Genomic DNA, 56,179 nt, shown 5'->3' with positions numbered 1-56,179 from the left:
CGTCCCGGCCGAGGGCAAGGGTCCGCGCGGCCGGGGCGGCCACGGCCCGGGCGCCGGTGCCGGCACGGCGCAGAACCCGCTGGCGCTGGTCAAGTCGCTGGGCAAGCCGGTCGCCGGCGGCTCGCTGATCAGCACCAAGGTGCTGAACGTGCTGGTCACCGACGACGGCCGGGTCTTCGCGGGCGCGGTGACCCTGCCGGTGCTGCAGAGTGCGGCCGGGGTGAAGTAGTGACCCGGGCTTCCGTAACGGGGGACGTTACGGAGCCGGCCGGGGGGCCGGGCGCGGTGGCGCGCCCGGCCCCCGGTGCCGCTTCGCCCTCCCCTCCGTCCGACGACGTGATCAGGACCCGGGGCCTGACCAAGCGGTTCCGCGGCGGCCAGCTCGCCGTGGACGGGCTGGACCTGAGCGTCCCCCGGGGCTCGGTCTTCGGCTTCCTCGGCCCCAACGGCTCCGGCAAGACCACCACCATCCGGATGCTGATGGGCCTGATCGCCCCCAGCGCCGGGGTGGCGACGGTGCTCGGCGAGCCGATGCCGCGCTCGGTGGCCACGGTGCTGCCCCGGGTCGGCGCGCTGATCGAGGGGCCGGCGCTGTACGGCTTCCTCTCCGGCCGGGACAACCTGGCCCGGTTCGACGCCGCCGACCCGACGTCCGACCCCCGCACCCGGCGGCACCGGGTCGCCGAGGCGCTGGAGCGGGTCGGCCTGGCCGCCGCGGCCGGCAAGAAGGCCCGGGCCTACTCGCTGGGCATGAAGCAGCGGCTCGGCCTGGCCTCGGCGCTGCTCCAGCCGCGCGAGCTGCTCGTCCTGGACGAGCCCACCAACGGCCTGGACCCGCAGGGCATGCGGGAGATCCGGGCGCTGGTCCGGGAGGTGGCGGCCGAGGGCACCACGGTCTTCCTCTCCTCGCACCTGCTGGACGAGATCGAGCAGGTCTGCACCCATGCCGCGGTGATGTCCCGCGGCCGGCTGGTGGTGCAGGGCACCGTCGCCGAGCTGGCCGCCCGGGCCCGCGGCCGGCTGGTGGTGCGGACCCCGGACACTCACCGGGCCGGCGAGGTGCTGCTCGCCCACAAGGTCACCGAGGTCCGGATCGGCGACGACCGGGTGGACGGCGACGCCGGCGCGCTGGACGAGGAGGCGCTGCCCGGGCTGGTCGCGGCGGAGGTCCGGGTGCACGGCTTCGGCGTGGAGCGGGGCACATTGGAGGACGCCTTCGTGGCGCTGACCGGGGAGGGCTTCGATGTCGCGGGCTGAGGCGGTGCCGGCGGTCGCGGCCGCGCCGCGCGCGCGGCGGCCGCAGACGGCGGCCGGGTTCCTGGCGCTGTTCCGCAACGAGCTGCTGCTGACCTTCCGCCGGATGCGGACCCTCGTGCTGCTGGGGATCCTGGCGGTGCTGCCGGTGCTGATCGGCGTGGTGGTCCGGATCGAGACGGACGGGCCGCGCGGCGGCGAGGGCCCGGCGTTCATCGCCCAGGTCACCCAGAACGGCCTGTTCCTGGTGTTCACGGCGCTCGCGGTGGCGCTGCCGGTCTTCCTTCCGATGACGGTCGGCGTGGTCGCCGGGGACTCGGTGGCGGGCGAGGCGGCCACCGGCACCCTGCGCTACCTGCTGGTGGCGCCGGCCGGGCGGACCAGGCTGCTGGCCGCCAAGTTCACCGCCGGGCTGGCGTTCTGCCTGGCCGCGACGGCGACGGTGGCGCTGTCGGCGGTGATCGCCGGGACGGCGCTGTTCCCGGTCGGCGACGTCACGCTGATCTCCGGGGAGACCATCGGCCTGGGCCAGGCCCTGCTGCGGGCGGTCCTGGTGGCCGCCGTGGTCGCGGCCTCGCTGGCCGGGCTGGTCGCGATCGGGCTGTTCGTCTCGACGCTCACCGGCAGCGGCATCGCGGCGATGGCGGCCACCGTCGGCCTGGTGATCACGGTGCAGATCCTGGACAGCTTCCCGCAGCTGCACGCGATCCAGCCGTTCCTCTTCACCCACCACTGGCTCACCTTCGGCGACCTGCTGCGGGAGCCGATGTACTGGGACGGGGTGCTGAAGAACCTCGGGCTGCAGGCCGCCTACGTGGCGGTGTTCGGCTCGGCGGCCTGGTCCCGGTTCACCGCGCGGGACATCACCGCCTGACCGGCACCGGCCCGGCGGTGGCGTCGGCGGGAGCGGCGGCCGTCCGGGCCCGGACGGCCGCCCGGTCGGCCCGGACCCGTCGCAGCGCGTCCCAGGTGAGCACCGCGAGCGCCGCCCACACCAGGGCGAAGCCGGCCCAGCGGGCGGGCGGCATCGACTCGTGGAAGACCGCGATGCCGATCAGGAACTGGAACACCGGCGCCAGGTACTGGAGCAGGCCGAGCATGCTCAGCGGCACCCGGACGGCGGCCGCGCCGAAGAAGAGCAGCGGGACGGCGGTGATCACGCCGGAGAGCATCAGCAGCCCGCTGTGCCCCCAGCCGTACTCGCCGGACACCGCGTGCCCGAAGGTGCCGCGGCCGGAGACCTGCAGGTAGACCAGGTAGCCGAGGGCGAAGGGGAACATGAAGGCGCTCTCGGCGGCCAGGCTCTCCAGCCCGCTCAGGCCGACGGTCTTCTTCAGCAGGCCGTAGGTGGCGAAGGAGAGGGCCAGGGTCAGCGCGATCCACGGCAGCCGCCCGTAGCCGACGGTCAGCACCGCCACCGCGAGGGCGCCGATGCCCACCGCCACCCACTGGGCGGCGCGAAGCCGCTCCTTGAGCACCAGCACGCCGAAGGCGATGGTGACCAGCGGGTTGATGAAGTAGCCGAGGCTGGTCTCCACCACGTGCCCGGCGTTGACGGCCCAGATGTAGACGCCCCAGTTGACCGATATCACCGTGGCGGCGGCGCCGAGCATCGCGAGCCGGCGGGGCTGGCGCAGCAGCGGGCGGATCCAGCCCCAGTGCCGCTGGACGACCAGCAGCAGGACGACCGCGACCAGCGACCAGACCATCCGGTTCGCCAGGATGTCGTCGGCGGCCGCGGGCTCCAGCAGCGGCCAGAAGAGCGGGAACAGGCCCCATATGCCGTAGGCCGCGAAGCCGTACCAGAGGCCGCGTCCGGCCGCCTCCTGCTGGGTCGTCTCTGGCATGGACCGCCTGCCCTCCGCGCGCGAGTGTCGAGCCGACGGTAGCGGGCGCGGCGGCGCCTGTCATCTCCGTATTCGCATTTTGGTCATGACATTGCCGTGAGCGCGGGGACGCCACCGCCCGCGGCGGGTGCCGCGGGCGGTGCCGGACGGGGTGCCGGGCGGGGCTCAGGCGCCCAGCGCGGCCTTGACGCTCTGCGCCAGCGGGACGGTCGGGCGGCCGATCAGCCGGGCCAGGTCGCCCGGGGTGCCGGCCAGCTCGCCGCGCGCGATGCCGGCGTCGACGTCGACCAGGATCTCCGCGAAGCCCTCCGGCAGGCCGGCGCCGACCAGGATCCGCAGGTGCTCCTCCGGCGTCACCGGGTGGAAGGCGACCGGCCTGCCCGAGGCCAGGGCCAGCTCGGCGGCCAGCTCCGGCAGGGTCCAGGCGGCGTCGCCGCTCAGCTCGTACACCGCGTTCTCGTGGCCCTCGCCGGTGAGCACGGCCACCGCCGCGTCGGCGAAGTCCCGGCGCGGGGCGGTGGCGATCCGGCCGTCCTGGCCGGCGCTGCCGACCACCGCGCCGCGCTCGACCGCGCCGGCCGCGTCGCCCAGGTAGTTCTCGGTGTACCAGCCGTTGCGGAGCAGGGCGAAGGGCAGCCCGGACTCGCGGATGACGGCCTCGGTGGCCTTGTGCTCGTCGGCCAGCTTGAAGGTGGCCACGCCCGGGGCGCTGGTGTACGCGAGCAGGGCGACCCCGGCGGCCCGCGCCGCCTCGACCACGGCGGTGTGCTGCGGCACCCGGCTGCCGATCTCGCTGCCCGAGATGAGCAGTACCTTGTCGCCGGCGGCGAAGGCGCCCGCGAGGCTCTCCGGGCGGTTGTAGTCGGCCACCCGGACGGTCACCCCGCGCTCGGCGAGATCGGCGGCCTTCTCGGCGGAGCGGACGAGCACCGCCACCTCGCTCGCGGGGACCTTGGCCAGCAGGCCCTCGACGACGAGGCGGCCGAGCTGTCCGGTGGCTCCGGTGACGACGTACATGGTGCTGCTCCCTGGGGTGGTTGTCCGTTGAACTTCCGGCTTCGGAACTCACCCTAGGGGTGGCACTAACCTTTCGAAAGTACGCACTTCAAAGTAGGGTACTGATATGCAGGTAATGAACACGACGGGGACCGCGCCCACCTCCGGCCCGCTGCCCCCGCCCGACGTCTTCGACCGGATGTGCCCGTCCCGGGGCGTGCTGGAGCACGTCACCAGCCGCTGGGGCGTCCTGGTGCTGGGCGCGCTGCACGAGCGCGGCTACCGGTTCAGCGAGCTGCGCCGCCGGATCACCGGGGTGAGCGAGAAGATGCTCGCCCAGACGCTGCAGACCCTGGAGCGCGACGGCTTCGTGCTGCGCGAGGCCCACCCCGTCATCCCGCCCCGGGTCGACTACAGCCTGACCCCGCTCGGCCGGGAGGCCGCCCGACTGGTCGCCGAACTGGCGCACTGGACCGAGGAGCGCGTCCCCGCCGTCATGGCCGCCCGCGACGAGTACGACGCCCGGGGGCGCTAACCGTCGGCCCGGCGCCGCTCGATGAGGGCGGCCAGGCCGTCCAGCACCCGGGCCAGGCCGAAGGCGTAGGCGTGGTCCGGGTCGTACGCGCCGCCGTGCGCCTCGCCGGCGGCGGCGCCGACCCGGGCGGCGACGGGGTGGCGCTCGGCGTCGAAGACCCGGGCGAGCAGTTCGGCGTTGGCGGCCCACCACTGGGCGTCGGTCATCGCGCTCTCCTGGCGCGCGGCGCGCTCGTCCGCCGCCATCCGGGCGCAGGTCTCCACGAAGCCCAGCAGATGGGTGAGCGCGGCGTCCAGCTCGACGTCCGGCAGGCCGGTGCCCTCCAGGGCGCGCAGCTCGTACTCGTACTTCGCCATCAGACCGGGCCCGAGCGGCGGGCGGCTGGTGGCGACCGCCACCGTCCACGGGTGGGCGCGGTACAGGGCGCGGTTGTCGTCGGCGACGGCGGCCGCCCGGGCCCGCCAGCCGTCTCCGGCGGGGGCGCTGCGGGGCATCGCGGCGTAGACGGTGTCCAGCATCAGGTCGAGCAGCTCGGCCTTGCCGGGCACATAGGTGTAGAGCGCCATCGGCGAGAGGCCGAGCGCCTGGGCGACCCGCCGCATGGTCACCGCGTCCACCCCCTCGGCGTCCGCGATCCCGATCGCGACGGCGGCGATCTCCGCCGGGGACTTCGCCTGCCGGGGGCCGCGCCGGCCGGGCTTCTCCTGCGCCGACAGGCCCCAGAGCAGCTCGAGCGTGCGCGCCGGGTCCCCGGCGCCACTGCGGTCATTGGCCATGGAGCCGATCCTTTCACGCCGCGCCCGCCGGTACGGTCAAGGCCATGACCTCCGCCGACCCCGATCCACTGCCGGGCACCGACACCCGGGAGGCCGTCCGCCCCCGGGTGACCTGCCGCCGCTGCCACCGCCCGCTGCACGACCCGGAGTCGCGCATCCTCCGCCTCGGCCCCGAGTGCCGCGACCCGGCCGAGCGCGTGACCCGGCACGACGTCGACCAGGACCCGCTGCCCGGGCTGGACTAGGAAGATCCACCCCGCGGCGTGACCGGGATCACTGTTTCCAAATACTCCGTACTGCGTATAGTGTACTGCGTACGGGAAAACAGTCCGACGAGAGGATTCACCGGACATGCAGATCACTTCCTCCGCCGTTTCGCTCACCGTCGAGGACGTCGAGGCGTCCGCGTCGTTCCTGCGGGAGCACTTCGGGTTCACCGAGCAGATGGCCGCGGACGGGTTCGTCTCCCTCGGGCACGACAGCGCCGGGGTCAGCGTCGTCTTCCTGAAGAAGGGGATCGAGGTCCTGCCGGAGGGCTTCCGCGACCAGGTCGCCGCCGGGCTGATCCTGGCCTTCGTGGTCGGCGACGTGGCCGCCGAGGAGGCGCGACTGCGGGCCGCCGGGGTGGAGGTCACCATGGCGCTGCGCGAGGAGCCCTGGGGCGAGACGCTCTTCCAGGTCACCGACCCCAACGGGGTCGTGGTCCAGCTGGTGGAGTGGGCCGGGCAGCGGTAGCGACGGGAAGGCGGCGCCCCCGGCCGGAAGGGCCGGGGGCGCCGCCGCGTTCGTCGGACGTCGGACCGGACGGGCTCAGTCGACCGTCCAGGTGTCGCCGCCGGTGAGCAGCGCGGCCAGGTCGCCCTCGCCGCGGTCGGCGGCGGCGGTGGCCAGCTGGCCGGCCATCAGCTCGTCGTACACCGGGCGGCGGACGGCACGCAGCACGCCGATCGGGGTGTGGTGCAGGGTGTCCGCGTCGGCGATCCGGGAGAGCGCGAACGCGGTGGCCGGGCCGGCCGCGTGGGCGTCGTGGACCAGCACCGCGGACTCGTTCTCCGCCGTGACGGCGTCGACGAACAGCTCGCCGTCGGCGCCGCGGAAGACGCCCCGGGCGCGGTCCGCGCCGAAGCGCACCGGCTGCCCGTGCTCCAGCCGGATCAGCGCCTCGTCCCGGGTGCCGGCGTCCTTGAGCACCTCGAAGGCGCCGTCGTTGAAGATGTTGCAGTTCTGGTAGATCTCGACCAGCGCGGTGCCCTCGTGCTCGGCCGCCGCCCGCAGCACCGACTGGAGGTGCTGGCGGTCGGAGTCGACGGTCCGGGCGACGAAGGTGGCCTCCGCGCCGATGGCCAGCGAGAGCGGGTTGAACGGGGCGTCCAGCGAGCCCATCGGCGTGGACTTGGTGATCTTCCCGAGTTCACTGGTCGGCGAGTACTGGCCCTTGGTCAGGCCGTAGATACGGTTGTTGAACAGCAGGATCTTCAGATTCACATTGCGGCGCAGCGCGTGGATCAGATGGTTGCCGCCGATCGACAGCGCGTCGCCGTCGCCGGTCACCACCCAGACGCTGAGGTCCCGCCGGGAGGTCGCCAGCCCGGTGGCGATCGCCGGGGCGCGGCCGTGGATCGAGTGCACCCCGTAGGTGTTCATGTAGTACGGGAACCGCGACGAGCAGCCGATACCGGAGACGAAGACGGTGTTCTCCCGTCTGATCCCCAGCTCCGGCATGAACGCCTGTACCGCGGCCAGGATCGCGTAGTCACCGCAGCCGGGGCACCAGCGCACCTCCTGGTCGGTCTTGAACTCCTTGGCGCTCTGCGGCGCCTCGGCCTTCGGGACCAGCTTCAAGGAGGGGAACTTCTCGCTCATCGGTTGTCCTCCTCGTCCAGGGTGCCGATCGCCGCCCACAGCACGTCCGCCAACTGCGCCGCCTTGAAGGGAAGTCCGCGCACCTGGTTGTAGGACTCCGCGTCCACCAGGTACTTGGCGCGCAGCAGCAGCGCCAGCTGGCCGAGGTTCATCTCGGGCACGATGATCTTGTCGTAACTCCGCAGCACCGTCCCGAGGTCGGCCGGGAACGGGTTGAGGTTGCGCAGGTGCGCCTGGGCGATCTCGCCGCCGTCCGCCCGGACCCGGCGGACCGCCGCGGTGATCGGGCCGTACGTCGAACCCCAGCCGAGCACCAGCACCCTGGCCTCGCCGGAGGGGTCGTCGACCACCGTGTCGGGCACCGCGATGCCGTCCACCTTGGCCTGCCGGGTGCGGACCATGAAGTCGTGGTTGGCCGGGTCGTAGGAGATGTTGCCGGTGCCGTCCTGCTTCTCGATGCCGCCGATCCGGTGCTCCAGGCCGGCCGTGCCGGGCAGCGCCCACGGGCGGGCCAGCGTCCGGGGATCGCGCAGATAGGGCCAGAACGCGCCGTCCTCGCGGTTCGGGGCGGTGGCGAAGTCCGGGTCGATCTCCGGAAGTTCGTCGACCTCCGGGATCCGCCAGGGCTCCGAGCCGTTGGCCAGGTAGCCGTCCGAGAGCAGGAAGACCGGGGTGCGGTAGGTGACCGCGATGCGGGCCGCCTCCAGCGCCGCGTCGAAGCACTCGGCCGGGGTGGCCGGGGCCACGATCGGCACCGGGGCCTCGCCGTTGCGGCCGAACATCGCCTGCAGCAGGTCGGCCTGCTCGGTCTTGGTCGGCAGGCCGGTGGACGGACCGCCGCGCTGGATGTCCACCACCAGCAGCGGGAGTTCGAGCGAGACGGCCAGGCCGATGGTCTCGCTCTTGAGCGCCACGCCGGGGCCGGAGGTGGTGGTCACGCCGAGCGCGCCGCCGAAGGCCGCGCCGAGCGCCGCGCCGATGCCGGCGATCTCGTCCTCGGCCTGGAAGGTGCGCACGCCGAAGTTCTTGTGCCGGCTGAGCTCGTGCAGGATGTCGGAGGCCGGGGTGATCGGGTAGGAGCCCAGGTAGAGCGGCAGTCCGGAGCGCCGGGCGGCGGCGATCAGGCCGTAGGAAAGCGCCAGGTTGCCGGAGATGTTGCGGTAGCGGCCCGGCGGCAGCTTGGCCGGCGGCACCTCGTAGGAGACCGCGAAGGTCTCGGTGGTCTCGCCGAAGTTCCAGCCGGCCCGGAAGGCGTTGATGTTGGCCTCGGCGATCAACGGCTTCTTGGCGAACTTGGTGCGCAGGAAGGACTCGGTGCCGCGGGTCGGGCGGTGGTACATCCAGGAGAGCAGGCCCAGCGCGAACATGTTCTTGGCCCGCTCGGCGTCCTTGCGGGCGAGTCCGCTGTCCTTGAGCGCCTCCAGGGTCAGCGTGGTGAGCGGCACCTTGTGCAGGTGGTAGCCCTGCAGCGAGCCGTCCGCCAGCGGGTCCGCGCCGTAGCCGACCTTGGCCAGCGCGCGCTTGGTGAACTCGTCGGTGTTGACGATGATCTCCGCGCCGCGCGGCAGGTCGGGGAGGTTGGCCTTGAGGGCGGCCGGGTTCATCGCCACCAGGACGTTGGGCGCGTCCCCCGGGGTCAGGATGTCGTGGTCGGCGAAGTGGAGTTGGAAGGACGAGACGCCCGGCAGGGTTCCGGCGGGGGCGCGGATCTCGGCCGGGAAGTTGGGCAGGGTGGAGAGGTCGTTGCCGAAGGACGCCGTCTCCGAGGTGAAGCGGTCGCCGGTGAGCTGCATGCCGTCGCCGGAGTCCCCGGCGAACCTGATGATCACCCGGTCCAGCCTGCGGATCGGTTTGGCGCCCCGGTGCTGCGGACCGACCGGCACGGCAGGGCCGGAGCTGCCCCCGCCGGGCCCGGAGCGGCCCTCGTCGCCGTCCGAGCCGTCCACTGCTTCTGACTGATCGACCTGACTGGTCACTGCCGCGGACCTCCTCGTGGGCACCAGCCGCGGGCGTGAGCCGTGTGCCCCGTCCGCCTGGTGCACCTCTCGCATCCTATGCGGGTAAGGATTGCCTTGGACGGAACTCCCCGATGCGGCGGAAAATCACCGCCGCACCCTCGAAAAACGCCGTGAACGACCGGTTTGGGTCCGCGGATGGACGGTTCGGTTCGAGTGCGAACACCCGCTCCGAAGGGTGCGGCGGCGAGCCGGTCAGGAATTCAGATAAGTGAGCACCGCGAGGACCCGGCGGTGGTCCCCGGGGCTCTGCGCGAGCCCCAGCTTCAGGAAGATGTTGCTGACGTGCTTCTCCACCGCGCCCTCGGAGACCACCAGCTGCTTGGCCACCGCGGTGTTGGTCCGGCCCTCCGCCATCAGCCCCAGCACCTCGCGCTCGCGCGGGGTCAGCCCGGCCAGCACGTCGCCCTTGCGGCTGCGGCTCAGCAGCTGCTGGACGACCTCCGGGTCCAGCGCGGTGCCGCCCTCGGCGACCCGGACCACCGCGTCCACGAACTCGCGGACCTCGGCGACCCGGTCCTTCAGCAGGTAGCCGACGCCGCGGGTGGAACCGGCCAGTAGTTCGGAGGCGTAGCGCTCCTCGACGAACTGTGACAGCACGAGCACACCGAGTTCCGGATACAGGCCACGCAGGGTGACGCAGGCGCGCAGGCCCTCGTCGGTGTGGGAGGGGGGCATCCGCACATCGGAGACCACCACATCGGGCAGCGCGCCGTCGGCGGCCAGGTCGTGGATGGTCTTGATCAGCGCGTCGCCGTCCCCGACACCGGCCACCACCTCCAGGCCGCGGTCGGTGAGCAGCCGGGTCAGGCCCTCCCGCAGCAGTACGGAGTCCTCGGCGATGACGACGCGAAGCATGGCGGCCTTCCGGATGGGCGGAGGTGCGGACACGGTGCTGACGGGTGTCAGTCTCCCCCATCCGCACGCCCCTCGGGACCACGGGCGGCGATTCGCCCCGCCCGCTCCGGGCGGGGCGCCGGGCCGTCACATGGTGCGGATGGCCACCGTGTCGCAGAGCGCCTGCAGCGCGTCCTTGGCCGGGCCGTCCGGGAGCGGGTCCAGCAGCGCCCGGGCCTCCTCGGCGTGCCGCAGGGTCTCCCGGCGGGCGTGCTCCAGCGCCGGGTGGCGGCGCAGCAGGTGCAGCGCCTCGGCGTGCAGCTCGTCGTCGGCGAGGTCCTTGCGGAGCAGCTCGCGCAGCCGGGCGTCGGCCGGATCGGCCGGGTCGGCGGGCATCTGGCGCAGCAGCAGGGTCGGCAGCGTCTCCACGCCCTCGCGCAGGTCGGTGCCGGGGGTCTTGCCGGACTCGTGGCCGTCGCTGGCGATGTCCAGCACGTCGTCGGCCAGCTGGAAGGCGATGCCGATCCGCTCGCCGAAGGCGCTGAGGATGTCGATCACCCACGGCTCGGCGCCGGCCGCCAGTGCTCCTATCCGGCAGGAGACGGCGATCAGCGAGCCGGTCTTGCCGGCCAGCACGTTCAGGTAGTGGTCGAGCGGGTCGTCCTCCGGGCCGGGGCCGGCGGTCTCCAGGATCTGACCGGTGACCAGCCGCTCGAACGCGTCGGCCTGCAGCCGGACGGCCTCCGGGCCGAGGTCGGCGAGCACCTGGGAGGCGCGGGAGAAGAGGAAGTCGCCGGTCAGGATGGCGACCGAGTTGTCCCAGCGCGAGTTGGCGCTGGGGGCGCCGCGCCGCACCGGGGCCTCGTCCATGACGTCGTCGTGGTAGAGCGTGGCGAGGTGGGTGAGCTCGACGACCACGGCGGCCGGGATCACCCCGGGCGCGTTGGCGTCGCCGAACTGGGCGGCGAGCAGCACCAGCAGCGGGCGGAAGCGCTTGCCGCCGGCCTCCATCAGGTGGCTGGCGGTGACGGTGATGAACGGGACGTCACTCTTCACGGCGTCGGTGAGCGCGATCTCCACCGCGTCCATCCCGGCCTGGACGTCGCGGGTCAGATCGCGGTCCTGCACGCTGAGCCCAAAGGGTCCCACGACGGTCACGAAGACCACTCCTCTGTCCCTGGTCGATCTAGCGGCCCGGTCCCTGAGTGCCGCCGCTGGCCATACAGGCAGGGTATCCGGTCGCGAGTGGATCACTGCACGGGCGTGCGGCTCTGTCATGCCCGGGGCGTCCCCGCTGGCCAGCACGGATACCCGAACGGCGCGTCCGGGCCGCGCGGGCGGGCGCGACCCGGACGGTCGTGGGAGCATGCGGCCCGGCCGCCGCGGGTGCGGTCGGCCGGGCCGTCGGCGGACGGTCAGCCGGCGAAGAACACGGCCTTCGAGGCGAGGTCCAGGAAGTACTGCGGCAGCAGTCCGAGGCCCACCGTGACCAGGACACCGAGGCCGATCGCGGTCGCCGTGAAGGCGCTCGGGATGACGACGGTCGGGCCGCCCGGCTGCGGGTCGGAGAAGAACATCAGCACGATGACCCGGATGTAGAAGAACGCCGCCACCGCCGAGCTGAGCACGCCCACGATCACCAGCGGGGTGGCCCCGCCGGCCGCCGCGGCCTGGAAGACCGCGAACTTCCCGGTGAACCCGGAGGTCAGCGGGATGCCCGCGAAGGCCAGCAGGAAGAGCGCGAACACCGCCGCGACCAGCGGGGAGCGCCGGCCCAGGCCCGCCCAGCTGGACAGGTGGGTGGCCTCGCCCTTGGAGTCGCGCACCAGGGTGACCACGGCGAACGCGCCGAGCGTCACGAAGGAGTACGCCAGCAGGTAGAACAGCACCGAGCCGACGCCCTGCCGGTTGCTGGCGATCACCCCTGTGAGGATGAAGCCGGCGTGCGCGATCGAGGAGTAGGCGAGCAGCCGCTTGACGTCCTGCTGGGTGACGGCGAGGACCGCGCCGACCACCATGGTGAGGATCGCCACACCCCAGAGCACCGGCCGCCAGTCCAGCCGCAGCGCCGGGAAGGCCACGTAGAACAGCCGCAGCACGGCGCCGAACGCGGCCACCTTGGTCGCCGCCGCCATGAAGCCGGTGACCGGGGTCGGCGCGCCCTGGTAGACGTCCGGGGTCCAGGAGTGGAACGGCACCGCGCCGACCTTGAAGAGCAGGCCGACCGACAGCATCGCCAGGCCCACCAGCAGCAGCGCGTCGTTCTGGGTCGAGGAGACCAGCGCCGGGGTGAGCAGCGCGTTGCCGGAGATGACGTCGGCGATCTCGCCGAGCCGCACGCTGCCCGCGAAGCCGTACAGCAGCGCGGTGCCGAACAGGAAGAACGCCGACGCGAAGGCGCCGAGCAGGAAGTACTTGACCGCCGCCTCCTGGGAGAGCAGCCGGCGGCGCCGGGCCAGCGCGCAGAGCAGGTAGAGCGGGAGGGAGAAGACCTCCAGCGCGACGAACATGGTCAGCAGGTCGTTGGCGGCCGGGAACAGCAGCATGCCGCCGACCGCGAACATGGTGAGCGGGAAGACCTCGCTGGTGGTGAAGCCGGCCCGGATCGCGCCGCGCTCCTGCTCGCCGCCGGGGGTGGCGGAGGCCTGGGCGGCGAACGCGTCGGCCGGCGCTCCCCCGGCCTTGGGCTCCAGCCGGCGCTCGGCGTAGGTCAGCACCGCGACCACCGAGACCAGCAGGATGACGCCCTGGAGGAAGAGCGTCGGACCGTCCAGGGCGACCGAGCCCATCGCGACCGCGTCGACCTTGGTGGTCCCGTGGCCCTGGGCGGCGAGCACCACGACGGCGACGAACGCGCCGGCCAGGCCGGTCAGCGCGGTCACCACCTGGGCCCAGTGCCGCAGCCGCCGGGGCAGGAAGGCCTCCAGCAGGATGCCGACCACGGCGGCGCCGAACACCACCAGCATCGGCGAGAGTTGGCCGTACTCGATGTGCGGCGCGGGGATGCTCTGGGTACCGCCGCCGGCGGCGGCGAGCCATCCGGTGCTCACTTGTGCTCACCTCCTGAGCGGGCGGTCCCGTCCTGGGCGGTCCCGTGGTCGGCGACCGGGTGGGCCGGCGCCGGGTCGGTCTGGTGGATCTGCGAGAGGGTCGCGTTCACCGAGGGGTTGACCAGGTCGGTGAGCGGCTTCGGGTAGACGCCGAGCAGCACGGTGAGCGCCACCAGCGGGGCCACCACCGCGAGTTCGCGGGCCTTGAGGTCCGTGATGCCGCTGACGCCCTCCTTGACCGGGCCGGTCATGGTGCGCTGGTAGAGCAGCAGGGCGTACAGCGCGGCGAGCACGATGCCGAGGGTGGCGACGATGCCGACCGCGGGGTACCGGGTGAAGGTGCCGACCAGGACGAGGAACTCGCTGACGAAGGGCGCCAGTCCGGGCAGCGAGAGGGTGGCCAGGCCGCCGATGAGGAAGGTGCCGGCGAGCACCGGGGCGACCTTCTGCACCCCGCCGTAGTCGGCGATCAGCCGGGAGCCGCGGCGGGAGATCAGGAAGCCCGCCACCAGCATCCACGCGGCGGTGGAGATGCCGTGGTTGACCATGTAGAGGGTGGCTCCGCTCTGGCCCTGGCTGGTCAGCGCGAAGATGCCCATGATGATGAAGCCGAAGTGCGAGATCGAGGCGTAGGCGACCAGCCGCTTGATGTCCTTCTGGCCGATGGCCAGCAGCGCGCCGTAGATGATCCCGATCACCGAGAGGACCAGGATCGCCGGGGCGAAGGTCTTCGAGGCGTCCGGGAACAGGCCGAGGCAGAAACGGAGCATCGCGAAGGTGCCGACCTTGTCGACCACCGCGGTGATCAGCACCGCGGTGCCGGCGGTGGCCTCGCCCATCGCGTTCGGCAGCCAGGTGTGCAGCGGCCAGAGCGGGGCCTTGACCGCGAAGGCGAAGAAGAAGCCGAGGAACAGCGCCTTCTCGGCCGGGCCGCTGAACTGGAGCCGGCCGTCGGCCACCGCGCCGGTGAGCGTCGGCAGGTCGAAGGTGGCCAGGCCCTGGTCCTGGGCGACCACGTACAGCCCGATCACGGCGGCCAGCATGACCAGGCCGCCGAGCAGGTTGTACAGCAGGAACTTGACCGCCGCGTAGGAACGCTGACGGTCGGACTCGGGGCCGCCCGCCCGGTCCCCGAAGCCGCCGATGAGGAAGTACATCGGGATCAGCATGGCTTCGAAGAAGACGTAGAAGACGAAGACGTCGGTGGCGTAGAAGGAGACGATCACCATCGCCTCCACCGCCAGGACCAGGGCGAAGAAGCCCTGGGTGCGGCGCCGGTTCTCGAACGTTCCCTCGGGGGCGGACGCGGGCGCGGGGGCCGCCGGGTCGGCGTCGTGCCAGGAGGCGAGCAGCACGACCGGCACCAGGACGGCCGTGAGCAGGGCGAGGACGGCGCCGATGCCGTCCACGCCGAGCGAGAAGGTGATGCCGAAGGAGCGGATCCAGCTGTAGGACTCGGTCAGCTGGTAGCGCGCGCCCTCCGGGTCGAACCGCACGGCGACCGCGCCGGCCAGCGCCAGGGTGGCGGCGGAGAAGCCCAGCGCCGCCGTCTTGGCGGTCCGCCGCCGGGCCTCGGTGGTCCCGGCCGGCAGGGCGGCGGTGACCACCGCCCCGGCCGCCGGGACCGCGCAGGTGGCGGTGAGGAGGACGCTCATGCCTCGGCCTCCTGACGACGTGTGTAATCCGAGTGCATCAGACGGACCTCATCAGGAGAGTCGTGGCGACCAGCACCAGCGTGCCGCCGAACATGGAGAGCGCGTACGTGCGCACATGGCCGTTCTGGATCCTCCGCAGCCGGCTGGAGACGCCGCCGATGGTGGCGGCCAGGCCGTTGACGAAGCCGTCCAGGCCGCGGCTGTCGAAGTAGACCAGGGCGGCGGTGAGCGCCGAGCCGGGGCGGACCAGGACGGCGTGGTTGAAGTCGTCCTGGAGGAGGTCCCGGCGGGCGGCCCGGGTGAGCGGCGAGCCGTAGGGCGGCACCACCGGGACCGCGGAGCGCCCGTACACCAGGTACGACAGCGCGACGCCGGCCACCATGCAGGCGCTGGTGAGCAGGGTGACCACCAGCGGGGCGAGCGGGGAGTTCCCCTCCTCGTGGCCGGTGACCGGCTCCAGCCAGTGCAGGAAGGAGCTGTTGAACGCGAACAGCCCGCCGGCGAACACCGAGCCGACCGCCAGCAGGATCATCGGGACGGTCATGGTGCGTGGGGACTCGTGCGGGTGCGGCTCGTGGCCCTCGGCGTCCGGCTGCCAGCGCTTCTCGCCGAAGAAGGTCAGGATCATCACCCGGGTCATGTAGAACGCGGTGACGGCGGCGCCGGTCAGGGCGCACAGGCCGAGGATCCAGCCCTCGGTGCCGCCCTTGGCGAACGCCGCCTCGATGATCTTGTCCTTGGAGAAGAAGCCGGACAGGCCCGGGAAGCCGATGATGGCCAGGTAGCCGAGGCCGAAGGTGACGAAGGTGACCGGCATGTACTTCCGCAGGCCGCCGTAGTGACGCATGTTCACCTCGTCGTTCATGCCGTGCATGACCGACCCGGCGCCGAGGAACAGCCCGGCCTTGAAGAAGCCGTGGGTCACCAGGTGCATGATCGCGAAGGCGTAGCCGATCGGGCCGAGGCCGGCCGCGAGGATCATGTAGCCGATCTGCGACATGGTCGAGCCGGCCAGCGCCTTCTTGATGTCGTCCTTGGCGCAACCGACGATCGCACCGAAGAGCAGGGTGACCGCGCCGACCACCACGACGGCGGTCTGGGCGTCCGGCGCCAGGTTGAAGATCGCCCCGGAGCGGGTGATCAGGTAGACGCCGGCGGTGACCATGGTGGCCGCGTGGATCAGCGCGGAGACCGGGGTCGGGCCCTCCATCGCGTCCCCGAGCCAGGACTGCAGCGGCACCTGCGCGGACTTGCCGCAGGCGGCGAGCAGCAGCATCAGGCCGATCGCGGTCAGCTTGCCCTCGCTCGCGCTGTCCGCCGTGGCGAAGACCGGCTCGAAGGCGAAGGAGCCGAACTCGACGAACATCAGCATGATCGCGATGGACAGGCCCAGGTCGCCGACGCGGTTGACGATGAACGCCTTCTTGGCGGCCGTCGCGGCGCTCGGCTTGTGCTGCCAGAAGCCGATCAGCAGGTACGAGGCGAGGCCCACGCCCTCCCAACCGAAGTACAGCAGCAGGTAGTTGTCGGCGACCACCAGCAGCAGCATGGCGGCCAGGAAGAGGTTCAGATAGGCGAAGAACCGGCGCCGGCGCTCGTCGTGCGCCATGTAGCCCACCGAGTAGAGGTGGATCAGCGTGCCGACGCCGGTGATCAGCAGGACGAAGGTCATCGAGAGCTGGTCGAGCCGGAACGAGACGTCGGCCTGGAAGCCGTTCACCGGGATCCAGCTGAACAGGTGCTCGGTGACGGCGCGTTCCTCGGCGTCCCGGCCCAGCATGGACGAGAACAGCGCGAGGCCGAAGCCGAAGGACAGTGCGGCGAGCGCGGTGGCCAGCCAGTGGCCGAACCGGTCGAAGGCCCGGCCGCCGAGCAGCAGCAGGGCGGCGCCGGCCAGCGGAGCCGCGACCAGCAGCGGAATGAGAGAGTTCACCGAGGCCCTCCGCCTACAGCTTCATCAGGTTGCTGTCGTCGACCGAAGCGGAGTGCCTGGTCCGGAAGATCGAGACGATGATCGCGAGGCCCACCACGACCTCGGCCGCCGCGACCACCATGGTGAAGAACGCGATGATCTGGCCGTCCAGGTTGCCGTGCATCCGGGAGAAGGTGACCAGCGCCAGGTTGGAGGCGTTGAGCATCAGCTCGACGCACATGAACAGGACGATCGCGTTCCGCCGGATCAGCACGCCGGAGGCGCCGATGGTGAACAACAGGGCGGAGAGATAGAGGTAGTTGACCGGATTCACTCCGCCCCCTCCTCGTCGTGGTCGGACGCCGGGCGGTTCGCCGGCGCCGGGTGGTTCGCGGCCACCGGCTCCAGCGCCTGGCGCGGGCCGGTCACCGGCGGGCGCTCGGACGGCGGGCGGCCCAGCCAGTCGGCGGTGGTGGACTCCAGCTCGGCCATCCGGGCCAGCATCTCCTGGCTGACGTCACGGATCTGGCCGCGCTCGCGCAGGGTCGCCATCACCGAGTCCTCGGCGATCGAGCCGTCCGGCAGCAGGCCCGGGATGTCCACCGCGTTGTGCCGGGCGTAGACGCCGGGCGCGGGCAGCGGCGGGACCTGCAGGTTGTCCGCGACCCGCTGGGCGGCCAGCTCGCGCTGGGTCTTCGGGGCCGTCACGTGCTCGCGGTGGGTCAGCACCATGGCGCCGATCGCGGCCGTGATCAGCAGCGCGCCGGTGACCTCGAAGGACCACACGTACTTGGTGAAGATCAGCCGGGCCAGGCCCTGGACGTTGCCCTCGGCGTTGGCCTCGGAGAGGCCCGCGAAGGTGTCCAGCTTGGCGTTGGCGATCCCGGCGACCAGCAGCACGCCGAAGCCGAGCCCGCAGAGCACGGCGGCGAACCGCTGGCCCTTCAGCTGCTCCTTCAGCGAGTCCGCGCTGGTCACGCCGACCAGCATCACCACGAACAGGAAGAGCATCATGATCGCGCCGGTGTAGACGACGATCTGCACCACGCCCAGGAACACCGCGCCCTGGGCCATGTAACAGACCGCCAGGGCGAGCATGGTGGCGGCCAGGCAGAGCGCGCTGTGCACCGCCTTCCTCATCAGCAGCATGCCCAGCGCGCCGCCGACGGCGACCACCGCGAGCACCCAGAACTGGACGGCCTCGCCGGTGGACGTCGCGCCGGAGACGGCGGCGAGGGCGGCGGGGGCGGCCGTCACGACTGCGCCTCCTTCTCCCGCTCGGTGCGTTCCTGGAGCTCGGTGCCCGGCGCCGCCGCGGTGATCTCGCCCCGGTAGTACGCGCCCTCGTCGGCGCCCGGGAAGATCGCGTGCGGGGTGTCGACCATGCCCTCGGAGAGGCCGACCAGCAGCTGCTCCTTGGTGAAGATGAGGTCCTTGCGGGAGGAGTCCGCGAGCTCGTACTCGTTGGTCATGGTGAGCGCCCGGGTCGGGCAGGCCTCGATGCACAGGCCGCACAGGATGCAGCGGGCGTAGTTGATCTGGTACACCGCGCCGTACCGCTCACCGGGCGAGTAGCGCTCCTCCTCCCGGTTGTCCGCGCCCTCGACGTAGATCGCGTCGGCCGGGCAGGCCCAGGCGCACAGCTCGCAGCCGATGCACTTCTCCAGGCCGTCCGGGTGCCGGTTCAGCTGGTGGCGGCCGTGGAAACGCGGGGCGGTGGGCTTCTTCTGCTCCGGGTACTGCTCGGTGAGCCGCTTCTTGAACATGGCCTTGAAGGTCACGCCGAAGCCGGCGGCCGGTCCGAGGATGGACGGCTTCTCGGCCCGCTCGGGCCGGTCGGTCCGGGGGTTCTGGTCGGACGACATCTCGGTTCAGCTCCCTTCGGAATGGTCGGCCCCGTTGAGGGCGTCCTGGAGTTGCTTCGGGGCGCGGCTGCGCCGGCGCGGGACCGGCGGGAGCTGCTGGCCGGGCAGCGGTGGAACGGGGTAGCCGCCGGCCATCGGGTCGAACTCGCCGCTCGGCGCACCGTCCTCGGCCTCCGGCCGGCGCTTGACGACGTCCCGCAGCAGACCGAGCAGCAGCAGCGCGCCGACCGGGGCGCCGACGTACAGCACCACCTCGCCGAAGCCGTAGCCCTCGTTGCGCAGCGCCCGGACGGCGGCCACCATCACCAGCCAGACCAGCGAGACCGGGATGAGCACCTTCCAGCCGAGCTTCATGAACTGGTCGTAGCGGAACCGGGGCAGGGTGCCGCGCAGCCAGATGAAGAAGAACAGCAGAAGCTGGATCTTGAGGACGATCCAGAGCAGCGGCCACCAGCCGTGGTTGGCGCCCTCCCAGAAGGTGGAGACCGGCCAGGGGGCCCGCCAGCCGCCCAGGAACAGGGTGGAGGCGACGGCCGAGACGGTGACCATGTTGACGTACTCGGCCAGCATGAACATCGCGAACTTCAGCGAGGAGTACTCGGTGTTGAAGCCGCCGACCAGCTCGCCCTCGGCCTCCGGGAGGTCGAACGGCGCGCGGTTGGTCTCGCCGACCATCGCCACGATGTAGACGATGAACGACACCGGCAGCAGCACCGCGAACCAGGTCGGCTGTTGCGAGGAGACGATCTCCGAGGTGGACATCGAGCCGGAGTAGATGAACACCGCCGCGAAGGACAGGCCCATCGCGATCTCGTAGCTGATCATCTGGGCCGAGGAGCGCAGGCCGCCGAGCAGCGGGTAGGTCGACCCGGAGGACCAGCCGGCCAGCACGATGCCGTAGATGCCGACCGAGGCGGTGGCCAGGATGTACAGCAGCGCCACCGGGAAGTCGGTCAGCTGCATCGGGGTCCGGGTGCCGAACACCGAGATCTCGTTGCCGGCCGGGCCGAACGGGATCACCGCGAAGGCCATGAACGCCGGGATGGCGCAGACGATCGGGGCCAGGATGTAGACCGCCTTGTCGGCGCCCTTGACCACCAGGTCTTCCTTGAGCGCCAGCTTCACGCCGTCGGCCAGCGACTGCAGCAGGCCCCAGGGGCCGTGCCGGTTGGGCCCGATGCGCAGCTGCATCCAGGCCACCACCTTGCGCTCCCAGACGATCGCCACGAGCACCGTGCCGACCAGGAAGGCGAAGCAGAACACCGCCTTCAGCAGGACCAGCCACCAGGGGTCGCGGCCGAAGAAGCCGAGCGTCTCGTACGCGGCGAGGTCGTACCCGGCCAGCGGGTGCGAGGTGGGGTTCACTTCTCCTCCTCGTCGGACTCGACGCCCTGCGCCGGGGCGATGGTGACCAGGTGGCCGGTGGTGGTGCCGAGCGTGCGGTGGGCGCCGCCCGGGGTGGAGTTGAGCGGGATCCAGACCGTGCGGTCCGGCATCTCCTTGCTGATCTCCAGCGGCAGGACGAGCGAGCCGGCCGGGCCGGTGAGCCGCAGCGCGGGGGCGCCCGCGGCGCCGATCTCCTCGGCGGTGGTCGGCGAGACCCGGGCGACCGCGCGGTGCCGGGTGCCGGCCAGGTGCGGGTCGCCCTGCTGGAGCGAGCCGCGGTCCAGCAGCAGGCGCCAACCGGCCAGCACCGCCTGGCCGGTGGCCGGACGGGGCAGCACGCGGGGGTGGGCGGCCGGGGCGGCCGGGCGCTCGCCGGTCCAGGGCGCGAACCGGTCCAGCTCCAGCCGGGCGGCGCGGACGTCGGGCAGGCCGAGCCGGTGGCCCAGCGCGTCGGCGAGCATGTTCAGCACCCGCAGGTCCGAGTGCAGATGACGGCCCATCTGCTGGTCCGGCTTGAGCGCGGCCTCGAACATCCGCACCCGGCCCTCCCAGTCCAGGAAGGTGCCGGCCTTCTCGGCGACCGCGGCCACCGGCAGCACCACGTCGGCGTGCGCGGTGACGGCGGACGGGCGCAGCTCCAGCGAGACCACGAACGGGACGGCGGCCAGGGCCAGCTCGGCCCGCGCCGGGTCGGCCAGGTCCTCCGGGTCGAGGCCGCCGACCAGCAGCGCGCCGAGTTCGCCGCCGACGGCCGCGTCGAGGATGTCCTCGGTGTCCCGGCCGGGCCGCTCGGGGAGCCCGGGCACGCCCCAGACGGCGGCGGCCTCGGCCCGGGCGGCCGGGACGGTGACCGGGCGGCCGCCCGGCAGCAGGCCGGGCATGGCGCCCGCCTCGACCGCGCCGCGCTCGCCGGCCCGCCGGGGGATCCAGGCGAGCCGGGCGCCGGTGGCGTGCGCCAGGCGCAGCGCGGCGGTGAGCGCGCCGGGGGCGGCGGCCGCCCGCTCGCCGACCAGGATCACCGCGCCGGGGGTGCGGAGCAGTCCGGCGGCCCGGCCGGCGTCGTCGCTGAGCGGCTCGTCGGCGGCGAGCGCGGCCAGCCACTCGGCCTCGGTGCCGGGGGCGGCCGGCAACAGCGCCCCGTGCAGCTTGGCCAGGCCCCGGGAGGCGTGCGCGGCGACCGAGAAGACCGCCAGGCCGCGGTTGCGGTTGGCCTTGCGCAGCCGCAGGAAGACGATCGGCGACTCCTCCTCGGGCTCCAGGGCCACCAGCAGCGCCACCGGCGCGGCCTCCAGGTCCTGGTAGGTCACGCCCTCGCCGGAGAGGTCCACGCCCTGCCCGGCGACCGCGGCGGTCAGGAACTCCGCCTCCTCGCCGCTGTGCGGGCGGGCCCGGAAGTCCACGTCGTTGGTGCCGAGCACCACCCGGGCGAACTTGGCGTAGGCGTAGGCGTCCTCGACGGTGACCCGGCCGCCGGTGAGCACACCGGTGGTGGCCTCGCGCAGCCCCTCGGCGGCCGCCGCCAGCGCCTCCGGCCAGGAGACGGCGACGAGTTCGTCGCCCCGGCGGACCAGCGGAGTGGTGAGCCGGTCACGCTGCTGGGCGTAGCGGAAGGCGAACCGGCCCTTGTCGCAGTTCCACTCCTCGTTGACCGCCGGGTCCTCGCCGGCCAGCCGGCGCAGCACCTTGCCGCGCCGGTGGTCGGTGCGCTGGGCGCAGCCGGACGAGCAGTGCTCGCAGACGCTCGGCGAGGAGACCAGGTCGAACGGGCGGGAGCGGAAGCGATAGGCCGCCGAGGTGAGGGCGCCGACCGGGCAGATCTGGATGGTGTTGCCGGAGAAGTACGACTCGAAGTCGTCGCCCTCGCCGGTGCCGACCTGCTGCAGGGCGCCGCGCTCGACCAGGTCGATGAACGGGTCGCCGGCGATCTGCTGGGAGAACCGGGTGCAGCGGGCGCAGAGCACGCAGCGCTCCCGGTCCAGCAGCACCTGGCTGCTAATCGGCAGCGGCTTCTCGTAGGTGCGCTTCATCCCCTCGAAGCGGGAGTCCGTGTCGCCGGTGGACATCGCCTGGTTCTGCAGCGGGCACTCGCCGCCCTTGTCGCAGACCGGGCAGTCCAGCGGGTGGTTGATCAGCAGCAGTTCCATCACCCCGCGCTGGGCCTTCTCGGCGACCGGCGAGCTGACCTGGGTGCGGACCACCATGCCCTCGGCGACCGGGATGGTGCACGAGGCGACCGGCTTGCGCTGGCCCTCGATCTCCACGATGCACTGCCGGCAGGCGCCGGCCGGGTCGAGCAGCGGGTGGTCGCAGAAGCGCGGGACCTGGGTGCCGATCTGCTCGGCGGCCCGGATCACCAGCGTCCCCTTGGGGACCTGCACTTCGACGCCGTCGATGGTGAGCGTGACCAGCTCGACCGCGGCCTGCCCGTCCTTGGAGGTGGAGGGTTCTGTGATCGTCACGCGTGCACCTCCCTTTCGGTGGCGGACTGGTGGCCGGGGCGGGGGCCGTCGGCCCAGACGGTGGAGGCTGCCGGGTCGAACGGGCAGCGACGCTCGGTGAGGTGCTGCTCGTACTCGGCCCGGAAGTGCTGGAGCGAGGAGACGATCGGGCTGGCCGCGCCGTCGCCCAGCGCGCAGAAGGACTTGCCGTTGATGTTGTCGGCGATGTCGAGGAGCTTCTCGAGGTCGCCCTCGGTGCCCCCGCCGGCCTCGATCCGCTTGAGCAGCTGGACCAGCCAGTAGGTGCCCTCGCGGCAGGGGGTGCACTTGCCGCAGGACTCGTGGGCGTAGAACTCCGTCCAGCGGGTCACCGCGCGGACCACGCAGGTCGTCTCGTCGAAGATCTGCAGGGCCTTGGTGCCGAGCATCGAGCCGGCCGCGCCGACGCCCTCGTAGTCGAGCGGGACGTCGAGGTGCTCGTCGGTGAACATCGGGGTGGAGGAGCCGCCCGGGGTCCAGAACTTGAGCCGGTGGCCGGCCCGGACGCCGCCGCTGATGTCGAGCAGCTGGCGCAGCGTGATGCCGAGCGGGGCCTCGTACTGGCCGGGGTTGGTGACGTGGCCGGAGAGCGAGTAGAGCGTGAAGCCGGGGGACTTCTCGGTGCCCAGGCCCTTGAACCACTCCTTGCCCCGGGCCAGGATCGGCGGCACCGAGGCGATCGACTCGACGTTGTTGACCACGGTCGGGCAGGCATAGAGGCCGGCGATGGCCGGGAACGGCGGGCGCAGCCTCGGCTGGCCGCGGCGCCCCTCCAGCGAGTCGAGCAGGGCCGTCTCCTCGCCGCAGATGTACGCGCCGGCGCCGGCGTGGACGGTGATGTCCAGGTCGAGGCCGGAGCCGAGGATGTCCTTGCCGAGCAGCCCGGCCTCGTAGGCCTCGGCGACGGCGGCCTGGAGCCGGCGCAGCACCGGGACGACCTCGCCGCGCAGGTAGATGAAGGCGTGGTCGCAGCGGATCGCGTAGGACGCGATGATCATGCCCTCGATCAGCGAGTGCGGGTTGGCGAACAGCAGCGGGATGTCCTTGCAGGTGCCCGGCTCGGACTCGTCCGCGTTGACCACCAGGTAGTGCGGCTTCCCGTCGTTCTGCGGGATGAACTGCCACTTCATGCCGGTCGGGAAGCCCGCGCCGCCGCGGCCGCGCAGGCCGGCGTCCTTGACCAGGGCGATCACGTCGTCCGGGGGCATCGCGAGGGCGGCCCGCAGGCCCTCGTACCCGGCGTGCCGGCGGTAGGTGGCCAGGCTCCAGGGGCGGCTGTCCTCCCAGGAGGCGGACAGCACCGGGGTGAGCAGCTTCTCGGCCGGCTCGGCGGAGGTCATCACGCTTCGTTCCCTTCCTGGCCGGTGCCCTCGTGGCGGGGGGAGACGACGCGGGTGCCGCCGGTGCCGGGCAGGGCCTCGCCGCGGGCCAGCCGCAGGCCGGCCAGCGAGGGCGCGCCGCCGGCGCCGGACTCGTCGACGGCGCCGGGGCGCTCGTCGGGGAAGCCGGCCAGGATCCGGGCGGTCTCCTTGAACGAGCAGAGCCGGGCGCCGCGGGTCGGGACGGCCTCCCGGCCCGCGCGCAGGTCGTCGACCAGCCGCTTGGCGCTCTCCGGCGTCTGGTTGTCGAAGAACTCCCAGTTGACCATCACCACGGGCGCGTAGTCGCAGGCCGCGTTGCACTCGATGTGCTCGATCGAGATCCGGCCGTCCCCGGTGGTCTCGTTGTTGGCGATCCCGAGGTGCTCCTGGAGCTCGGCGAAGATCTGGTCGCCGCCGAGCACCGCGCACAGGGTGTTGGTGCAGACCCCGACGTGGTACTCGCCGGCGGGCCGGCGCCGGTACATGGTGTAGAAGGTGGCGACGGCGGTGACCTCGGCGGTGGTGAGGTCCAGCTGCTCCGCGCAGAACCGGATGCCGGTCGGGCTGACGAAGCCCTCCTCGGCCTGCACCAGGTGCAGCAGCGGCAGCAGGGCGGAACGGGCCACCGGGTAGCGGCCGATCAGCTCGGCGGCGTCGGCGGCCAGCCGGGCGTGCACCTCCTCGGGGTACGGCCGGGCCGGCAGCGCCGGCATCCCCAGTTGGACGTCTGTCACCGGTCCACGCCTCCCATCACCGGGTCAATCCCGGCCACCGCGACGATGACGTCGGCCACCTGGCCGCCCTCGCACATCGCCGCCATCGTCTGCAGATTGGTGAACGACGGGTCCCGGAAGTGGACCCGGTACGGGCGGGTGCCGCCGTCGCTGACCACGTGCACGCCCAGCTCGCCCTTGGGCGACTCGACCGCCGCGTAGGCCTGGCCGACCGGGACCCGGAAGCCCTCGGTGACCAGCTTGAAGTGGTGGATCAGGGCCTCCATGGAGGTGCCCATGATCTTCCGGATGTGGTCGAGGGAGTTGCCCATCCCGTCCGGCCCGACGGCGAGCTGGGCCGGCCAGGCGATCTTCTTGTCGCCCACCATGACCGGGCCGGGGCGCAGCCGGTCCAGGCACTGCTCGACGATCCGCAGCGACTGCTTCATCTCCTCCAGGCGGATCAGGAAGCGGCCGTAGGAGTCGGCGCTGTCGGCGATCGCGACCTCGAAGTCGTAGTTCTCGTAGCCGCAGTACGGGTCGGTCTTGCGCAGGTCGTGCGGCAGGCCGGTGGCGCGCAGGATCGGGCCGGTGGCGCCGAGGGCGAGGCAGCCGGGCAGGTCGAGGAAGCCGACGTCGACCAGCCGGGCCTTGAACACCGGGTTGCCGGTGGCGAGCTTGTCGTACTCGTGCATCCGGGAGCGGAAGGTCTTCACGGCCTCGCGGATCTGGTCGACCGCGCCGGGCGGGAGGTCCTGGGCGAGGCCGCCGGGGCGGACGTACGCGTGGTTCATCCGCAGGCCGGTGACCAGTTCGAAGATGTCCAGGATCAGCTCGCGGTCGCGGAAGCCGTAGATCATCAGCGTGGTGGAGCCGATCTCCATGCCGCCGGTGGCCAGGCAGACCAGGTGCGAGGCGATCCGGTTGAGCTCCATCATCAGCACCCGGATGACGTCGGCCCGCTCGGGGATGTCGCCGCTGATGCCGAGCAGCTTCTCGACCGCCAGGCAGTAGGCGGTCTCGTTGAACAGCGGGGTCAGGTAGTCCATCCGGGTCACGAAGGTGGTGCCCTGGACCCAGCTGCGGAACTCCATGTTCTTCTCGATGCCGGTGTGGAGGTAGCCGATGCCGCAGCGGGCCTCCGTCACCGTCTCGCCGTCGATCTCCAGGATCAGCCGCAACACCCCGTGGGTGGAGGGGTGCTGCGGGCCCATGTTGACGATGATGCGCTCGTCGTCGGCCCGGCCGACGGCCTCGACCACCTCGCCCCAGTCGCCTCCGGTGACCGTGAAGACCCGGCCCTCGGTGGTGTCCCGGGCCTCCGCCTCGGCGGTGCCGTCCCGGTGCGTCTCCTCGTAGTGCTGGGTGTTCATCAGCTGTACGACCTCCGCTGGTCGGGCGCCGGGATCTGGGCGCCCTTGTACTCGACGGGGATGCCGCCGAGCGGGTAGTCCTTGCGCTGCGGGTGCCCCAGCCAGTCGTCCGGCATCATGATCCGGGTGAGCGCCGGGTGGCCCTCGAAGACCAGGCCGAAGAAGTCGTAGGCCTCGCGCTCGTGCCAGTCGTTGGTCGGGTAGACGCTGACCACGGACGGGACGCGCGGGTCGGCGTCCGGCGCGGTGACCTCCAGCCGGATCAGCCGGCCGTGGGTGATCGAGCGCAGGTGGTAGACCGCGTGCAGCTCGCGGCCCTGGTCGCCCGGGTAGTGCACGCCGCTCACGCCGAGGCAGAGCTCGAAGCGCAGCGCCGGGTCGTCGCGCAGGGTGCGGGCGGTGCGCAGCAGGTGCTCGCGGGCGATGTGGAAGGTGAGCTCGGAGCGGTCGACGACGGTCTTCTCGATCACCTCGGCCGGGTCGAGGCCCTGCTCCTCCAGGGCGCCCTCCAGCTCGTCGGCGACCTCGTCGAACCAGCCGCCGTACGGGCGCTCACTGGCCGGCGGCAGGGCGATCGGGGCGACCAGCCCGCCGAAGCCGGAGGTGTCGCCGCTGCCCTGGGCGCCGAACATGCCCTGCCGGCGGCCGACCACCTCGACCGGGATCTCGCGGTGCGGCTCGCGGCGGGTCTCGGGTACCTGGTCGTTCATCGCAGCAGCCCCCGCATCTCGCTCACCGGGGTCGCCTGCAGCGCGAGCGCCTCGCCCAGCTCCTCGGCGCGGCGCTTGTTCACGCCGAGCGGCTCGTGCTGGATCTTGTCGTGCAGCTTCAGGATCGCGTCCATCAGCATCTCCGGGCGGGGCGGGCAGCCGGGCAGGTAGATGTCCACCGGGACGATGTGGTCGACGCCCTGCACGATCGCGTAGTTGTTGAACATCCCGCCCGACGAGGCGCAGACGCCCATCGAGATGACCCACTTCGGATTGGCCATCTGGTCGTAGACCTGGCGCAGCACCGGGGCCATCTTCTGGCTCACCCGGCCCGCCACGATCATCAGGTCGGCCTGCCGGGGCGAGCCCCGGAACACCTCCATGCCGAACCGGGCCAGGTCGTAGCGGCCGGCGCCGGTGGTCATCATCTCGATCGCGCAGCAGGCCAGCCCGAAGGTGGCCGGGAAGAGCGACGCCTTGCGCACCCAGCCGGCGGCCGTCTCCACGGTCGTGAGCAGAAAGCCGCTCGGCAGCTTCTCCTCGATTCCCATCAGATCCCTCTCAATGCCCTCAAGTCCGTTGGCTTGTCCGCACGTTCACAAAGTCAGCGGTCAGTCCCACTCCAGACCGCCGCGGCGCCAGACGTAGGCGTAGGCGACGAAGACGGTGGCGATGAACAGGAGCATCTCGACCAGCCCGAAGATCCCCAGGGCGTCGAAGCTCACGGCCCACGGGTAGAGGAAGACGATCTCGATGTCGAAGACGATGAAGAGCATCGCCGTCAGGTAGTACTTGATCGGGAACCGACCGCCGCCCACGGGCTGCGGGGTCGGTTCGATGCCGCACTCGTACGCCTCCAGCTTGGCCCGGTTGTAGCGCTTCGGGCCGGTCAGTGAGGCCATCACGACGGAGCCGACCGCGAACGCCGCCGCGATGGCACCGAGTACGAGGATCGGCGCGTAGGCATTCATAGCCCCCGCTCCCTCCGTCCAGTCGTCCTTGACTGCAGATCGGAACCGACGGGTCACGCTGTGGTGAACCCGGCATTCCAGTTCCCGGATCCACCCCATGTGAGGCAGTTCACAAAGCCTGGAACGAGCGCATCCTATGCCCGTCGGCTTGTGATCTGCGACACGCAGTTCAAGGCGATCTTTGTGATCTCCGCCACCTCGTGAATGGTGACGAAGGTGAGCATGGCGAGATTTGTCTACACAAAGAAGTCAAATGGTCACAAGCAGTCGTATTCATCTGCGAAGCGGCTGGTCAGAGCCGCGCACCTATATCAACCATGCCTCGCCCAGAGCAAATTTCCGGGCGCCTGGTTGACGTGTTATAGCGGCTCACCCGCAGGGGTGGCGGCTCCGCGAACGCCTGCTTGACCCTTCGTTCACAAGCGCGTGAACGGCGTGCGAACGCCGCCTTCCGGCGTCACGCCGGGAGGGACTGCCGCTCCGCGCCGGCCGCCTCCGGCCGGGGCGCCGAGGCGGTCCGCCGGCCCCACTCGGTACCCGCCAGGACGAGGACGCCGCCGAGCAGGGCGAGCGGCCCGAGGTGGTTGCCGGCCAGGGTGATGCCGAACACCGCCGCCCAGAGCGGCTCGGTGCCCAGCAGCAGGCTGACCCGGGAGGGCGAGGTGGTGCGGACGGCCCACATCTGCACGAAGAAGGCGAACAGCGTGCAGAGCAGCGACAGGTGCAGCAGCCAGCCCCACTCGGCCGGACCGAAGCCGGCCGCGACCGTCCAGGGCAGCGGGCCGGCGAACGGCGCGACGACGGCGAAGACCAGCGTCGCGGCCGCCAGCTGGACCCAGGTGACGGCCAGGGTGTCGCTCTCCCGGATCGACCGGGCCCGGGCGGTGGCCAGCACGTTGACCGTCCGCACCACGGCGGCGCCGAGCACCAGCAGGTCGCCCGGGGCCGGGGCGCGCAGTCCGCCGTCCCCGGTGAGCAGCGCGATGCCCAGCACCGCCAGAGCGGCGGCCGCGAGGAAGGGGCGCGGCAGCGGCGTCCGGGTCAGCGCGCTCTCCGCGAGCGGGGTGAACACGATCGTGAGGCTGATGATCAGGCCGGCGTTGGTCGCCGAGGTGTGCACCGCGCCGAACGTCTCCAGGAGGAAGATCGCCCCGAGCACCAGCCCCAGCCCGGCCCCGCCCAGCCACTCGGCGGGCCGCAGCCGGCGCAACGGGCGCCAGGCGGCCAGCCCCAGGACCGGCAGCACCAGGCCGAACCGCAGCACCAGCATCGCCACCACCGTCCCCGGCTCGGCCACCCGCTGCACCGCCAGGAAGCTCGACCCCCACACCACCGCCACCAGCAGCACCGGCAGATCACGCAGCAGGACGGAGGACGGAGCGCGCACGGGCGGAGCCTCTCGGGGTGCTCCGGGCGCGGGGCGCTCGAAGCGGGCGGGGCCGGGCCCACGAGAGTCGCACGTCGTCGGACGGATCCCGGAGCGGAGCGGGGCCGCCATCCTCGCGCACCTCTCCGCTCCGGATCAACGGTTTCCCGCCCCCTACCGGATCTCCACGCCGCCGTGGATGATGTCGCCATGCCGACCCAGCCGTCCCCCACCCACCGGAAGGCCAGTCAAGTGACGCGCAAGCACTGGGCGTTGATCGCCGCCGCCACCGTCCTGCCGCTCGTCGCGAGCACCGGTACCGCCGTCGCGGACACCCCGTCGACCGGTTCCGGCGCCGGCGCGGCCGGGGTCGCCTGCACCTACACCCCGGCCGTCCCCGCCGACAACTTCAAGGGCATCCCGGTCTTCGACGCCCGCAAGGCGGCCAAGCCGTACAAGGCGACGCTGAAGACCTCCCAGGGCGCGATCACCTTCCAGGCGCTCACCGACAAGGCCCCCTGCACGACCTTCTCGTTCCGCTTCCTCGCCGAGCGCGACTACTTCGACCGCAGCCACTGCCACCGGCTCACCACCCAGCGGCTCTACGTCCTGCAGTGCGGCGACCCGACCGGGACCGGCAGCGGCGGCCCTGGCTACTCCTTCCCGGACGAGAACCTGGAGGGCGCCACCTACCCGGCCGGCACGGTCGCGATGGCCAACGCGGGGCCGAACACCAACGGCAGCCAGTTCTTCTTCGTCTGGAAGGACACCAAGCTCTCCCCCGCCTACACCCCGTTCGGCCGGGTCACCGAGGGCCTGGACGTGCTGCAGAAGATCGCCGCCGGCGGCGAGGACGACCAGAACAACCCCGGCGACGGCTTCCCGAACCTGCCGGTGAACATCCGCAATGTGAAGATCTCCGCCCGCTGAGCCGGCCGTCGCACTCCCGTACGGTGGAGCAGGCCCATCGACGGGCCACCGACACCGTACGGGAGCGGCACCGCATGGACAGCAGGATCTGGGAAAGCGTCGACCACCTGGTCGCCTGGCTCGACGAGGAGAGCCCGCTCCCCCCGCGCGAGGAGCGGCTCGCCCGCATCCTCAAGCTCACCGAGGAGGTCGGCGAGGTCGGTGCCGCCGTGATCGGCGCGACCGGCCAGAACCCGCGCAAGGGGGTCACCCACAGCTGGGAGGACGTCCAGCACGAGTTGTGCGACGTGGTCTTCTCCGCGCTGGTCGCCCTGCGCACGCTCACCCCGGACGCGGCCCGGGTCTTCGCCGAGCGCCTCGACTACGTCGAGCGGCGCTCCGCCGCCGGCCGCCGGAAGGGCGGCTGACGGCGGGCGGCGGCGGCGGCCCGGTCAGGCGTTCGGCGCGGCCTTCGCCAGGCCGTTGATGATGCGGTCCATGGCGTCGCCGCCCTGCGGGTCGGTGAGGTTGGCCAGGAGCTTGAGGACGAACTTCATCAGCATCGGGTGGGTCAGCCCGCGCTGGGTGGCGAGCTGCATGACCTTCGGGTTGCCGATCAGCTTCACGAAGGCCCGGCCGAGCGTGTAGTAGCCGCCGTAGACGTCCTTGAGGATGCGCGGGTAGGCCTGCAGCGCGCGCTCCCGGCCGCCGTCGGTCACCCGGGCGAGGGCCTGGACGATCACCCCGGCGGCGATCTGGCCGGATTCCATCGCGTAGGCGATGCCCTCGCCGTTGAACGGGTTGACCATGCCGCCCGCGTCGCCGACCAGCAGCAGGCCGCGGGTGTAGTGCGGCTGCCGGTTGAAGGCCATCGGCAGCGCGGCCCCGCGGATCGGGTCGGTCATGTTCTCCGGCGTGTAGCCCCACTCCTCCGGCATGCTGGCGCACCAGGCCTTGAGCACCTCGCGCCAGTCCAGCTCGCCGAAGGCCGGCGAGGAGTTGAGGATGCCGAGGCCGACGTTGGAGGTGCCGTCGCCCATGCCGAAGACCCAGCCGTAGCCGGGCAGCAGCTTGCGCTCCCCGCCGCGGGTGTCCCACAGCTCCAGCCAGGACTCCAGGTAGTCGTCGTCGTGGCGCGGGGAGGTGAAGTAGGTGCGGTAGGCGACGCCCATCGGGCGGTCCTCCCGGCGGTGCAGGCCCATGGCGAGCGAGAGCCGGGTGGAGTTGCCGTCGGCGGCCACCACCAGCGGGGCCCGGAAGGTCACCGGGCGCTTCTCCTCGCCGAGCCGGGCGGTGACCCCGGTGATCCGGCCGGTCCGCTCGTCCAGCACCGGACCGCTGACGTTGCAGCGCTCGTAGAGCCGGGCCCCCGCCTTCTCGGCCTGACGGGCGAGCAGCTCGTCGAAGTCGGCGCGCTTGCGGACCAGGCCGTAGTCCGGGAAGGAGGACAGCTCGGGCCAGTCCAGCTCCAGCCGGACCCCGCCGCCGATGATCCGCAGGCCCTTGTTGTGCAGCCAGCCGTTCTCGGTGGACACGTCGATGCCCATGTCCACCAGCTGCTTGGTGGCGCGCGGGGTGAGGCCGTCGCCGCAGACCTTCTCCCGGGGGAAGCTGGTCTTCTCCAGCAGCAGCACGTCCAGGCCCGCCTGCGCGAGGTGGTAGGCGGTGGTGGACCCGGCCGGGCCCGCGCCGACCACGATGACGTCCGCGGTGCTCTCCACAACGCCTGCGCTCAGGTCAACGGCGGTCTCGGACACGGTGGGCACACTCCTGCTGGGGGTCGGCCGGCCGGCGGGGGCCGGCCCGGCTGGGCTTGGACGAGTCTATGAGCAGCGGACGGGGCCGCGGCCGGGCGCGCGGCCGGTCAGACCTTGTGGGCCCGGTGCAGCGCGACGATCCCGCCGGTCAGGTTGCGCCAGGCCACCTTGGACCAGCCGGCCTCCTGCAGCCGGGCGGCCAGCGCCGGCTGGTCGGGCCACTCGCGGATCGACTCGGCGAGGTAGACGTACGCGTCCGGGTTGCTGCTGACCGCGGTGGCGACCGGCGGCAGCGCGCGCATCAGGTACTCGGTGTAGACCGTCCGGAACGGCGTCCAGGTCGGCGTGGAGAACTCGCAGATGACCAGCTTGCCGCCGGGCTTGGTAACCCGCAGCATCTCGGCCATCGCCGCGTCGGTGTCCTGGACGTTGCGCAGCGCGAAGGAGATGGTCACCGAGTCGAAGGTGTCGTCGGCGAACGGCAGCCTGGTGGCGTCCCCGGCAGTCAGCGCCAGCTCGGGGTGGCGGCGCTTGCCCTCGGCGAGCATGCCGACCGAGAAGTCGCACGGGACGACCCGCGCCCCGGCCTCCGCGAAGGGCAGCGAGGAGGTGCCGGTCCCCGCCCCGAGGTCGAGCACGACGTCCCCCGGACCGGCGTCCACCGCCTCGGCCACCGCCCGGCGCCAGGCGCGGGCCTGGCCGAGCGAGAGTACGTCGTTGGTGCGGTCGTACTTGGCCGCGACGTCGTCGAACATGGCGGCGACTTCGTGCGGCTGCTTGTCCAGAGAGGCTCGGGTCACGCCCCCCATTGTTCACCCTGGCCCCGACGATCCGGGCAAGGGGGCGCCTTCCGGGCGCTTCCGACGGGCGGATCCGCCGCGCGCCGCCTCAGTGCAGGCCGCGCCGCCCGCCCGCCCGGCGCCGGCGGCGCGAGCGTTTGCCCTGCGTTATCGCCGGCATCCCGTCGGCCAGCACCTCGGTCGCCAGGGCGACGGTGCTGGCGAGGCGGTTCTGTCCGCTCCGGACGGCCACCGCCCGCCGGTGCCGCCGGATCCGCAGCACGCAGACGGCGAACAGCAGCACCGCCACCGGCACGCTGAACCGGGCCAGCCCGACGCCCACCGGCTGCGGGTAGGTGTCGCCGCAGATCCGCACCACCTTCGGCTCGTCGGCCGCGTGCTCCAGGCAGACGGTGTCCCCGAGCCCGGTGCCGTCGGCCAGCGGCAGCGCGGTGGCGGTGTGGTGCTGGCCGGCCGCCTGGTAGCTGACGGTGCTGTAGGAGCCGCCGCCGTTGGGCAGCTGGGTCACCACGCCGTCGACCCGCACCGGGTGGGCGCCGATCCGGTCGGCCTGCTCGGCCTGACGCCACCCCAGCAGGCACATCCCGACGGCCAGCACGGCGCTGAGCACGGCGGTGAGGTACCAGCCTCGGCCCAACCGCGGGGATCGCTGCGGGGGGACGGTCGCGGATCGCATGGTTCCTGTCCTGGCTTGCGTTCGGGGCCGGGCACGGGGCCCCGCCGCCCGCGGGCACGGGCGAGGTGTGGTGAGGGTACGGACTGAGCTGAGCCGGATGCTATCCGCTGGCGGGCCCTCAGGTCACGGCGAAGGGACAATCAGGCCACGGGGTCGAAGGCGCAGTTCAGCGGCAGACGAAGCAAGTCCCGCCGGTCGCAAGGGAGTACGAGGAACCCCGGCCGGACCGGGAAGCTACCGGCGGGTAGGATGTGACGGGGCGACGCCGGGCGCCCGCGCTCAGCGCCGCCGGAAGACCAGCCGGCCGGCCAGCACCGTGGCCCGGCAGCCCCCGGCGGGCGGACCGTCCGTCCCGTCCGTGCCCGGAGCGCCGGGCGCGAACACCGCGAAGTCCGCCCGGCCCCCGACGGCCACCCGGCCGTGCACGGCCCCGGCGAGCGGCAGCACCGCCAGCGGGTCCAGCGGCCCGGCCCCCGGGTCCGCCCCGGTCCCCGGCAGCACGACCAGCCCGGAACGGGCCACCGCCGTCCGCACCGAGGCGCGCTCGAACGGCCCGGCCACCGCCGTCACGCCGGCGCCGAGCATCCGCTGCAGCCCGCGCCGGGCACTCGCCCCGCAGCGCGTCTCGTCGCGCTCCCCCGCCAGCCCGTCCGGCACCAGGTCGTCGCCGACCCCTTCGCGCGGGTCCGGGTGGTACGCCCGCTCCAGCAACCAGTGCCCGTACGGGTTGCGCAGGCCCGGCGTGAGCAGCGCGTCGCCCCAGTCCCGGACCCGGGCCGCCGGGTGCGCCGCCGCCAGCCCGGCGTACGGGCCGACCGCCCCGACCAGCTCGTCGCGCACCAGCACCGCCCCGTCGGCGTGCGACGGGGCGGTGGGATCGGCCGGGTCGGGCAGCACGAGGGCGGCCCGGTGCAGGGTCAGCACGGTGGGGAGGGGACCTCAGCCGTTGTCGAGGATCTTCAGCTCGGGGTGCGCGGTGCCGCCCTCGATCGCGGTGGAGGCGATGTGCGAGGCGACCCGGGGGTCGACCGGGTCGTTGGCCGGGTCGTCCAGCACCCGCAGGTGCTCGTAGGTGGTCGAGCGCTGCGCGGGGACGCGGTCGGCGGCCCGGATCAGGTGGATCAGCTCGGTGAGGTTGGAGCGGTGCTTGGCGCCGGCCGCCGAGACCACGTTCTCCTCCAGCATGACCGAGCCGAGGTCGTCCGCGCCGTAGTGCAGCGACAGCTGGCCGGCCTCCTTGCCGGTGGTCAGCCAGGAGCCCTGGATGTGGGCGACGTTGTCGAGGAACAGGCGGGCGATGGCGATCATCCGCAGGTACTCGAAGACGGTCGCCTGGGTCGAGCCCTTCAGGTGGTTGTTCTGCGGCTGGTAGGTGTACGGGATGAAGGCGCGGAAGCCGCCGGTGCGGTCCTGTACGTCGCGGATCATCCGCAGGTGCTCGATCCGCTCGGCGTTGGTCTCGCCGGTGCCCATCAGCATGGTGGAGGTGGACTCCACGCCCAGGGTGTGGGCGGCCTCCATGATCTCCAGCCAGCGCTCGCCGGACTCCTTGAGCGGCGCGATCGCCTTGCGCGGGCGCTCCGGCAGCAGCTCGGCGCCGGCGCCGGCGAAGGAGTCCAGGCCCGCCCGGTGGATCCGGGTGATCGCCTCCTCGATCGAGACGCCGGAGATCCGCGCCATGTGCTCGACCTCGGACGCGCCCAGCGAGTGGATCACCAGCTGCGGGAAGTCCGCCTTGATCGCCGAGAACGCGCGCTCGTAGTACTCGACGCCGTAGTCCGGGTGGTGGCCGCCCTGGAACATGATCTGGGTGCCGCCCAGCTCGACGGTCTCGGCGCAGCGGCGCAGGATCTCGTCGAGGTCGCGGGACCAGCCCTTGTCGCTCTTCGGCGGCACGTAGAAGGCGCAGAACTTGCACGCCGTCACGCAGACGTTGGTGTAGTTGATGTTGCGCTCGATGATGTACGTCGCGATGTGCTCGGTACCCGCGTAGCGGCGGCGGCGCACCGCGTCGGCCGCCGAGCCGAGCGCGTGCAGCGGGGCGGAGCGGTAGAGCTCCAGCGCCTCCTCCGGGCTGATCCGGCCGCCGCCGGCCGCCCGGTCGAGCACGGCCTGCAGGTCGGTGCTGGGCGCATCGAGGGTGGTCGCTGCGAGCTCGGACACCTGGCGGCCTTCTCTCTCTCGGGTACTGCACGTGCTTCATGTGCGACGAGCGCGACCCCGCCGTGCCTGGGCACCGGGTCGCATCCGGTTCAGCCTACGCCAGCGCTCCGCGGCCCCCGCGTCAGCCCGCCCGCGGCGGCGCCCCGCACGGCCCCGGCGGTCGGGGGCGGTGCGGGACGGCCGCGTTCGGGCCGCCGGCTCAGGCCACCGGTTGCGGCGCCGGCTCCAGCAGCCGGACGGCCACGTCGGGGGCGAAGCCGCTGTCGTGCGCGACCCGCCGGGCGAACTCGGCGACCCCGGCCAGCTGCCGCTCGCCGAGCGAGAAGTCCAGTGCCTCGCTGAAGTACCGTTCCAGCACCCCGGCGTCGAAGGCCTCCCAGCGGGCCGCCTGCTCGGCCACCTCGCGGGCCTCGACCAGCGAGAGGTCCCGGGACTCCAGGAAGGCCCGGTGGACGGCCGCGGTCAGCCCGGGACGCCGCTCGGCGAAGTCGCGGCGGGCGGCCCAGACGGCGAAGACGAACGGCAGCCCGGTCCACTCCTTCCACATCTCGCCGAGGTCGTGCACGGCCAGGCCCTGCTCGGCCGCCTGCCCCAGGTAGGCGCGCAGCGCCGGGTCGCCGATCAGCACGGCCGCGTCCGCCTCGGCGAGCATCGCGTCCAGGTCCGGCGGGCAGCTGAAGTACTCGGGCCGCACCCCCTCGCGCTCCTCCAGCAGCAGCCGGGCGAGCCGGACGGAGGTGCGGCTGGTGGAGCCGAGCGCGACCCGCCGGCCGTCCAGCTCGGCCAGCGGCAGCTTGCTGACGATCACGCAGGACATCACCGGGCCGTCGCTGCCCACCGCGATGTCCGGGAGCACCAGCAGTTCGTCCGCGTGCCGCAGGTACTCCACGCAGGTGATCGGACCGATGTCCAGGGAGCCGCCGACCAGCTGGTCGCTCAGCTTCTCCGGGGTGTCCTTGGTGAGGTCCAGATCGAGCAGATTGCCGGTCCTGGCCAGCCCCCAGTAGAGGGGTACGCAGTTGAGGAACTGAATATGCCCGACCCGGGGCCGGACCGGAGTGTTCTCCTGGGGCTCCCGCGTTTCCGCATCCGGTACTGCCACTGCGCCGCTCCCTTGCTGTTCGTGCGCCTCCCCGCAGGGTATGCCCGCCGCCCCGCGAGTCCCGCACCGCCCTTCCGGGACGCCCCGCGACGCGTCGCGGCGCACCGCGCCGAGGGTCACAACGGCCTTACGACACGCGCTGTCCAGCCCGCAAGTCACCCCTGGTCGTCACAGCAGCCGCATGCTAGCGTTGCCCTCAGTTGCAGTTTGATTCCCCTTGCAGTACTTGAAGCCTGCGGAGCATGTAACCGCAGGCTTTTCGTAGTTTTTCAGCAATATCGAAAAACTCCGGACCCGTCCGGAGGCAGGGCGATCAGCGCAGCGGACCGGGTGCCACACGGTGTGGCCCCGACACGTCCCTCGCAAGGAGAACGGCATGGCTCAGGGAACCGTCAAGTGGTTCAACGCTGAGAAGGGCTTCGGCTTCATCGCCCAGGATGGCGGCGGCCCCGACGTCTTCGTCCACTACTCCGCCATCAACGCGAGCGGTTTCCGCTCGCTGGAGGAGAACCAGGCGGTCAGCTTCGACGTCACCCAGGGCCCGAAGGGCCCGCAGGCGGAGAACGTCACCGTCGTCTGACCATCCTCGATGATGATCTGATCGCTCCGGACCCGTCGGGTCCGTAGACGGCCGCCGGCCGTCAGCGTGAGCACAAGAGCTGCAGTACCCAAGGGGGCCCGCCGTCCGGTGGGCCCCCTGCCTTGTGCCCGCGTCCCCGGGGGGAACGCGGAAGGGCCCTCCTCCCGTCGTGGGAGGAGGGCCCCTTCGTGTGCCCGTTCTTCGCGGCGCCCGTTCTTCGCGGTGCCCGTTCCGAAGGGGCGTCAGGCCGTCGCGGTGGCCTGGGCCGGGACCTTGGCCTCGACCGGGGCCGGGCCCTCGTCGTAGAGGTCGCCGGTCGGATTGTTGTAGGCGACCAGGTCGAGGGTCTTCTCCCGGGCCGCGACCACGATCGGCACCAGGGCCTGGCCGGCGACGTTGGTCGCGGTGCGCATCATGTCCAGGATCGGGTCGATGGCCAGCAGCAGGCCGACGCCCTCCAGCGGCAGGCCCAGGGTGGAGAGGGTCAGCGTCAGCATGACGATCGCACCGGTGAGGCCGGCGGTGGCCGCCGAGCCGATCACCGAGACGAAGGCGATCAGCAGGTAGTCCTTGATGCCGAGGTCGATGCCGTACACCTGGGCGACGAAGATCGCGGCCAGCGAGGGGTAGATCGCGGCGCAGCCGTCCATCTTGGTGGTGGCGCCGAACGGGACGGCGAACGAGGCGTACTCACTCGGGACGCCCAGGCGCTCGGTGACCCGGCGGGTGACCGGCAGGGTGCCGACCGAGGAGCGCGAGACGAAGGCCAGCTGGATGGCGGGCCAGGCGCCCTTGAAGAAGTTGACCGGGTTGAGGCCGGCGGCGAACTTCAGCAGCAGCGAGTAGACGCCGAACAGCACCAGCGCGCAGCCGAGGTAGACGTCGACGGTCAGCGTCGCGAACGGCTCCAGCAGGTCCCAGCCGTACTTGGCCACGGACTTGCCGATCAGGCCGAGGGTGCCGAGCGGCGAGAGCCGGATGACCCACCAGAGGGCGGTCTGGACCAGCTCCAGCACCGACTCGCTGAGCTTGAGGACCGGCTCGGCCTTGGCGCCGAGCTTGATCACGGCGGCGCCGGCCACGATCGCCAGGAAGACGATCTGCAGGACCTCGACCTCGGTGAACGCGGTGACGATGTTGGTCGGGAAGATCCCGGTCAGGAAGTCGATCCAGCTGCCGGTGGACTTCGGCGGCTTGAGGCCCTCGGTCTTGAGGTTGGTGCCCTCGCCCGGGTTGGTCAGCAGGCCGAGGCCGAGGCCGATGGCCACCGCGATCAGCGAGGTGACGGCGAACCAGAGCAGGGTGCGGACGGCGAGGCGGGCCGCGTTGGTGACGTTCCGCAGGTTCGCCACGCTCACCAGGATCGCGGTGAACACCAGCGGCGGGACGGCGAGCTTCAGCAGCTGGACGAAGATCCGGCCGATCGTCTCCAGGGTGGTGGCCAGCCAGGAGATGTCGGCCGCGCGGGCCAGGTAGCCGAGGCCGACACCGAGCACGAGGCCGGCGACGATCTGGGCCCAGAAGGGGGTCTTGCGGATTCTGGCGAGCACGGACGGCGACGAGGTCGCCTCGGGCGCTGTGGACATGACGGTGCGGCTCCGGGGGAGGCGTAGCTGGTGGTGAGGCAGGAGGGTGAGGACGGCGGCACGGCGCGCGGGCCGGACGGGGAGGGACCGGCCCCGGTCAGGGGCGTGCCGCCGGAATACAGCTCATGGCGCGACAACGGCGCGGGCTGTCCACAGCACCGATCGGACGACACGCGCGGGCGGCACCGGGCAACGGGCCCGGGCCGAGCGGCGAACGTGCGTCTGAGGTGGTCACGGCCGACACATTAGCAGTAAAGCTTTGAGATGTTCAAAGTAGTTGTTTGAGTTCCGGACGCGATCCGATTGACCGGTCAACAGTTATACGTATAACTTGGTGGCATCCCCCGCCCGCCCCGCTGCCCAGACCGGAGACTCCCGCCCATGGGCTACCTCGCCCTGCTCCGCGCCCCGCACGTCGGCCGCCTCCTCTTCGGCACCCTGCTCGGCCGCCTCCCGGCCGGCATGACCGCCCTGGTGATCGCCCTCGCGCTGCGCGAGGTCCACGCGCCGTTCAGCCGGATCGGCCTGGCCACCGCCGCGTACGCGATCGCGGCGGCCGTCGGCGGACCGGTGCTCGGCCGGATCGTGGACCGCACCGGGCAGCCGCGGGTGCTGCTGGTCTCCGCGGTGATCGCCGGCGGCGGGTACGCCCTGCTGGCGCTGGCCCCCGGCTCGGCGGTGGCCGCCCCGCTCGGCGCCGCGATCGCCGGACTGGCCATGCCCCCGCTCGAACCCTGCCTGCGCTCGCTCTGGCCGGACGTCGTCGAGGAGGAGCAGCTCGACACCGCGTACGCCTTCGACTCCGCCTCCCAGCAGATCCTCTACGTCGCAGGCCCGCTCGCGGTGGCCGGCATCGCGGGCGCGGTGAGCGCGGTCGCCGCGCTCTGGGTGGCGGCCGCGCTGGGCCTGGTCGGGGCGCTGGTCGTCGCCACCGCCGCACCGGCCCGGGCCTGGCAGGCCCCGCCGCGCGCGCACTCGGCGGGCCTGCTCGGACCGCTGCGCTCCCCCGGCCTGGTCCTGCTGCTGATCGGCCTGGCCGGGGCCGGCTGGGCGGTCGGCGCGCAGAACGTGCTGTTCATCGCCTACGCCGAGGCCCCCGCGGCGGACGGCCTGCCCGGCGGCGCGGGCACCCTGCTGGCGCTGGCGGCGCTCGGCGGACTGCTCGGCGCGCTCGCCTACGGCGCGGTGCGGTGGCGCAGCTCGACGGCCACCCGCACCTGGATGATGGCGCTCGGCATGGCCGTCAGCTACCTTCCGCTGCTGCTGCTCCCCGGACCGGCCGCGATGGCCGGGCTCGCCTTCCTCTCCGGGATCGCGCTGGCCCCGCTGCTGGCGGCGGCCTTCGTCCTGGTCGCCGAGCTGGCCCCGGCCGGCACCGTGACCGAGGCCTTCGCCTGGCTGGTCACCCTCTTCGCGACCGGCAACTCGCTCGGCTACGCCGTCTCCGGCCACCTCGCCGAGGGCTCGCTGCGGCCGGTGGCGCTGTGCGCGGCGGGCGGGATCGCCCTGGGCGGGCTGCTGCTGTTCGGCGCCCGCCACTGGTTCCGGCCGGCCGCCGCACCGGCCGGGGCGGGGTCGCTGCCGGCCGGCCCGGTGCCGGTGGGCTGACGCCCGCCGCGTCCCCCTGGACGTGACCGCGCCCGTCGGACCGGGTGGTCTGGCCGACGGGCGCGGTCACTCTTCCGTCCCTGGAGCGGTCAGCCGCCGGACGCCGTGGAGGAGCGCCGCACCAGCGAGGTGGCGAGCGGCGGCACCGGCGCGACCGCCTCGCCCCGGAGCAGCCCGGCGAGCGCCGCCACCCCGGCCCGGCCCAGCTCCTCGCCGGGCAGGTCGACGGTGGTCAGCGGCGGGGCGAGCAGCGCGGCCACCGGGACGTTGTCGATGCCGATCACCGAGAGGTCGGCGGGCACCCGCAGACCGCGCTCGGCGGCGGCCTGGTAGACGCCGGAGGCGACCACGTCGTCGTCGCAGATCACCGCGCGCGGCCGGTCCGGGCGGGCGAGCAGCCGGTGGGCGGCCTCGCGCGCGGCCGGCTGGCCCTCGTTCAGGCTGACGCCGAGTTCGACCACCTCCAGGCCGAGCGCCCGCACCGTCTCCTCGAAGGCGGCCTGGCGGACCCGGAAGGTGTACGCGGCGTGGGTGGAGCGCAGCCGGCCGATCCGGCGGTGGCCGAGTCCGGCGAGGTGTTCGACGGCGGCCCGCATGCCGCCGGCCACGTCCAGCTCGACGGTCGGCCGGGTCGGGTCGGTGCCGGGGTCGGCGTCCAGGAAGACGACGGGGGTGTCGGCGGGCAGCTCGCCGAGCTGGCTGTCGTCCGGGGAGCAGATCAGCAGGCCGTCGAAGCGGCTGGTGGTGGCGGCCTCGGCGAGCGTGGCGCTCCCCCAGCCGGAGCTGACCACCACGGCCAGGCCGTGCTTGCCGGCCTCCTCGTGGACCCCCTCCAGGACCCGGCCGAAGAACGGGCCGAGGATGTTCGGCACGGCCAGCAGGATCATGCCGCTGCGGCCCAGCCGCAGCTGCCGGCCGGCCGCCTGCGGGCGGTAGCCGAGGCTGCGGGCGGCCTCCCGGACCCGCTCACGGGTGGCCTCGGAGACCCGGCGGCCCGCCTCCGATCCGGAGAACACCAGCGAGACGGTGGCCTGCGAGACTCCGGCGAGCCGGGCGACGTCCCGGCCGGTGGGGCGGCGGACCGGGGCCGGCCAGGTCCCCGCCGCGGGCCGCTCCTGCGGGGCGGCGCCCTCGGACCCGGCGCTGCCCGGTGCGGCGTTCTCCGGCACGGCGGCGCCGGTCAGTTCTGCGGGGCCGAGGCGGCGGGACCGGTCTTGCCGGACGCGGCGCGGGCGGCCTCGTCCGCGGCGTCCTCCTCGGCGTTCTGCGCGGCGATCCTGGAGGCGGTCCGGGCGCGGATGCCGTCCACCCTGCCGGAGATCGCGGCCGACATCTCGTCGCGCTGCCGGCTCAGCAGGACGTAGCTGAGCGGGGCCGAGGCGACCGCGGCCAGCAGGAAGAGGAAGACCACGCCCGCCTCGCCGGAGACCGGGATGACCCCGAAGTGCCCGAGCAGCAGCGCGACCAGCAGGCAGCCGAGGAAGATCGAGACCCGCATCGAGGTGTACCGGAGCGTGGCGTGCGACTTCTTGCTCACATTGCTGCCCACCGGGGACACATCCTTCACTGCGCTGGGGACCGGGCCGGTCTCCCAGTGAAGCATGCCCGACGCGCCCGGCGGGGAACGGGTCCCGCCGGGCACCGCCCCGCACCGGCGCGATCAGCGCAGGTCGAGCCACATGGTGACGTCGTCACGGTCGTCGCCGGGCGCGACCCGGATGGTGCCGGGCACCCGGCCGACCTCCGTGTAGCCGCTGCGGGCGTAGAACGACTCCAGGCCGAGCCCGCCCCGCACGTACAGCCGCAGCCCGGCCAGGCCCCACTCCCGGGCGACCCGCTCCGCCTCGGCCAGCAGCGCCGAGCCGTGGCCCCGTCCCTGGAGGTCGGGGTGGACCATGACCCGGGAGAGCACCCGCCAGTGGTCCATCGGCCCGAACCGCATCGACTCGAAGACCAGCAGCGCGGCCAGCCGCCCGGTCTCCTCCTCCCGCGCGATCAGCAGCCGGTCCGGCCCCGCCGGGGCGATCCCGGCGAACTGCTTCTCGGCGGTGACCCAGACCTCCTCCTCGGTCACCTCGTGGACGAAGCCGACGGCCCCGCCGGCGTTGCTGGCGGCCGTCCACAGGCCGGTGATCTCGGCGCGCAGCGCGGGGTCGGTGTCCGGGTCCAGGGTGAAGCTCAGTGTCATACCTCCGGAGCGTAGCCGCCCCTTACGACATCACCGGAACGGTTTGCTCCGAATCCCCGGACCGCAGCGCCAGGCAGAGCAGCACCGCGACCGCGCAGAGCCCGCCGGCCGCGTACCAGGCGAGGTCGTAGTCGCCGAGCGCGTCCCGGGCGAAGCCGGCCAGGCCGGCCACGGCGGCGGCGCCGATCTGGTGGCAGGCCAGCACCCAGCCGAAGACGATCGGCGCGTCCTCCCCGAAGTGGCGGCGGCAGAGCGCGACGGTCGGCGGCACGGTGGCCACCCAGTCCAGCCCGTAGAAGATGACGAACGCCAGGATCGGCGGCTCCAGCGAGCCCGCGAACAGCTGCGGCAGCACCAGCAGCGAGAGCCCGCGCAGGCCGTAGTAGACGATCAGCAGCCGCCCGGGGTCGAAGCGGTCGGTGAACCAGCCGCTCGCGACGGTGCCGATCACGTCGAACACGCCGATCAGCGCGAGCAGGCTCGCCGCCGTGGTGACCGGCAGGCCGTGGTCGTGGGCGGCCGGGATGAAGTGGGTGCCGACCAGGCCGGCGGTGGTCGCGCCGCAGATCGCGAAGGAACCGGCCAGCAGCCAGAACGCCCGGGTGCGGGCGGCCGCCCGGAGCACCCGCAGCGAACGGGCCAGCGCCCGGCCACCGCCGGCGGGGGCGGGCGGCGGCTCGCTCGCGCCGTACGGGAGCAGGCCCAGGTCGGCGGGCCGCTCGCGCATCAGCAGCAGCACCGGGACGGCCACCGCGCTGGCCGCCAGCGAGACCACCACGACGGCCGAGCGCCAGCCGTGCTGCTCGACCAGCCAGGCACCGACCGGCAGGAAGACCAGGTTGCCCGCCGCGCCGGCGGCCGTGAGCACGCCGGTGACCAGCCCCTGCCTGGCCCGGAACCAGCGCCCGGTGATCGTGGTGGCGAAGGCCCCGGCCATCGAGCCGCTGCCGAGGCCGACCAGCACGCCCCAGCAGAGGACCAGTTGCCAGGGCTCGCGCATCAGCATGGTGAGGCCGGCGCCGACCGAGATCGTCAGCAGCGCGCAGACCACCACCAGCCGCACGCCGAACCGGTCCATCAGCGCGGCGGCGAACGGCGCGGTGAGACCGTAGAGGGTGAGGTTGACCGAGGTGGCGCTGGATATCGTGCCCATCGACCAGCCGAACTCGGTGTGCAGCGCGTCCATCATCAGACTGGGCGTGGAGCGGAATCCGGCCGAGCCGAGCAGCACCAGCAGCGAGACGCCGGCCACCACCCAGGCGTAGTGCGTCCGGGGCGCGCGGGCGGGGGCCGGGCGGGTGTCGGTGGGGGCCGGGGGTCCGGCGGGGGCGGGGGGTCCGGCGGGGGCGGCGTCGGTCTCGTTCACCCGGCAGAGTCTCCCGACGGCGCGGGCGGACGACGAGGGGCGGGGCTGCCAGCTTCCGTCGGAATCGGGCCAACCGGGGGCCGGAACCGGCCGACCGGAATCCGCGGTTCACCGGGCGGGCCCGGTGGCCGGAAACCACCGCCCGCGGCGGGCGGATCGGATGGCGGCGGGCCGCACGCACCCCGAGCACGGCACGGCCGGCCGCCATCCAACCTCGGCACACGGGCCCTGAACCCGTGCCACCCCCTCCGCACTCGCCGAGGAGCCAGCGCACGACCGTTCCGCGGCCCCCCTGCTGACGTGGTCCCCCTGGACAGCAGCACCGCAGCGGCGTTCGGGTGTTCCCTCGGCGTCCCCTCGCGACGGAGAGCTGCACCCAAGCGTGATCAGTCGGATACGTCACGTCAATGGTTTGTCCGAAATTCGGAATGGTTGCGTCAACTTTCGGCCCGGCGACCCGAAGAGCCGTCAAGGCTCTCCGTCAGGGCTGCGCGAGGGCGACCCAGTCGACGGTGGCGAGGGGGTCGGCGGGGCGGGCGTCCGGGCTGATCTCGCACCAGACCCGCTTGCCCGTGCCGTCGGGGTACCAGCCCCAGCGGTCGCAGAGCAGTTCGACCAGCTCCAGGCCGCGCCCGTTGGTGGCGTCCACGTCCGCGCCCGCGTGCCGGGGGGCGGGGGCGACCTGGCTGGCGTCGGCGACCTCGACCCGCAGCGGGCCGACCGTCGCCGACTGCCGCACCGCGCCGCCGCCGGCACCGTCCGCGGCGGCGTCCGACACGGCGCCCCGGAGGTCGCCCAGCGGGAAGCAGAGCCGCAGCACCGCCGGACAACCGGTGTGCACCACGGCGTTGGTGACCAGTTCGGAGACCACCAGCACCACCGTCTCGGCGATCGGCGCGTCCGGGTCCACCCCGTGGTTGAGCAGCCGCGAGCGGACCCACCGGCGGGCCCGGCCGACTTCGGCGGGGTCCGCCTGCACCGCAAGCTGTACCTGAAGAACCTGCACCGCTCCACCACCCGCACTCGCAGTTCGGCCACCGTCTCGGCCGGGCCCTGGTCGCCCGGCCGGCCCGGGCACGCACCGGGCCCGCCGTCCGTCGGGCCGCCGCCCAGCGGGGGCCGACCGCACGTCGCACCCGCCGCGGCGCACCCGCGCCACCTCGTCCGTCGCGCACCGGCCGCGACACGAATACGCCTCAGGATGGTTCGGCGGGCGGACCGCAGCAAGCGCTTCGGGCATATTCCAGCGATCGGGGGACAGGGCAGGGCATACTGTCCCGTTCACTCTGGCGAGCCTCGGACCGGCGATCGTCCGGCCCGGGCCGGCCGGCCCGCGACGCAGAGGCGAACCTACCGCCGTCCGCCCCTCGCACCGCACCCGCCACTCGCGAACCACCCGTGCGACATATGTCCAGCCGCCTTCGAACAGCCCAACTGCGGGACGGGCGGCAGATCCCACGATCTGACGATCCGAAGCCCCGGCCTCCTGTTCTTCACCGAATCCACCCGCCGCCCGAACCGGGCGGGTTACCGTGGGACGCGTCAGCGGTCGGTCCGGCAGGGAAGGTGGTGACCGGTGGCCGCCACCGACGGCGCCCCGCGCCGGGACGAGCAGCTGCAGCGGCGCCTGGCCCGCGGCGAGGAGACCGCCCTCGGCGAGCTGTACGACCAACTCGCCCCGATGGTCCACGGGTTGGCGGGCCGGATACTGGCCGACCAGACCGCGGCGGCGCAACTCACCCGGGAGATATTCGCCCACGTCTGGGAGCACCCCGAGGCCTTCGACCCGGCCCACGGCTCGCTCCGCGCCTGGCTCGGCGCGCTGACCCACCGCCGTGCGGTGGACCGGCTGCGGGCCCGCCGCGCCGCGGAGGCGGGCTACGCCGGCGACGCGGAGGACGAGATCCGCGCGGTCGCCACCGCCGCCCGGGTCCAGTACGTGGTCGCCGCCCTGCCGCAGCCGCTGCGTGAGACCATCGCCGAGTCCTACTACGACGGCCGCACCTACCAGGAGACGGCCCGCCGGCTGGGGATCAGCGAACAGGCCGCCAAACAGCGGATGCGGCTCGGCCTGGAGCTGCTCGCCGCCGAGTTGGAGCAGGAGCGCGCCCGGCACCGGGGCCCCGCCCCGGCGGAGCCGGAACGGGTGGACGCGGAACGGGACGGCGGCGGTCGGCGGAAGGAGGGCGGGGGGACGTGACGATCACCGACGAGCGGCACGAGGCCCTGCGCTCGCTGCTCGGTGCCTGGGCGCTCGGCGCCGTCCCGTCCCGCGAGGCCGACGAGCTCGAGTCCCACCTGGCCGACTGCCCGCCGTGCGCCGAGGAGGCCGAGCGGCTGCGCGAGGCGGCCGGCTGGCTCTCCGTCGAGGAGCCGCTGGACCAGCCCGTCGCGCTGCGCCAGCAGGTGCTCGACTGGTGCCTGACCCGACGCCCGGCCGAACTGCCCGTCCCCGCCTGGGGCGTGCCGTACGCCGCCGAGACCGCCAAGCTCGACGCCCTGCTGCGCGACCTCGGTCCGGAGGAGTGGCAGGAGGTCGCCGAACTGCCCTGGCACGGCGGCACCGAGTACCTGCGCCCGGCCGAGGTGCTCTGCCACCTCGCCGCCGTGGACGGCTACCTGGCCGTCGCCCTCGGCCTGCCCGACCCCGTCCCGGGCGCCGCCGGGCCCGGCGGCACGGCTCCGGGCGCCACCGGGCCGGCGGCCGAGCGCCGGGTCCCGCCGCAGGAGGCCGTCCTCCCGCAGGTGCCCCGGGTACCGCCGCAGGCCGGCCGGCGCTGGGCCCAGATCACCGACCGCACCGCCCGGCTCACCGCCGAGCAGGCCGGCCAGCCACCGCAGCGGATCCGCGCCCGGTGGCGCCGGCACTGCCACCAGCTGGTCCGCTCGGCCGCGCTCGCCCCGCAGGGCAACACCCCGGTGGACTTCGGCTTCGCGACCGTCCCGCTCCGGGACGCCTTCGTCGACCGGGCCTTCGAGTGCTACGTGCACGCCGAGGACGTCGCTCGCGCGGTCGCCTACCCCTACGACCCGCCGGCCCCGCAGCACCTGCGGCAGATGATCGACCTGGCCGTGCGGATGCTGCCGCTGGCGCTGGCCGGGCAGCGGGCGGCGCACCCCGAGCTCACCGGGGCCGCGGTCGGCGCGCCGGCACCGCCGGGCGAGGGCCGGCCCGGCCGCCGGATCCGGCTGGTGATCGACGGCCCGGCGTCCGGCGAGTGGCTGATACCGCTGGACGGCCCGGACGCGGGCCCGCCCGCCGGTGAGCCGGTGGCGGCGATGGTGCTGGACGGGCTGGAGTTCTGCCAGCTGGCCGCCGCGCACCGCGACCCGGACCGGCTGCCGGTCGGCGAGCACGGCGACCGGGCCGCGATCCGCGAGGTGCTGCGCGCGACGCCGCTGCTCTCCCGTCCCTAGGCTCCGGCCGCAGCGGTCAGGCGAAGACCACGGTCCGGGTGCCGTTCAGCAGCACCCGGTGCTCGCTGTGCCACTTCACCGCACGGGCCAGCGCCTGGCACTCGACGTCCCGGCCGAGCGCGACCAGCTGGTCCGGGGTGATGTCGTGGGTCACCCGGGCCACCTCCTGCTCGATGATCGGGCCCTCGTCGAGGTCGGCGGTAACGTAGTGCGCGGTGGCGCCGATCAGCTTGACGCCCCGGGTGTGCGCCTGGTGGTACGGCTTGGCGCCCTTGAAGCTCGGCAGGAAGGAGTGGTGGATGTTGATCACCTTGCCGGAGAGCGCGGTGCACAGCTGGTCCGACAGCACCTGCATGTAGCGGGCCAGCACGACCAGCTCGACCTTCTCCTCCGCGACCAGGTCCAGCAGCCGCTGCTCGGCCTCGGCCTTGTTCTCCCGGGTCACCGGGATGTGGTGGAACGGGATGCCGTAGCCCTCGGTGAGGTCGCGGAAGTCGGTGTGGTTGGAGACCACCGCGGCGATCTCCACCGGCAGCGCCCCGATCCGGGTGCGGAACAGCAGGTCGTTCAGGCAGTGCCCGAACTTGCTGACCATGAGGACGATCCGCAGCTTCTCGTCGCTCGGGTGGATCTGCCAGTCCATCCCGAAGGAGGCGCCGATCGCGGCGAAGCTCGCCCGCAGCTTGTCGACGGTCACCGGCTCGACGGCCGAGAAGTGCACCCGCATGAAGAACAGACCGCTGTCCCCGTCACCGAACTGCTGGCTGTCGATGATGTTGCACCCGGTCATGAAGAGGTAGCTGGAGACCGCGTGGACGATGCCCTGCTTGTCGGGGCAGGACAGCGTGAGGACGTACTGGGCGCTGGCCGGCTGCTGTTCCACGGTGGGGGTATCCCGTCCTGAGCTCGTGCTGGTGTGAATGCTCCAGCGTGTCACACTCCGGAAGGCCCCCCTCCGGCTGCCCGCACTGCGGGACGGCCCGCCGCGCAGCGGGCCGGCGCCGGTCTCAGACCTGGGTCAGGATCCGCAGCACGTCCAGCGAGCGCGGCGGGGCGTCCGGGTCCTCGCCGTCGTTCACGGCCAGCCTGACGTGCGCCTCCCGGGCCGCCCGGACCGCCTCCGGCCAGCCGTGGTGCTCCAGGTACGCGGAGGCCGGGGCGTCCGCGCCGACCTCGTGCAGGATCCGCACCACCCGCAGCACCGCGACGTCCACCAGCGTGGCCTCGGCGGAGTCCCGGAAGATCGTGCCGACGTACTTCTCGGCCGACCAGCGGTCCAGCCAGGTGTCCTCGACCAGGCGGTAGACGGCGTCGGTGACGTCGCCGTACCCCTCACGGCCGGCCAGCCAGGCGTCCCGCTGGAACCCGGGGTCGGAGAGCATGTGCAGCGCCGAGCGGAGTCGGGCCCGCCAGCGCCACCAGGGCAGGTCGTTGAACGGCATGCCGCCCATCGTGCTGGAGCGGTGGCCCGGACGAGAAGGGTTTCGGGCAGACCGATACGAAGATTCTGTGCTGGCGGACATGGGGATCGATCGTACGTTCCCCCACTGTTCGTGCTCCACTCCCGGTCTACACGCGTCCTCCCCCGGTGTTCCACCCCCATTTCCCGGCTGTTGGCCGAACGGCCCTCTCGGCTTGCGGCACCGGGGATTGGCTGGATCCGGTGCGCAGCACAGCGCCCAGGGAGGGAAAGACCGATGACCAGCCGTAGGGGCTCGTCCCAGGCCATGCACCCGATCGCGGGACGGCGCCGCCGGCGCCCGATCGCCGCCGCGGCGACCGCCGCCGCGTTGCTCCCAACCCTCTTCTCGGCCTCCGCGTGCGGCGGACCGGCCGATGCCGCCACCGGCAGCGGCGACCTCACCGTGATGACCTGGGCTCCGGCCGGCACCGGCTCGGCCGACCGCCCCGGGATGACCGATCTGGCCGATGCCATCGGCCGGGACATCAACGTCAAGGGCGGCCTGCACGGCCGCCGGCTGCGGGTGATCACCTGCAACGAGCACAACACCTCCGACGGCGCCAAGGCCTGCGCCCAGCAGGCGGTGGACGCCAAGGCGGTCGCGGTGCTCGGCTCCTACAGCCAGTACGGCGACGACTTCATGCCCGTCCTGGAGCGGGCCGGGATCCCGCTGATCGGTGGCTACGGCCTCTCCCAGCTGGAGTTCAGCAGCCCGCTGTCCTACCCGGTGGGCGGCGGCATGCCGGCGCTGATCGGCGGCAGCGGCCGGCAGCTGGTGGAGGCCGGCTGCAAGGCGGTCTCGCTGATCCGCCCGGACACTCCGGCCGGCGACAACCTGCTCGGCTACCTGGGCAGCGCGCTCAAGCCGGCCGGGATCAAGCTGCTGGACGTCAAGGCGCCGGAGAAGTCCAACGACTACACGCCGGTGATCCGCAAGGCGATCGGCGGCGACCAGCCGGGCAACTGCGTCACCAGCGCGCTGGGCGCCGAACCGACCGGCAACCTGCTCGACGCCTTCCGCCGGACCGGCGCGAAGAACACCCGGATCGCCTCGGTGATCGGCAGCGTGCAGCAGTCGGTGGTCGACTCCACCGGCGGCGACAGCGGCCCGCTCGCCGGCGCCTTCGTGACCGGCTGGTACCCGCCGGAGTCGGCCAAGATCTGGGACGGGCTGCGCGCGGTGATCCGCGCCCAGGCCGGTCGGCACATCGACGCCGCCGACCCCGGGGTGCAGACCACCTGGGTGGCCTTCGAGGTGTTCCGCCAGGTCTCCGACCGGCTGGCCGCGGCCGGGCGCCAGATCTCCAGCAAGACGATCACCGCGCTGCTGGACGGCGGCGAGCAGATCGACGTGGGGCTCACCCCGCCGCTGAACTGGGCGACCACCAACATGCTGCCGAGCACCGAGTCCCCCCGGCTGGTGAACACCTGGGTCACCTACCAGGAGGTCAAGAGCGGGCAGCTCACGCTGCAGCGGCCGGGCTTCGTGGACGTGCGCTGGGTGCTCACCGGGGGCAAGCCGCCGGCCTGATCCGCGCTCCTGGGAGGGCCCGGCCGTCCACCGGCCGGGCCCTTCGGCGTGTCCCGGGGCGGCGCTCCCGCACCGCGGCGGGGTCAGAGGTCGCCGTCGGTGCGGGTGGGCAGGCCGGTCTGGCCGGCGACCGTGTTCCAGAGCCCGGCCGCCTGCTTCTTGGCGGTGGTGGCGGTGCCGCTCGCGGCGACGGCGTTCTTGTAGTGCTGGTTGTCGTTCTTCTTCGGGTCACAGCCGCCCTGGGCGTCCCCGGCCCAGGCCGCGTACTCGTCGTCGGCGGTCGCCGAGGCCGTCCACGCCGCGTTCAGCTGCTCCACCAGCTGCGGTCCACCCGGCAGCTTGTCGGTCTTCAGCCCGGCCAGCTTGGTCTGCAGCTCCCGGCGCTGCCCGGCCGCGGCGGTCAGCGCCTGCTGCGACTCGGGCAGCTTGTCGCACTTCTGCACCGAGGCGACCGCGCCGATCACGGCCTGCCGGCTGTCGTTGGCGGTGCCGAGCAGGTCGGAGAGCGCCTGGGCCTGCGCCTTGACCTCCGGGTTGACCGTGGCGGTGGTCGGGCCGGCGCTCGGCGCGGTGGCCGCGACCGTGCCGCTGCCGGTGACCGCGGGGACGGCCTTCTTCTCCGTGCCGGGCGTGTCCTCGTCGCCGTTCAGCAGCACCGCGACCAGGATGGCCGCCGCCACGCCGCCCGCCACCACACCGCCGATCAGCAGCTTCGACGAGGAACGGCCGCCGCGGCCGCCGTCCCGTCCGCCCGGGGCCTCGGTCCGGTGGTCCGGGTAGCCCGGCGCCGGCCGGTCGGCGTACCCCGGCTGCGCGGGCGGGTAGCCGCCCGCCGCGTGCGGGTCGGCGGCCGGGTACGGCGGGAGGTACTGGGTCGCCTGGGCCGGGTCGGCCGGGTAGCCCGGCTGCTGCGGGGCGCCGCCCCAGGACGGCTGCGCGCCGCCCGGGTGGACCGGCATGGCCTGGGTCGGAAGCGCGCTGTCCCCGAGGTACTCCGGCTGCCCGGACGGCTGGCCCGGGTACGGCCCGGCCGGCGGCTGGGCGACCGGCTGGCCGGCCTGCTGACCCTGCGGCGGCCCGTACGGCCGGCCCTTCGCCGGCTGGCCCTGCGGCGGGCCCGGCTGCTGACCGGGCTCGGGGCGGAACAGGTCGTCCAGGTTGAAGTCACCCGAGTTGGGGTACGAGCGGCGCTGGCTCAACGCGATTCCTCACCTGTGCACGACCGCGCGCTGACGGCGGACCACATCTCGTCGGTTCTTGGGAGCATCACAGTTCCTTGGACGTCGCGCCCACGCTACCGGTTCACCGAACCGGCCGACCACGTGGGCGGTCCGTCCCTCACCGTCCCTGCACGCTCCCCGCCGTCCTCCTTGACGGCCCCTCCTCAGGCCGCCTCCGCCTCCGCCCGGGCCTGGAACTCCCGGACCACCCGCTGCTCCCGGTACGGCTCCAGCCTGCGCCGGAACTCGTCCAGGTACTCCACGCCCCGGTTGGAGCGCAGCCCGCTCAGCAGCCGGACCGCCTGCGCCCCGGTCTCGCAGGCCCGCTCGACGTCCCGCTGCTGGAGCTGCGCGGTCGCCAGCAGCACGAGGTCCACCGCGCGGCGCCGCACCCGGGTCGGCGGGTGCAGGTCGAGCGCCCGGCGGGCGTAGTGCTCGGCCGGGCCGGCCTGTTCGAGATCCCGGTGGCAGTGGGCCAGTTCGTCGGCCAGGTAGGCGTCGTCGAAGTGCACGATCCAGTCCGGGTCGTCCTCCGGGCGGCGCTTCTCCATCATCTCCAGTGCCTTGGCGGCCACCGCCTCGCAGGCCTTGGCGTCGCCGAGCAGGGCGTGCCCGCGCGCCTCCGCCGCGTAGAACATCGCCATCGCGGTCGGGGTGGCCACCGTCCGGGCGCCCTCCTGGGCCGCCCGGGCGAGCTGGGCGATCTCCCGCGGATTGCCCAGGGTCGCCGCCAGGTGGCTCATCGAGGCCGCCAGCACGTACCCGCCGTAGCCCCGGTCGTCGGCGGCCTGGGCCAGGCGCAGCGCCTGGATGTAGTACCGCTGGGCGAGCCCCGGCTGGCCGGTGTCCACCGCCATGTAGCCCGCCAGCTCGGTCAACCGCGCGACGGCGGCGAAGAGCTGACGTCCGGTCTCGTCCCGGTAGGAACCGCCGAGCAGCCCGGAGACCACGCTGTTGAGGTAGTGCACCACCACCGGGCGGACGTGCCCGCTGCCGAACCGGTGGTCCAGGTCGACCAGCATCGCGGTGGTCGCCTTGACGGCCGCGACGTCGGTCGGGCCGACCCGGGTGCCACCGGTGCGGGCCACCACCGGGTCGGGCGGGGTGATCAGCCAGTCCCGGCTGGGCTCGACCAGCGCGGAGGCCGCCACCGTCGCCCCGGTCAGGAAGTCGCGGCGGCCGACGTCGCTGCGCCACAGCTCGCAGACCTGTTCCAGCGCGGCGCCCAGGGTGGGCGCGAACTGCAGGCCGATGCCGGAGCTGAGGTTCTTGCCGTCCGCCATGCCGATCTCCTCGACCGACACGCTGCGCCCCAGCTTGCGCCCGAGCGCCTCGGCGATCACCGCCGGCGCCTGCCCCCTCGGCTGCTGGCCACGGAGCCAACGCGCGACGGAGGTCTTGTCGTACCGCAGGTCCAGACCGTGCTCGGCACCACAGAGGTTGACTCTCCGTGCCAGACCGGCGTTGGAGCAGCTGGCCTCCTGGATCAGCTGCTGGAGACGCTCGTTGGGCTGTCGTGCGACAAGTGGTCTCGCGGCCATTGGGCTTCGCCTCCCCACACCCTCCGGTCCCGGCCGGCGGGCGACGCTTTCTGCTGATCTCTGTTGCCGAGTTGCCGACTGTCCGACCGTTCAAGGAAACTGACACCAGGTTAGCGATCAGCAACGCCAGCGGGATACCCACGGTGACGATCCCGACCCCCCACGCGCCCGGCAGAATGCTCCCGTGCGCCCCCACTGCGCCCACCCCGCCTCCCCCCGGCGCGCTCCCGTACGGTCCGCCTCACCGGTTCGGGTGAAATGCCGCCGGCCGGCCCGGCGGCCCCGCCCCGCCCGTAACCCGCCTCACGCACGGTAGTTGAGCACCCCGTGGAAGAGATCCCCGATCCCCTCGACCAGGACCCCGGCCCCGCCGTACCCCCGCTGCTCGTCGAGGCCGTCGGCTACGCCGAGACCTGCCACTGGGAGGTCACCCCGGGCACCTGGCCGGTCGACGGCGACGGGGGCACCCGCTGCTCCTGCGGCGAGCGGCGCTGCGCCCTTCCCGGCGCCCATCCGATCGACACGGACTGGGCGCGCCGGGCGAGCGCGGGCCCGGGCGCGGTGCTGCACTGGTGGACGGAGCACCCGGAGGCGTCGATCCTGCTGCCGACCGGCCGGTCCTTCGACGTGCTGGACGTCCCGGAGGTGGCCGGCTGCCTGGCCCTGGCGCGGATGGAGCGGAGGGGGCTGCAGCTCGGGCCTGTGGCGGTGGTACCCGCCGCGCCCGGCCGCTCCGGCCGGCGGCTGCACTTCCTGGTACTGCCCGGCGCGGCGGCCCGGCTGCCGCAGCTGCTCCGCAAGCTCGGCTGGCCGCCCGGCCGGCTGGACCTGGTGGCCCGCGGCGAGGGCGACTGGACGGTGGCCCCGCCGTCCCGGGTCGGCCCGGGCGGCTTCGCCCAGTGGGCCCGCTCGCCCGCCACGTGGGGCCGCTGCCTGCCGGACGCCGCCGAGCTGATCAACCCACTGGCCTACGCCTGCGGACGCGACGCGCCGCCGGCCGCGGTCTGGCCGACCCGGCCCGCGGCGGTGTACTGACCGCCCCCTGGACTGCCGCCCTGCGCCGATCGGGTGAGGGCGCGCGCCGCGCGACACCCCGCGCGCGAGTGACGGGCCTTGTCTCCCACCGGAGACGGGGCCCGTCATACGCATGTGCGGATAAGGCTTCGGTGTACCCGCTGGTCAACGGTGAAAGCCCCTCGTACGAGTGACAGCGCTCAAGGATTGCCTTGATCGTCCGAGTGGGAGAACTCCCAGCGTGAGGGGCCGCCGGACGGGGCGCTCGGTCGGGGAAGCCGGGCGAGGCGGACGCGGGAGGGACGGAGGGGATCGGAGGGGACGGGAGGGACAGGGCGGGGCCGTGGTACCGGCCGGGTTCGGGGAGGCCGGTGCCACGGGAAAGCGGGAGGGAACGGGAGGGGCCGGACGGGGCCGGGAGCGCGGGGAGCGCCCGGCCCCGTCCGGCGTTGCTCAGGGTCCGACGTTGCTCAGGCCCGGTGTCGCCCGGGCCCGGTGTTGCTCAGGCCTGCGCGACGAAGACGTGCGCGGCGATCTCCTTGCCCAGCTCGGCGGCGTTGTCGCCGGTGCCCACCAGCACCCCGCCGACCCCGGCGCTCACCCGCACCGTCGACCCCGGCCGGACCCCGGCCCGGCGCAGTGTGCGCATCAGGTCCCCGTCGGTCTGGATCGGCTCGCCGATCCGGCGGACCACCACGTCGGCGCCGTCCAGGCCCGGCAGCACGCTGTCCAGCGGGACGAGCCCGGCGTCGAAGCCCTCGCCCTCGGCCTTGGCGTCGCCCAGCTCGTCCAGCCCCGGGATCGGGTTGCCGTACGGGGACTGGGTGGGGTGGCCGAGCATGGCGAGCACCTTGCGCTCGACCGTCTCGCTCATCACGTGCTCCCAGCGGCAGGCCTCCTCGTGCACCTGCTCCCACTCCAGGCCGATCACGTCGACCAGCAGGCACTCGGCGATGCGGTGCTTGCGCATCACCCGCACCGCGAGCCGGCGCCCCTCCTCGGTCAGCTCCAGGTGCCGGTCGCCCGCGACCCGCAGCAGTCCGTCGCGCTCCATGCGGCCGACCGTCTGGCTGACCGTGGGGCCGCTCTGCTCCAGGCGCTCGGCGATCCGGGCGCGCATCGGGGTGATGCCCTCCTCCTCCAGCTCCAGGATGGTGCGAAGGTACATCTCAGTGGTGTCGATCAGCCCAGACATCGCCGCTGGCTCCGTTCCTCGGTGTCCTCATCGCCAATTCTGACCTACCGCACCGACTGCCGGGCCCGCCGCAGGGCGCCGGGGGCCGCTTTTCGCACCTGTTGACAGCGGCGCCGGTCAGGCAGCACGGTGCTGGCCGGAGCTTCTCCCCCGCGGCCCGGACCACCACGGCCCGCCCCCACCCGGCCGGAATCCCCCACCGGCAGAGAGCGAAGGCAACAGATGAGCGAGCTGGTCGGCCGGTACTTCGACGCCGCGATCGCGCACCTCCAGCGGGTCCGCACCGAGGAGGCGGAGAACATCGAGGCGGCCGCCGCCCTGCTCGCGGAGGCGATCACCGAGGGCCGCCGGATCTTCACCTTCGGCGCCGGCCACTCCTCGCTGGCCGCCCAGGACGTGGTCTACCGGGCCGGCGGGCTGGTCCCGATGAACCTGCTGGAGGTCCCCGGGATGGCCGGGGTCACGGTGATGCCGGCGCCGCTGTCCAGCGCCCTGGAGCGGGTCTCCGGCCTGGCCACCGCCGCCCTGGACCACACCCCCGCCACCAGCGGTGACCTGCTGTTCCTCATCTCGCTGTCCGGCCGCCAGATGATGCCGGTGGAGCTGGCCCAGCACGCCCGGGGCCGGGGTCTGAAGGTGATCGGGCTGACCTCGCTCGCCTACCCCGGCGAGGTCCCCTCCGGCCACCCGTCCGGCAGTTACCTCAAGGACCACTGCGACGTCGTCCTGGACAACAAGATCGCGGTCGGCGACGGCGAGCTGACCCACCCCGGCGCCGAGACCACCTTCGGCCCGGTCTCCACCATCGTCACCAGCGCGCTGATGCAGGCCGTGGTCGCCTCTGCGGTGGACCGCCTGGCCGAGGCCGCTCTCGCCGGCACCGGTGCCACCCCGCCCCTGTTCCGCTCCGGCAACGTGCCCGGCGGCACCGAGTGGAACGCCAAGCAGATGGCCGACAACGCGGAGCGGATCTTCTACACCTTCTGATCACGCCCGGCCGTTCGCCGTACGGCGGCGGACCCGCCGGTACCGGTCGGTCTACGCCAACCGCCCGACCGCCGTGGACACCCGCCCCGTCGGCGGGCCCCGCCCGGGGCCCGCC

54 protein-coding genes (1 of these 54 cut by a window edge) are annotated in these 56,179 nt (G+C 73.1%); 15 read left to right on the top strand and 39 right to left on the bottom strand.

What is annotated here, in order from left to right; genetic code table 11:
• The 3 genes in view from ABTX81_RS34360 to ABTX81_RS34350 are tightly spaced (at most 56 nt apart) and all read left to right on the top strand, a layout consistent with a single transcriptional unit that may run on beyond the window.
• On the top strand, window positions 1-229 hold the final stretch of the coding sequence (locus ABTX81_RS34360) for a LolA family protein (protein WP_350553847.1). Its footprint begins 1,046 nt before the window's first position; 229 of the gene's 1,275 nt are visible here — the last part of the coding sequence; its start codon lies beyond the left edge, outside the window; its stop codon occupies window positions 227-229.
• 56 nt (window positions 230-285) lie between these two features.
• A complete protein-coding gene (locus ABTX81_RS34355; RefSeq protein WP_350553845.1) occupies window positions 286-1,257 on the top strand; it encodes an ABC transporter ATP-binding protein in 972 nt (323 codons plus the stop codon).
• On the top strand, window positions 1,244-2,128 hold the full coding sequence (locus ABTX81_RS34350; RefSeq protein WP_350553843.1) for an ABC transporter permease: 885 nt from the start codon (window positions 1,244-1,246) through the stop codon (window positions 2,126-2,128). Before ABTX81_RS34355 ends, ABTX81_RS34350 begins: the two co-directional genes overlap by 14 nt.
• On the opposite strand, the gene rarD is transcribed toward ABTX81_RS34350, so the two are convergent.
• Both rarD and ABTX81_RS34340 read right to left on the bottom strand, forming a co-directional pair.
• Window positions 2,118-3,101, bottom strand: a complete 984-nt coding sequence (rarD, locus tag ABTX81_RS34345; RefSeq protein ID WP_350553842.1) for an EamA family transporter RarD — start codon at window positions 3,099-3,101, stop codon at window positions 2,118-2,120. The genes ABTX81_RS34350 and rarD overlap by 11 nt on opposite strands.
• A 165-nt stretch (window positions 3,102-3,266) precedes the next feature.
• Window positions 3,267-4,118: an SDR family oxidoreductase gene (locus tag ABTX81_RS34340; protein WP_350553840.1), complete on the bottom strand. Its 852-nt coding sequence runs from the start codon at window positions 4,116-4,118 to the stop codon at window positions 3,267-3,269.
• Between the two features lie 106 nt (window positions 4,119-4,224).
• On the opposite strand from ABTX81_RS34340, the gene ABTX81_RS34335 reads away from it, so the two are divergent.
• On the top strand, window positions 4,225-4,632 hold the full coding sequence (locus tag ABTX81_RS34335) for a winged helix-turn-helix transcriptional regulator (protein ID WP_502892922.1): 408 nt from the start codon (window positions 4,225-4,227) through the stop codon (window positions 4,630-4,632).
• Here the strand turns inward: ABTX81_RS34335 and ABTX81_RS34330 are convergent.
• Window positions 4,629-5,408, bottom strand: coding sequence for a TetR/AcrR family transcriptional regulator C-terminal domain-containing protein (locus ABTX81_RS34330; protein WP_350553838.1), 780 nt, complete (start codon window positions 5,406-5,408; stop codon window positions 4,629-4,631). The genes ABTX81_RS34335 and ABTX81_RS34330 overlap by 4 nt on opposite strands.
• Window positions 5,409-5,452: 44 nt before the next feature.
• On the opposite strand from ABTX81_RS34330, the gene ABTX81_RS34325 reads away from it, so the two are divergent.
• Both ABTX81_RS34325 and ABTX81_RS34320 read left to right on the top strand, forming a co-directional pair.
• Window positions 5,453-5,653: a DUF6011 domain-containing protein gene (locus tag ABTX81_RS34325; RefSeq protein ID WP_350553836.1), complete on the top strand. Its 201-nt coding sequence runs from the start codon at window positions 5,453-5,455 to the stop codon at window positions 5,651-5,653.
• 106 nt (window positions 5,654-5,759) lie between these two features.
• Entirely contained in the window at window positions 5,760-6,143 is a 384-nt protein-coding gene (locus ABTX81_RS34320) for a VOC family protein (RefSeq protein WP_350553834.1), read from the top strand.
• Between the two features lie 75 nt (window positions 6,144-6,218).
• On the opposite strand, the gene ABTX81_RS34315 is transcribed toward ABTX81_RS34320, so the two are convergent.
• The 19 genes from ABTX81_RS34315 to ABTX81_RS34225 all read right to left on the bottom strand — a co-directional run bounded on the left by ABTX81_RS34315 (window position 6,219) and on the right by ABTX81_RS34225 (window position 28,983).
• The gene (locus ABTX81_RS34315; RefSeq protein ID WP_350553832.1) at window positions 6,219-7,271 is read right to left on the bottom strand and encodes a 2-oxoacid:ferredoxin oxidoreductase subunit beta; all 1,053 of its coding nucleotides are present in this window, start codon (window positions 7,269-7,271) and stop codon (window positions 6,219-6,221) included.
• Window positions 7,268-9,154: a 2-oxoacid:acceptor oxidoreductase subunit alpha gene (locus ABTX81_RS34310; RefSeq protein WP_502892923.1), complete on the bottom strand. Its 1,887-nt coding sequence runs from the start codon at window positions 9,152-9,154 to the stop codon at window positions 7,268-7,270. The genes ABTX81_RS34315 and ABTX81_RS34310 overlap by 4 nt, the downstream gene beginning before the upstream one ends.
• A 327-nt stretch (window positions 9,155-9,481) precedes the next feature.
• Window positions 9,482-10,144, bottom strand: a complete 663-nt coding sequence (locus tag ABTX81_RS34305; RefSeq protein WP_350553828.1) for a response regulator transcription factor — start codon at window positions 10,142-10,144, stop codon at window positions 9,482-9,484.
• Window positions 10,145-10,270: 126 nt separating this feature from the next.
• Window positions 10,271-11,281, bottom strand: coding sequence for a polyprenyl synthetase family protein (locus ABTX81_RS34300; protein WP_350553826.1), 1,011 nt, complete (start codon window positions 11,279-11,281; stop codon window positions 10,271-10,273).
• Between the two features lie 257 nt (window positions 11,282-11,538).
• Window positions 11,539-13,173 (bottom strand): NADH-quinone oxidoreductase subunit NuoN, encoded by a 1,635-nt coding sequence (gene nuoN, locus ABTX81_RS34295; protein WP_350553824.1) that lies wholly within the window; start codon window positions 13,171-13,173, stop codon window positions 11,539-11,541.
• On the bottom strand, window positions 13,170-14,828 hold the full coding sequence (locus tag ABTX81_RS34290; protein ID WP_350553822.1) for an NADH-quinone oxidoreductase subunit M: 1,659 nt from the start codon (window positions 14,826-14,828) through the stop codon (window positions 13,170-13,172). The genes nuoN and ABTX81_RS34290 overlap by 4 nt, the downstream gene beginning before the upstream one ends.
• A gap of 37 nt (window positions 14,829-14,865) precedes the next feature.
• On the bottom strand, window positions 14,866-16,761 hold the full coding sequence (nuoL, locus tag ABTX81_RS34285; protein WP_350553820.1) for an NADH-quinone oxidoreductase subunit L: 1,896 nt from the start codon (window positions 16,759-16,761) through the stop codon (window positions 14,866-14,868).
• A 13-nt stretch (window positions 16,762-16,774) separates the two neighbouring features.
• The gene (gene nuoK, locus ABTX81_RS34280) at window positions 16,775-17,074 is read right to left on the bottom strand and encodes an NADH-quinone oxidoreductase subunit NuoK (RefSeq protein WP_030300898.1); all 300 of its coding nucleotides are present in this window, start codon (window positions 17,072-17,074) and stop codon (window positions 16,775-16,777) included.
• The gene (locus ABTX81_RS34275) at window positions 17,071-17,997 is read right to left on the bottom strand and encodes an NADH-quinone oxidoreductase subunit J (RefSeq protein ID WP_350553818.1); all 927 of its coding nucleotides are present in this window, start codon (window positions 17,995-17,997) and stop codon (window positions 17,071-17,073) included. Before ABTX81_RS34275 ends, nuoK begins: the two co-directional genes overlap by 4 nt.
• Window positions 17,994-18,605, bottom strand: coding sequence for an NADH-quinone oxidoreductase subunit NuoI (gene nuoI, locus ABTX81_RS34270; RefSeq protein WP_350553816.1), 612 nt, complete (start codon window positions 18,603-18,605; stop codon window positions 17,994-17,996). Before nuoI ends, ABTX81_RS34275 begins: the two co-directional genes overlap by 4 nt.
• 6 nt (window positions 18,606-18,611) lie before the next feature.
• Window positions 18,612-19,970 (bottom strand): NADH-quinone oxidoreductase subunit NuoH, encoded by a 1,359-nt coding sequence (nuoH, locus tag ABTX81_RS34265; RefSeq protein WP_502892921.1) that lies wholly within the window; start codon window positions 19,968-19,970, stop codon window positions 18,612-18,614.
• Window positions 19,967-22,450, bottom strand: a complete 2,484-nt coding sequence (locus tag ABTX81_RS34260) for an NADH-quinone oxidoreductase subunit G (protein ID WP_350553814.1) — start codon at window positions 22,448-22,450, stop codon at window positions 19,967-19,969. The genes nuoH and ABTX81_RS34260 overlap by 4 nt, the downstream gene beginning before the upstream one ends.
• Complete coding sequence (nuoF, locus tag ABTX81_RS34255) at window positions 22,447-23,808, bottom strand: NADH-quinone oxidoreductase subunit NuoF (RefSeq protein ID WP_350553812.1); 1,362 nt, start codon at window positions 23,806-23,808, stop codon at window positions 22,447-22,449. The genes ABTX81_RS34260 and nuoF overlap by 4 nt, the downstream gene beginning before the upstream one ends.
• The gene (gene nuoE, locus ABTX81_RS34250) at window positions 23,808-24,542 is read right to left on the bottom strand and encodes an NADH-quinone oxidoreductase subunit NuoE (RefSeq protein ID WP_350553871.1); all 735 of its coding nucleotides are present in this window, start codon (window positions 24,540-24,542) and stop codon (window positions 23,808-23,810) included. The genes nuoF and nuoE overlap by 1 nt, the downstream gene beginning before the upstream one ends.
• A gap of 17 nt (window positions 24,543-24,559) precedes the next feature.
• Window positions 24,560-25,915: an NADH-quinone oxidoreductase subunit D gene (locus ABTX81_RS34245; RefSeq protein WP_350553810.1), complete on the bottom strand. Its 1,356-nt coding sequence runs from the start codon at window positions 25,913-25,915 to the stop codon at window positions 24,560-24,562.
• Window positions 25,915-26,625: an NADH-quinone oxidoreductase subunit C gene (locus tag ABTX81_RS34240; protein ID WP_350553808.1), complete on the bottom strand. Its 711-nt coding sequence runs from the start codon at window positions 26,623-26,625 to the stop codon at window positions 25,915-25,917. Before ABTX81_RS34240 ends, ABTX81_RS34245 begins: the two co-directional genes overlap by 1 nt.
• Window positions 26,622-27,176, bottom strand: a complete 555-nt coding sequence (locus ABTX81_RS34235; RefSeq protein WP_030300882.1) for a NuoB/complex I 20 kDa subunit family protein — start codon at window positions 27,174-27,176, stop codon at window positions 26,622-26,624. The genes ABTX81_RS34240 and ABTX81_RS34235 overlap by 4 nt, the downstream gene beginning before the upstream one ends.
• Before the next feature lie 60 nt (window positions 27,177-27,236).
• Entirely contained in the window at window positions 27,237-27,596 is a 360-nt protein-coding gene (locus ABTX81_RS34230) for an NADH-quinone oxidoreductase subunit A (RefSeq protein WP_014137597.1), read from the bottom strand.
• Between the two features lie 457 nt (window positions 27,597-28,053).
• Entirely contained in the window at window positions 28,054-28,983 is a 930-nt protein-coding gene (locus tag ABTX81_RS34225; protein WP_350553806.1) for a DMT family transporter, read from the bottom strand.
• Window positions 28,984-29,172: 189 nt separating this feature from the next.
• Between ABTX81_RS34225 and ABTX81_RS34220 the strand changes: the two genes are divergently transcribed.
• Both ABTX81_RS34220 and ABTX81_RS34215 read left to right on the top strand, forming a co-directional pair.
• Window positions 29,173-29,892, top strand: a complete 720-nt coding sequence (locus tag ABTX81_RS34220) for a peptidylprolyl isomerase (RefSeq protein WP_350553804.1) — start codon at window positions 29,173-29,175, stop codon at window positions 29,890-29,892.
• Window positions 29,893-29,966: 74 nt separating this feature from the next.
• Complete coding sequence (locus ABTX81_RS34215) at window positions 29,967-30,299, top strand: MazG-like family protein (protein WP_350553802.1); 333 nt, start codon at window positions 29,967-29,969, stop codon at window positions 30,297-30,299.
• 24 nt (window positions 30,300-30,323) lie between these two features.
• On the opposite strand, the gene ABTX81_RS34210 is transcribed toward ABTX81_RS34215, so the two are convergent.
• From ABTX81_RS34210 to ABTX81_RS34185, 6 genes are all read right to left on the bottom strand, one after another.
• Entirely contained in the window at window positions 30,324-31,607 is a 1,284-nt protein-coding gene (locus ABTX81_RS34210; protein WP_350553869.1) for a geranylgeranyl reductase family protein, read from the bottom strand.
• A gap of 128 nt (window positions 31,608-31,735) precedes the next feature.
• Window positions 31,736-32,428 carry a demethylmenaquinone methyltransferase gene (locus tag ABTX81_RS34205; protein WP_350553800.1) on the bottom strand — a complete coding sequence of 231 codons (693 nt, stop codon included), beginning with the start codon at window positions 32,426-32,428 and terminating at the stop codon, window positions 31,736-31,738.
• Between the two features lie 88 nt (window positions 32,429-32,516).
• Window positions 32,517-33,104 (bottom strand): hypothetical protein, encoded by a 588-nt coding sequence (locus ABTX81_RS34200; protein WP_350553798.1) that lies wholly within the window; start codon window positions 33,102-33,104, stop codon window positions 32,517-32,519.
• Between the two features lie 279 nt (window positions 33,105-33,383).
• Window positions 33,384-34,028 (bottom strand): imidazolonepropionase-like domain-containing protein, encoded by a 645-nt coding sequence (locus ABTX81_RS34195; protein WP_350553796.1) that lies wholly within the window; start codon window positions 34,026-34,028, stop codon window positions 33,384-33,386.
• 15 nt (window positions 34,029-34,043) lie between these two features.
• Window positions 34,044-35,267, bottom strand: coding sequence for a cyclic dehypoxanthinyl futalosine synthase (mqnC, locus tag ABTX81_RS34190; protein WP_350553794.1), 1,224 nt, complete (start codon window positions 35,265-35,267; stop codon window positions 34,044-34,046).
• Between the two features lie 199 nt (window positions 35,268-35,466).
• On the bottom strand, window positions 35,467-36,369 hold the full coding sequence (locus ABTX81_RS34185) for a menaquinone biosynthetic enzyme MqnA/MqnD family protein (RefSeq protein WP_350553792.1): 903 nt from the start codon (window positions 36,367-36,369) through the stop codon (window positions 35,467-35,469).
• Between the two features lie 376 nt (window positions 36,370-36,745).
• Between ABTX81_RS34185 and ABTX81_RS34180 the strand changes: the two genes are divergently transcribed.
• A complete protein-coding gene (locus tag ABTX81_RS34180) occupies window positions 36,746-36,949 on the top strand; it encodes a cold-shock protein (RefSeq protein ID WP_030300853.1) in 204 nt (67 codons plus the stop codon).
• Window positions 36,950-37,191: 242 nt separating this feature from the next.
• Here the strand turns inward: ABTX81_RS34180 and ABTX81_RS34175 are convergent, their stop codons facing one another.
• Window positions 37,192-38,535, bottom strand: coding sequence for a dicarboxylate/amino acid:cation symporter (locus ABTX81_RS34175; RefSeq protein WP_350553790.1), 1,344 nt, complete (start codon window positions 38,533-38,535; stop codon window positions 37,192-37,194).
• Window positions 38,536-38,916: 381 nt separating this feature from the next.
• Here ABTX81_RS34175 and ABTX81_RS34170 point away from each other — a divergent pair, with 381 nt between their 5' ends.
• Window positions 38,917-40,143, top strand: coding sequence for an MFS transporter (locus ABTX81_RS34170; protein WP_350553788.1), 1,227 nt, complete (start codon window positions 38,917-38,919; stop codon window positions 40,141-40,143).
• A gap of 89 nt (window positions 40,144-40,232) precedes the next feature.
• Here ABTX81_RS34170 and ABTX81_RS34165 read toward each other — a convergent pair whose 3' ends face one another.
• The 5 genes from ABTX81_RS34165 to ABTX81_RS34145 all read right to left on the bottom strand — a co-directional run bounded on the left by ABTX81_RS34165 (window position 40,233) and on the right by ABTX81_RS34145 (window position 44,703).
• Entirely contained in the window at window positions 40,233-41,312 is a 1,080-nt protein-coding gene (locus ABTX81_RS34165; RefSeq protein ID WP_350553786.1) for a LacI family DNA-binding transcriptional regulator, read from the bottom strand.
• A gap of 11 nt (window positions 41,313-41,323) precedes the next feature.
• Window positions 41,324-41,692, bottom strand: a complete 369-nt coding sequence (locus ABTX81_RS34160) for a DUF4229 domain-containing protein (RefSeq protein WP_350553784.1) — start codon at window positions 41,690-41,692, stop codon at window positions 41,324-41,326.
• Window positions 41,693-41,803: 111 nt separating this feature from the next.
• A complete protein-coding gene (locus tag ABTX81_RS34155) occupies window positions 41,804-42,331 on the bottom strand; it encodes a GNAT family N-acetyltransferase (RefSeq protein ID WP_350553782.1) in 528 nt (175 codons plus the stop codon).
• A gap of 22 nt (window positions 42,332-42,353) precedes the next feature.
• Window positions 42,354-43,697 carry an MFS transporter gene (locus tag ABTX81_RS34150; protein ID WP_350553780.1) on the bottom strand — a complete coding sequence of 448 codons (1,344 nt, stop codon included), beginning with the start codon at window positions 43,695-43,697 and terminating at the stop codon, window positions 42,354-42,356.
• Window positions 43,698-44,178: 481 nt separating this feature from the next.
• Window positions 44,179-44,703, bottom strand: a complete 525-nt coding sequence (locus ABTX81_RS34145) for an ATP-binding protein (RefSeq protein WP_350553778.1) — start codon at window positions 44,701-44,703, stop codon at window positions 44,179-44,181.
• Window positions 44,704-45,273: 570 nt separating this feature from the next.
• Here ABTX81_RS34145 and ABTX81_RS34140 point away from each other — a divergent pair.
• Complete coding sequence (locus ABTX81_RS34140; protein WP_350553776.1) at window positions 45,274-45,897, top strand: RNA polymerase sigma factor; 624 nt, start codon at window positions 45,274-45,276, stop codon at window positions 45,895-45,897.
• On the top strand, window positions 45,894-47,114 hold the full coding sequence (locus ABTX81_RS34135) for a zf-HC2 domain-containing protein (RefSeq protein WP_350553774.1): 1,221 nt from the start codon (window positions 45,894-45,896) through the stop codon (window positions 47,112-47,114). Before ABTX81_RS34140 ends, ABTX81_RS34135 begins: the two co-directional genes overlap by 4 nt.
• A 16-nt stretch (window positions 47,115-47,130) precedes the next feature.
• Here the strand turns inward: ABTX81_RS34135 and purU are convergent, their stop codons facing one another.
• Entirely contained in the window at window positions 47,131-47,997 is an 867-nt protein-coding gene (purU, locus tag ABTX81_RS34130; protein WP_350553772.1) for a formyltetrahydrofolate deformylase, read from the bottom strand.
• A gap of 124 nt (window positions 47,998-48,121) precedes the next feature.
• Window positions 48,122-48,637, bottom strand: a complete 516-nt coding sequence (locus ABTX81_RS34125) for an SCO4402 family protein (protein WP_350553770.1) — start codon at window positions 48,635-48,637, stop codon at window positions 48,122-48,124.
• A 174-nt stretch (window positions 48,638-48,811) separates the two neighbouring features.
• On the opposite strand from ABTX81_RS34125, the gene ABTX81_RS34120 reads away from it, so the two are divergent.
• Entirely contained in the window at window positions 48,812-50,107 is a 1,296-nt protein-coding gene (locus ABTX81_RS34120) for an ABC transporter substrate-binding protein (RefSeq protein WP_350553768.1), read from the top strand.
• 83 nt (window positions 50,108-50,190) lie between these two features.
• On the opposite strand, the gene ABTX81_RS34115 is transcribed toward ABTX81_RS34120, so the two are convergent.
• Together ABTX81_RS34115 and ABTX81_RS34110 are read right to left on the bottom strand one after the other, a co-directional pair.
• Window positions 50,191-51,306, bottom strand: coding sequence for a hypothetical protein (locus tag ABTX81_RS34115; RefSeq protein ID WP_350553766.1), 1,116 nt, complete (start codon window positions 51,304-51,306; stop codon window positions 50,191-50,193).
• Window positions 51,307-51,491: 185 nt separating this feature from the next.
• A complete protein-coding gene (locus tag ABTX81_RS34110) occupies window positions 51,492-52,868 on the bottom strand; it encodes an NsdA family TPR-like regulatory protein (RefSeq protein ID WP_350553764.1) in 1,377 nt (458 codons plus the stop codon).
• 327 nt (window positions 52,869-53,195) lie between these two features.
• Here ABTX81_RS34110 and ABTX81_RS34105 point away from each other — a divergent pair, with 327 nt between their 5' ends.
• Window positions 53,196-53,903, top strand: coding sequence for a bifunctional DNA primase/polymerase (locus ABTX81_RS34105; protein ID WP_350553763.1), 708 nt, complete (start codon window positions 53,196-53,198; stop codon window positions 53,901-53,903).
• A 481-nt stretch (window positions 53,904-54,384) separates the two neighbouring features.
• Here the strand turns inward: ABTX81_RS34105 and ABTX81_RS34100 are convergent, their stop codons facing one another.
• The gene (locus ABTX81_RS34100; protein WP_350553761.1) at window positions 54,385-55,077 is read right to left on the bottom strand and encodes an iron-dependent transcriptional repressor DtxR; all 693 of its coding nucleotides are present in this window, start codon (window positions 55,075-55,077) and stop codon (window positions 54,385-54,387) included.
• Window positions 55,078-55,299: 222 nt separating this feature from the next.
• Between ABTX81_RS34100 and ABTX81_RS34095 the strand changes: the two genes are divergently transcribed.
• Window positions 55,300-56,064, top strand: a complete 765-nt coding sequence (locus tag ABTX81_RS34095; protein ID WP_350553759.1) for an SIS domain-containing protein — start codon at window positions 55,300-55,302, stop codon at window positions 56,062-56,064.
• The last annotated feature ends 115 nt before the right edge of the window (window positions 56,065-56,179 follow it).

The sequence above is a fragment of the Kitasatospora sp. NPDC097605 genome, from assembly GCF_040302725.1.
In the GTDB taxonomy this organism is placed as follows: Bacteria; Actinomycetota; Actinomycetes; order Streptomycetales; family Streptomycetaceae; genus Kitasatospora.
Note: the sequence above shows the minus strand (reverse complement) of the source record. Positions and strands in the feature narration are given on the sequence as shown.

Coding starts and splice junctions, on each gene's coding strand:
- nuoI (WP_350553816.1), bottom strand. CDS start 18,605: ATGTCGTCCGACCAGAACCCCCGGACCGACCGGCCCGAGCGGGCCGAG.
- nuoF (WP_350553812.1), bottom strand. CDS start 23,808: ATGACCTCCGCCGAGCCGGCCGAGAAGCTGCTCACCCCGGTGCTGTCC.
- ABTX81_RS34215 (WP_350553802.1), top strand. CDS start 29,967: ATGGACAGCAGGATCTGGGAAAGCGTCGACCACCTGGTCGCCTGGCTC.
- ABTX81_RS34230 (WP_014137597.1), bottom strand. CDS start 27,596: ATGAATGCCTACGCGCCGATCCTCGTACTCGGTGCCATCGCGGCGGCG.
- ABTX81_RS34305 (WP_350553828.1), bottom strand. CDS start 10,144: ATGCTTCGCGTCGTCATCGCCGAGGACTCCGTACTGCTGCGGGAGGGC.
- ABTX81_RS34220 (WP_350553804.1), top strand. CDS start 29,173: ATGCCGACCCAGCCGTCCCCCACCCACCGGAAGGCCAGTCAAGTGACG.
- nuoE (WP_350553871.1), bottom strand. CDS start 24,542: ATGCCGGCGCTGCCGGCCCGGCCGTACCCCGAGGAGGTGCACGCCCGG.
- ABTX81_RS34240 (WP_350553808.1), bottom strand. CDS start 26,625: ATGAACGACCAGGTACCCGAGACCCGCCGCGAGCCGCACCGCGAGATC.
- ABTX81_RS34100 (WP_350553761.1), bottom strand. CDS start 55,077: ATGTCTGGGCTGATCGACACCACTGAGATGTACCTTCGCACCATCCTG.
- ABTX81_RS34335 (WP_502892922.1), top strand. CDS start 4,225: ATGCAGGTAATGAACACGACGGGGACCGCGCCCACCTCCGGCCCGCTG.
- ABTX81_RS34290 (WP_350553822.1), bottom strand. CDS start 14,828: ATGAGCGTCCTCCTCACCGCCACCTGCGCGGTCCCGGCGGCCGGGGCG.
- ABTX81_RS34110 (WP_350553764.1), bottom strand. CDS start 52,868: ATGGCCGCGAGACCACTTGTCGCACGACAGCCCAACGAGCGTCTCCAG.
- ABTX81_RS34315 (WP_350553832.1), bottom strand. CDS start 7,271: ATGAGCGAGAAGTTCCCCTCCTTGAAGCTGGTCCCGAAGGCCGAGGCG.
- ABTX81_RS34095 (WP_350553759.1), top strand. CDS start 55,300: ATGAGCGAGCTGGTCGGCCGGTACTTCGACGCCGCGATCGCGCACCTC.
- ABTX81_RS34125 (WP_350553770.1), bottom strand. CDS start 48,637: ATGTCCGCCAGCACAGAATCTTCGTATCGGTCTGCCCGAAACCCTTCT.
- ABTX81_RS34320 (WP_350553834.1), top strand. CDS start 5,760: ATGCAGATCACTTCCTCCGCCGTTTCGCTCACCGTCGAGGACGTCGAG.
- ABTX81_RS34325 (WP_350553836.1), top strand. CDS start 5,453: ATGACCTCCGCCGACCCCGATCCACTGCCGGGCACCGACACCCGGGAG.
- ABTX81_RS34175 (WP_350553790.1), bottom strand. CDS start 38,535: ATGTCCACAGCGCCCGAGGCGACCTCGTCGCCGTCCGTGCTCGCCAGA.
- ABTX81_RS34180 (WP_030300853.1), top strand. CDS start 36,746: ATGGCTCAGGGAACCGTCAAGTGGTTCAACGCTGAGAAGGGCTTCGGC.
- ABTX81_RS34120 (WP_350553768.1), top strand. CDS start 48,812: ATGACCAGCCGTAGGGGCTCGTCCCAGGCCATGCACCCGATCGCGGGA.
- ABTX81_RS34330 (WP_350553838.1), bottom strand. CDS start 5,408: ATGGCCAATGACCGCAGTGGCGCCGGGGACCCGGCGCGCACGCTCGAG.
- ABTX81_RS34155 (WP_350553782.1), bottom strand. CDS start 42,331: ATGACACTGAGCTTCACCCTGGACCCGGACACCGACCCCGCGCTGCGC.
- ABTX81_RS34245 (WP_350553810.1), bottom strand. CDS start 25,915: ATGAACACCCAGCACTACGAGGAGACGCACCGGGACGGCACCGCCGAG.
- ABTX81_RS34340 (WP_350553840.1), bottom strand. CDS start 4,118: ATGTACGTCGTCACCGGAGCCACCGGACAGCTCGGCCGCCTCGTCGTC.
- rarD (WP_350553842.1), bottom strand. CDS start 3,101: ATGCCAGAGACGACCCAGCAGGAGGCGGCCGGACGCGGCCTCTGGTAC.
- ABTX81_RS34235 (WP_030300882.1), bottom strand. CDS start 27,176: ATGGGAATCGAGGAGAAGCTGCCGAGCGGCTTTCTGCTCACGACCGTG.
- ABTX81_RS34200 (WP_350553798.1), bottom strand. CDS start 33,104: ATGCGATCCGCGACCGTCCCCCCGCAGCGATCCCCGCGGTTGGGCCGA.
- ABTX81_RS34350 (WP_350553843.1), top strand. CDS start 1,244: ATGTCGCGGGCTGAGGCGGTGCCGGCGGTCGCGGCCGCGCCGCGCGCG.
- ABTX81_RS34170 (WP_350553788.1), top strand. CDS start 38,917: ATGGGCTACCTCGCCCTGCTCCGCGCCCCGCACGTCGGCCGCCTCCTC.